Raw genomic sequence first — 55752 nt, 5'->3', positions numbered from 1 at the left:
CTCCTTGTATAACGGCTAATGCCGTCCTGTGGTGATATGTATTATCGGCATGGCTTCGTATACCTTTCGCCAGTGGTGAGCCGAAAAACACAATACTAATCGGTTATAATATGTGCAATAGTTGCGGCACAATACCGCCGAATGTTCTACAATTAATATTATATAAGTCTATAATTTTCCATACAACACGAATGCAAGTTCTAATTAAATGCGTGCGTATGATTTTTCTTGATAATCTTAGCTCATGCTATTGTTGTGCGTTCTCTTGCGCTTCCTTCTCTTCCATTTCTTTTAATTCATCTTGCCACGTCGCACCGACGCCACCGCTAGGCGTATTCCATCGTTTTTCCTGTCTTTGGATTCTCGCCTTGTCTTCTTCTGTCAATTCGTATTTCTTCGCTTCCTCACGTTGTTGTTCTTCATATTCTCTTTCCTGTTGTTGCAGATGTCTTTGGTGCGCTTCTTCATCAATAATCTTATCGCAGCCGTGCGCTTCTTGCTTCGTTTCATCGTGCCCATGTCCGCAGTAATCGTTAGGAATAGCAGACTTTACACTCTTTGCAGGTGTATCCGCCTTACTAGGCGCGGGCTTGTCGGTAGATTTCGTAGCACCTTTGCTAGTCGTATCTACTGCACTACCATTCGTAGGTGTATCCTTTGCCGTATCCGCTCCTTGTCCGATGAATCCACGTTTATTGTCTAGCGTCGTTTGTTTCGACTTATTAGCGCGATTTACTTCCGTACGACGTGCACCATATAACTTCAATTCATCGTCTTCGTGAGTGAAATAAGCTTCAATCTGCGTTACTATTCCGCTATTTTCATACTCATATGTGTACATTGTACCTTCCCACAACTTGCCGTACTGTTTGATGCGCATGAATGACGCATTACTAACATTTTTAGATAACATTTCGGCGATCTTTTTCGGAGACATGCCGACTTTTAGCGATTTAAATGCGTCTAAAGATAAATTACCATCCTCATTCGATAGGTCATATGTTAGTTTCTGCGGCTTTTTACCGTCAATTTTGATATTAAAGTCAATAAGGAATTCACTATTTTCAGATTCGCGTAATGCATTCAGCTCTTTTTCGACTTCCTTCGATTTCTTTTCGGCTTCGTACATTTCCTGTGCGATTTCTTTCGATGATTTTTCAGCATTGACTTCGTTAGACTGACTTTCGTTAGTGGCACCTTCGTTGGAACCACCGCACCCACTTAATAGCGCCGTTGCCGTGATTCCTACTAACATTACTTTTTTAATTAATTTGTATGTATTCATTATTTGATATCCCCTTCCGCTATGTCCAGTGCGTCAACTTCTCACCTTATCCCGATACATTCTACTCTTTATTTTACCGCACACAGTAAATTTATGTAATTAATAATTCACTAAGACGCAACCCTCTTTCGTTTTACAAACGAGCGTACCGCCCCTCTAGCACTATCAAAAGAGCGACCTGTTTTAGCTGCCAACCTTCTAGCTATATCGCATGTACTTTCTATGTGATCCGTATCAAAAACGATATCCACTATTAGCTTATCTATCTCTCTATCGCAATGCTTCTCGTAAACTTCTTCTCTTACTACTGCGTCTAGCGCTTCCCCTTCCACATCTATATCCGTATCTATTCTATCTATTACGTTCAATTCTTCGCCTACTAGCTGCAATGCCTTGCGTCTTCCTCCCCTATTTCCGCAATACTGTCGCACACTCTGCTGTAATAACACATGTACCCTACCGCTAAAGTCTCCTAATTCTTCGTTAAATGACCTTACTGCGTACTCTATCTTTCGATAACAGTCGTCTATAAATTCCGCTTCGTTATTCATCTTGTACCAATTGTCCTGCACTAATCTTTCAATGAAAGTCATATAGTGCGCCTTAACATCCCACATTCTCACTGTATTCGTCTTCGCCTCTATAGCTGCGTTATTTAGCTCTCTACTATTCATCTGTCTTCCCCTTGCTGCGTATTGTGTTTATCTACGCCGTTCCGCAACTCTTCGCCGATGGCTAGTAATTTCGACTTTCTGCTTGACTTTGATTGACACATCAACTAGCAGAGGCGAGGAAGGCGTAGGAAGCAGGGTGTAGTTTGAACCCCTATTTCGCAGAGATAAAAAATAACGAAGCGTTTAAACTTCGTCAGATTTCGTATATATCAATGCGAATAGAGGTAAGGCGTTAGCAACTAGCGTCGGCTCGTTGTGTGAGGTTTTCAGTAACGCATTCCCCGTCCTTGTGCTTTCACACATATCGACTTTCTACACTACAAAACGTCCCATAGTGCGTAAATCTTTCGATACACCCTGTTACCGTAGTAACAACGTATTTCCACCCTTGCCGTACAATGCCCGCAATCGGCTAGACCTATACGACGCACGGGGAATGATATGCGCTGAATTGTATAGCGCTAGTGTTTGCAGCGGTCTAGCTCCCCTTTTACGTTTTTATAGCGGTACGGCTTCCGCTTTTTGACTTACCGCATCTGCCTAAAAAAGGCATCACTAAAGACAACTTGCACCCTTCGATTTTTTTCGATAGAATGAAGCTAGCGGCTGTCTAGTATTTAATTATTAGATAGCAAACAGTTTGTTTTGAGTCTCCAGTTGGCGCTGGGGACTTTTTCTTTTATCTTGTTCTTCTTAATTTTGTTAACGGTGAAAACTCATCGTGACTCTTTCGCATCTCTTCAACGTCCATTTGTATATAACGTCGCATTGTGCGAATATCCGACCAGCCACCAATTTTTTGTAATGTGAACGCATCACAACCGTTTAGAATCATATTTTTAGCCCATGTATGGCGATAAACATGTGCAGTTACTTTCTTATCTTTAATACCCGCCTTCTCTGCGTAATACTTTAGACGCTTGTTAAAGTGATTTGCACCTAATGGCTCACCATAGCTGGACAAAAATATCCGCTCTGTTTTAAAATGCGCTTGGTTCTCGTTTATAAGCTGCAATAATAATTTAGTCACATGAGTGGAGACGGGTACTAAACGAGGCTTTCTATTTTTACTTTTATCGGATTGAATCGTAATAAAGCGAGTTTGAAAATCAATATCCGCTGCACGTAACCCCATTAACTCCTGTATGCGTAGTCCCGAATCTATTAAAACATTTATTCCTACAAAATCTCGAAACCCTACGAAGTCTCGCAAGTTAGGCTGCCGCAATATTCTCTTTACTTCTTCATCGGTAAATGAATTTGTTAAATCGATATCCTGCCGCAATAGCTTAATTTTTTCTATAGGGTTGATCTCGATTAATTCCTCTCTATATAAATGGTTAAGTAATGCTCGTAATGTACGAATATTAATGTTTATTGTGGTATCGCATAAACCAATCCCTTGCTTGTCAGCGTCAATAAATTTATGCCCTTCATAACGCTTCTTATCGTATTTCATGTAATTGATATAGTTACGAAATGTTTCTGTCGTTAGTTCATCGATATATTTAACCTCGTAATTATCGAGCAACCAATCAGTAAAATACCCCCACATCTTCGTATAGTCTCTTAACGTTCTATCTCGACAACCTTCCGCACGTTTTCCCGAAATAACAATATCTAACGCTTGTTCCAAAGTTAGTTGCGGATATTTTTTACTAGCATTCGCCATCTTTGTAATACGCTTTTTCTTCTTTAAAGGCAAAAGAAAAGACCTCCCTAACGATTAAATTTCATCGCTAAGAAGGTCGTCTTCCACAACCGTATATTGAACGTTCTCGGGTCGTTTATCTTCCCAAAGATACTTGTTTTCCTGCGGTCTAAACCGTATAATCCGTAACCCTTCGATTCAGTTTCCGCTTAGACTAAAAAAGCTAAAAACTTAGCACTCTTCCGGCTTACCAGCATTCGTCGCTGTACGGAAAGATGATCCACATCCGCATGATGCGATTGCGTTTGGATTGTCGATTGTGAATCCGCCGCCAAGCATCGATTGTTTATAATCAACTTTTACTCCTTTAACAATTGGAGCACTTTCTTTATCGATAACAAATTCAACACCGAAAAATTCAAGAACTGTGTCGTCTTCTTTTGGTTCTACTTCAAATCCTAAGCCGTAAGAAAGACCACTACATCCGCCGCCGTGTACAGCAAGGCGCACGTACTTCTCTCCATCTTCAGCATCTTTTAACATATCTTTAATTTGAAAAGCTGCTTGTTCTGTTACTTCAATCATGAAATACACCATCCTTTCTGTTCTCATTCTATTATACATCTTTACGCTTCTATCTTGTACTCATACACTCCGCGGCAAATTACTTCCGCAGGTCCTTTCATTAACACATTTCCTTCTTCTGTCCATGCAATCATTAAATCGCCGCCAGCTAAATGAACTGTAATCTCTTTACCACGTTCCAGCTTTCCATTTAAAATAGCAGCTACAACTGCAGCACATGCTCCTGTCCCGCAAGCTTGTGTTACACCAGATCCACGTTCCCAAACACGGAAGTTCATCTCGTCATCATTCAAAATTTCGATAAATTCAACATTTACTCGCTCTGGGAACATTTCATGTGTCTCAAGGACTGGTCCAAGTGTTGTAAGTGGCGCTTTTTCTACATCATCAACAAAAATAACCGCATGCGGATTCCCCATTGAAACAGCTGTAAATGCATAACGATGATTATTATATAAGAAGTTTTCACGAACAAACGGTGTTTCACCTTCACCAAGCATCGGGATTTCTGCACGTGTTAAACGTGGTGCTCCCATATCGATTTTTGCTAATGTAACTACACCATCTTCTACCGTTACTTCAGCCGTTACAATTCCAGCTAACGTTTCAATTGCGAAAACTGTTTCTTCTACTAGTTTATGCTCATACGCATATTTCGCTACGCAGCGTAAACCGTTACCGCAGCTCTTCCCTTCTGAACCATCGTTATTAAACATGCGCATTTTCACCGGAGCTACGTCAGAAGGACAAATTAAAATCATTCCATCTGCCCCAATACCAGTATTAATATTTGAAACTTTTTCCGCCACAAGAGCTAAATCTTCTTCAAGAATTTGTTCCTCAAACATATTTACATATATATAACTATTGCCAAGACCATGCATTTTTGTAAAAGAAAATTGGCTCATTTGTATTCACTCCAAAAATAATTTGTTATTTTAAGTATAGAATGCATGCTTTTAGAACACAATATGAATGTCCCCCGTTTCTCATATTTGACAACATTTGGCGATGAGCCATTCTTGCACAAATTGTGTAGGAAAAAAGCCCTTCTAAAAGGGCCTTTTTTTTATTTATATTCCGTATTATCCTATCCTGCAAAATAATATTTTATCTAATGGAAAAAGGTGCTGCCCATTCGCAACACCTTAAAACATTGGATTTTCATCCAAATACTCATATACATTATTAACAAGCTCTTCTACTGTCGATCCTTGTACTACTTCACCATTCACAAGGGCAAATGGGCCTTCAAAACAAATACCACAATATCCTAAACATCCATACTCCATTACATCTAAATTCGGATCTTTTTCTAATTTCTCTAAAGCTGCTTGTGAACCACTCGCGAGGTTACCTACACAAAATTCAATTAACGGTTTAATCAAAATTCTCCCCCCTGTACTACAAAACAAATTACCTTCTGACTTCATCTATAAGAAGAAAACTAAGCTGTTTCTTGTTGTTGTCATTACACTTACTAAACTATTCAATTCCTTCACTGTTTCACTTCAAAGCAAATATTCTTTTCTATATAAATATATTCACAACACTGCTTTTCGGCCTTCATAATGAAATAGTAACTAGAAAAGGAAAACAGTTCACTTTACTTTTCTTCTTATTGTACAACAGAGTATTCATTCATGCATTGTTATTTGTTCACAAATTCGATATAATTTGATTGAGTAAAGTCGAAATATTTTATTAATATAAAATTTTAGGATTAGGGGACATTTCAACAGAAAAGGGGTAATCCATCATGAAACACCTCGTAATACTAGGTGGTGGCTACGGTGGAATGAGAATTCTGCAACGGCTACTTCCAAGCAACCAACTTCCAGATGATGTACAGGTGACATTAATCGACAAAGTACCATACCATTGTTTCAAAACTGAATATTATGCATTAGTAGCGGGTACAATTTCAGAAACGCATATTCGCATACCGTTTCCTGAGCACCCACGCCTCAATATTCAATACGGTACAATAACAAATATTGATCTCGAAGAAAAAGCTGTTCATCTTGATGGCGGTGAAGCAATCCAATATGATGATTTAATTATCGGACTTGGCTGTGAAGATAAATATCATAACGTTCCTGGGGCAAAGGAATATACACACAGTCTACAATCAATTGAACAAACACGTAAGACATATGAACAATTAAATGGCCTAGAACCGAATGCTACAGTTGCTGTCGTTGGTGCTGGCTTAAGTGGCGTTGAAGTAGCAAGTGAACTTCGTGAGAGCCGTTCTGATTTAAAAATCTATTTATTTGATAGAAAAGATAGAATTTTATTCCCATATCCAGAGAAATTAAGTAGATATGTAGAAGAATGGTTTATAAAACATAACGTTACCATTATACGAAACTCTAACATTACCAAAGTCGAACCAAATATTGTGTACAACCACGATGAACCTCTTGCATGTGATGCAATCGTCTGGACAGCTGGTATTCAAGCAAATGAAGTTGTTCGAAACCTTCCGGTTGAACAAGATGGTAGCGGACGGGTTGTTTTAACAAAATATCACAATATTCCAAATGACGAGCACGTTTACGTTGTAGGAGATTGTGCAGCACTTCCACACGCACCATCTGCTCAACTTGCTGAAGGTCAAGGAGAACAAATTGTCCAAATATTATTAAAACGTTGGAATAATGAACCACTTCCTGATGAACTACCTGTTATTAAATTAAAAGGTGTTCTCGGTTCCCTCGGCAAAAAACACGGATTTGGTTTACTAGCAAACCAACCATTAATGGGACGTGTACCGAGATTATTAAAATCCGGTCTTCTTTGGATGTATAAATATCATAACGGTTAATACTTTACGAGCTGTCTACTATGTAGGCAGCCTCTTTTCATTAGTTAAAAAAAATTTTTTCATAAACAGAAATTATCAGAAATATTTTTCTCAATATTTATTCACAAAATTTTCTATTTTTATATTAAAAACTATTGATGAAAAGTGTATGCTATTTGTAAGTTGTTTTTATTATTTCCTTTAAGACCGAATGAATTCGGTCTTATTTTTTATGTGATAAATACTTTTATAGGAGGCATTACATTTCACTTATGAACTTGACGAAACTACACGATCGAATAGAAACGAAGAAGAAAGAATTGATCTATCTCGTTGAAATGTACGGATTCACTCATGATAAAGTAATTTCTTTCAGTCAAGAATTAGATTGTTTACTTAACTTATTAATAAAACTCAAGACGAAGAAAAAACGTTGCTCTTTATAACCTTATTTTTCTATTTCTCTCTCTTTTTTGATACGATATAACTAGAATCAGAAAGGAGCAATTTATGTTTATATTAAAAGACGTTACATATAAAGATATACTACACATTCCTTATTTACAGATTCAAAAAGAGACAATCACTTGTATTATCGGTGAAAGTGGGAGCGGAAAGAGTACATTACTTCGCATGTTAAATGATTTACAATCTCCAACATCCGGTACAATCGAATATAACGGAAAACCAATTTCTGATTATCCCCCTATTCAATTACGCCGTGACGTAGTTATGCTCGGACAAACTCCACCTATTTTTGACGGAACAGTTAAAGACAATCTATTAATGGGACTTCGTCTTTCTGAAAAACCATCTCCAAGTGATGATACTTTGCAGAATGCATTAACGACTGTTAGCTTAAATAAAAATTTAGAAGACAACGCCGCTTCATTATCAGGCGGGGAAAAACAACGGCTTGCTTTTGCTCGCATCATACTTATGGATCCGCCTGTCTATTTATTAGATGAACCAACTTCGGCATTAGATAGTGATACAGAACGCCGCGTTATGAAGCAATTCACTATACTCGCAAGAGAAAAGAAAAAAACCGTTATCTTCATCACGCACTCGCAACAACTTCCAGAAGAAATTGCAGACGATATTATTGAAATTAGTAAAACAAACGGTGCAACTAGAAAGGGAGTGCTCTCAGTTGAAGGGCGTTATTGAACTCCAAATTTGGCAACTTGCTGCTGCCTATATTTTCATTCTTATTTTAATCGGACTTGTAAGATTAAAAGGGATACCTCGCGAGAAACAAATTGCGATCGCAACATTCCGTATGACCATTCAGCTCGTACTTGTTGCATATGTCCTTACATACATATTTGAAAACAGTAATCCATTTTATACAATTGCTCTCATTACCTCTATTACTACATTTGCTATTTTTAATATTTATAAACGAGTTAATATTCCGATGTCCAAAGAATTAAAACGTGTAGCCGCTCTTTCCATGGTTGCGGGATCAATCGGACCATTACTACTATTTATCTTTGTTATTATCGGGCATAATCCGTGGTATGCACCGCAATATATCGTTCCTATTGCCGGCATGTTAATCGGTAATGCTATGACCGGTATTTGCCTCGGGGCAAACACCTTTTTAAACAATATGAAATCTCAAAGAGATCATATTGAAGGTGCCCTTATGCTCGGCGCAACACCGAAAGAAGCAACTGCTCCCCTCATAAGGGACGCTTTTGATTCTGCTATTTTACCAACAATCAATTCCATGGTCGGTATGGGAATTATAAGCTTACCCGGTATGATGACCGGTCAAATATTATCCGGTGTATCACCGTTTACAGCAATTCAATATCAAATTGCTATCATACTCGGTATTTCAGGGAGTACTGCTTTCGCTGTCATTATCTTCTTACAGCTTGGATATAAAACATTCTTTAATAAGCGCTGTCAGTTGAAAGAAATTGACTATGATGCGAGGTGAATCGTGCGTAGTTCACGGCGAATGAAATTATATTAACGATTTTTTCAATATATCTATCATAACTTACAATATATCAACGATTTTTCAAATATATCTATCATAACTCAGAATATATCAACGATTTTGTACGAAATATCGATTTACCGACAAAAAGTGACATAATAAAAAGAGGAGGCGAATAGCCTCCTCTTTTTATTTGTCTTACGCCTTCTTAACGAACTGTGATTTTAACTTCATAGCTCCGAAACCGTCGATTTTACAATCAATATCATGATCTCCATCAACTAGACGAATACTCTTTACTTTCGTACCAATCTTCACAACTGAAGAAGTACCCTTTACTTTTAAATCTTTAATTACAGTAACAGCATCACCATCTTGAAGAACGTTTCCGTTTGCATCTTTTACAACTTTTGCACCATCATTATTTTCAGCTTCTGCTTCTTTGCCCCACTCATGAGCACATTCTGGACATACGAAAAGAACGCCATCCTCATACGTATATTCTGAATTACATTTTGGACAATTTGGTAAAGTAGCCATAAATTCATTTCCTCCGTTCATTATTTATACGTAAAAATCAAATTTGATGTTTACATGTCGATAAATAAAATTTGTATAGCATTTCTTTATAGTGCCATAGTCTTACGTTATTGACAAGCCTACCTCAAATTCTCATTTTTTATTGTATTTTACAAAATTTCAATTCGTATGGTGTTTACAATAAAAAAGAAGAACCTTCACAAGATTCTTCTTTTCAAAATGAATGAGTTCTCACTAGAACCCCCAACCATTCTCTTCAATATAAAATTGATACTCTTCTAACTCTTCTTCACTTAACTTCTTATTATTCTCATATACTTCTTGCCATTCAAAGTAACCTTCACTGAAATAAACAGCGAATTTAATTTTTACGTTTTTCTTCTCTGTATAGTCATAACCAGTAAACTCTACTACGTCATACTCTTTTTCTTTCTTCACGAACTTCCAAGTTGGATTATCAGTCATAACCTCTAAAGTAAATCCTTCATCACTTGAACGAACAACATTTTTAATATTCGGCTCAGTTGGTAAAAGAGAAAGTCCGAACATAGCTCCACCAAACAATATCCCCACTATAACTTGTAAACCAATCATACCAGCAGCACTAGCGCCGCCCTTTGATTGTAAGTAATACGCCTTCTTGTGATCCGGCATATCTTCTTCCTTATGTAAAACTCGAATAGCATGCTTATAATATAAACGGTTTCCTTGCCATCCAGTAAATATCATCATTCCTAATTGAAGAACTAAACTAACTGTTAAATAAATCCCATCTGAAATATCTATAAAAGGAGTTACAACGATACTAGGTACCGCCAATAACGTAAGTATAATAAACAACTTATACATTTTACGATAAGCTAACCAAAAAGTTGGGAAGAAAAATGCTACCCAATTCCACGTATTCCCTTGTGCTGGATTTTCTACTTTTCCCCATTTAAAGTCATAATACGCCGTATTCTTTTGAACAATCTTATGTAACTCTTGTGGAGAAATTGTTTCTTGTAAAACAGTGTCTTTCACGTACATCATCCTTTTCTTATTTCTATATACAGGTATTGTATATGTACAAAAAGAAGGAATCTAACAAAAAGTACATATATTTCATAAAAACGAGCGGAAATCGAATATATTCCGACAATTATCCTTTTATTATTTAATTTCACTTTAAAATATATTAAAATACTTATGAATCATACGTTTAATACACTAAGTTAAATGTTTTGTATGTTCACAAAAAAAGATGCCCCAAAATCATTTGGACACATCCTACTCCTATTATATAAATTACTATTATGGTATGGTCTAACCTAAAATCTCTACTTAAAAGACTCCACAAATTAACTTTCTACTATTTAAAACATATTTCCACTTACACAACTAATAAATAATCTATCATTAATTTCCTCAATTGATACAATAAAATCTATTTTAACAACATTTTTAGGGAGTTTCATTATATCTTTTACTTCGCCACATTCAGCATCAAGTATTATTAATTCTAAATTTGAAGTAACAATATAAATTTCCCCATCTTTATATAACAGAACCAATTATTGCATAATGTTTCACATGAAACTATCGACATTCCGGATTACCTTTCTACCATTTTCGACTGGTTTCAAACGTGGGCTTCTTATGAAAATTTAACAAAAATAAATATACATTCCATTACTCCGTTACTAGCTGTCGTTCCAATATTACAAGAAAAAGCGTGTCTGCTTCTTACCTGTTTTTCTTTCTACAAATTAAAACAGTACGAACAAGCTAATCACTATTTACAGCAATATTCACACTGCTCTGTGCATCTTAATAACGAGAAAAAAGAAAAAGTATTCTGCGTATCAGGATGCTTTTGTTATTTTCCCTACCACTTTCTCCTACACTCTTCAATCATACTAAGCAAATATCTCTTCGTCATATCAGCCCTTCTCCAAATAGAAAGTTTCTTCTTCTCCTTTGGATCATACCTCATTCGCTCTACTTCTTTTAATAAAGGCTCCCATTCTTTCGCTGAGCGTTCTAACAAGTATTGCAATCCTCTATCTTTTGAAACAATTGTTTTATGATCTAACGTATATAAAATACGCCCCATCGTAACGACAGCTGATTCTACCCACTCTTCTATGAAAAATAAATATGGCTGCTTCGCTTTTTCACTCCAGTACTGTTCTACGTTATATTTCATTGTATTTACTACATCATCCCACTTTATTTGAAATGGAAGGTCTTCTACTTCTTTCCCGATAACTGTAATGCCTTGATTTTTTAATGTCCACCATGTGACCGCATTAATATCCCAATGACCTATATCAGCCTTACCATCTGCACAATACACGTACTCATTTATTTCATGATTGTATTTCCCTAAGTCAGCAAGCGGAATATACATACCGTCCATTCTTTTACCTAGCGTACTTTCACTCATTTTCTTATGCAGCTCTACAAGTTGTTGTTTTTCAGCTTCATTCACGGAATCATTTAGTACTGCAACAAAATCAACATCGCTCGTTTCTATATGAAATGCACCTAGCGCGATAGAGCCGTAAACATATACCCCGACTATTTTTCCATCTAAAAAAATTTCTTTTAGCCCTACTATGTACTGCTCCATTAACTGCTTTACTTCTGCTGGTAAAGCTTGTTTTATTCCATTCTCCACATCTATCCCTCCATTTAAAAAAGCCTTTGCAAATTCGCAAAGACTCCCTGCTTTATAAATATTTCTCGATTTCTTCGTAAACATCCTTCAAACGAGGATTTCCTTCTCCAACAATCTCTCCATTCACCAGAACGACTGGATAAAATAAATCTTCTTCTACTACGCGCTCTGCGAATGCTTTTTTATCTTCATCTTCTTGTTCTTGTTGAAAATCAATATACTCGAAATTAAATTTATTTTCTTGTCCTTCATATTTACGACCAATCGCCGCTTGTAACCACTCAAACGTTTCTGTTGAAGATGGCATTCCGACGCAGCTCGCACAAATCACTTTCGTCCCATACACTTGCACATTAACCATTTCTTCTCCCCCACTCCTTGTTCTAACAGTATATTCAGATGTCTTATTACATAAGCACATCATTTTACAAACTTATTCCATACCCCTATACTGAAAAAACACGTTGTACACATGATAAAATATTTCGACAATAAAACAAGAACAGAAAAAATAGATTTTCCCCTCTATCTTGATTATAATAAAACTGATGAAAGGAGTCGATAAAAATGGAAAACCCACATATGCAAGAACAAGTACTAGAAGTACTAGATAAATTACGTCCGTTCTTACTTCGCGATGGCGGAGACGTTGAATTAGTAGACATTGAAGAAGGTATCGTAAAATTACGCCTTATGGGTGCATGCGGAAGCTGCCCAAGTTCTACAATCACACTAAAAGCTGGTATCGAGCGCGCGTTACTTGAAGAAGTACCAGGCGTTATTGAAGTAGAGCAAGTATTTTAATTCAAAGCGGAAGCGGCTCGTTCAAAATGTGAGGAGGATGGAGCTTCTGACATAGAGGCGCTTTTTGCCTCGGCGGAAGAAGCGAAGCCACCGAACATTTTAGCCGCTGGAGCTAGATATTAATTCAAAGCGGAAGCGGCTCGTTCAGAATCGCTTCCTAGAAAGAGACCCCAATGGGTCTCTTTTTTTATTCAAATAACACTTCTCCTTTAACATCATAAAACAAAATTGGAAATCCTTCTCAAAAAATGCGATAATTAATACTATATAGTGAATCGTTCACACATATAAAGTGAAACTATAATCAGTGGGTGTTTACGGGCAGCCCGATTCCCACAAATAGTGGGATGAAGTAAAAAACATAGGGGGACGACACATGCCAAAAATGGGGAACACTTTTTTAACAATTCAAGAACTAGAAGAGAAAAAAGAATATTTATTAGGCCTTTCGTCCGTTATACCAACATGGAATACAAGCTATCAATTTTTATTTAAAGAAATCCAGCAAGAATTATTGAGTAAAGTAAATGAAAAAATTGAAAGAAATCAATTCATTTTAAATATATGTGCAGATCAACAAGTAGGAGCATAATGTATTACATACAATTGCGGTATAAAAAAGAGACCTCAATCGGTCTCTTTTTTATACTTTTAAGATAGCCAATCTAATTTTCTAATCCCTAACTTATCAATTGGCAAACGAAGTGATCCATAAAAATTCCTCATAAATTGCTCAGAGCGGTTCACATCATGTAAAATAGCTTCTAAGCGATCTCTATATATACTTTTTTGTTCTTCGTTCCCAGTTTGATAATATCGTTCGACCGTTTCAAAATAGTGGAGCGGGAACAGGAGCCTTGCAAATAATAAGCGCCAACCAAATGAGGATAGCGAATAATTGCGTTCATAATCTGTAACAAATTGAACGATTGTTTGCTCCCAGTCTTTCTTCTTTTCAATCATCATATAGCGAATCAATTCTGCTATATCTCGAGTGGGATGATCATACACCCACTCAAAAGGAAGTTTTAGACGCTTCGTTTGATGCCATAATAAAGGTGTAAATCGCTCCTGGCAAATTGTTGCCGCATCGGTCATTTGTGGCGTATCATCCATCTCTGTATCGACAACATACTGAATTGCATTTTCCGCAACTCCTAAATAATACGGGAAGGATTCGATAAACAATTGATCGAATACGTCTGTAGGGTGGTTCATCACTTGTGATTGCCAAAATTTCTCTAATTGATCGAGCCTTTTTTCCCATAACGCTTTCCATTCACCAATGCGGCTTAATTGCTCAATTTCTTCTGGAAAGAATGCACCTCGTTTATGGAATATAGAAAGCTCACTTCCTAATGACATAGCATGTCGTTCTAACGTGCGCATACCTTTTAATAAGCAGTAATTTTGTTCTTCTATCTCACTTACATAGTAGCCGTGTATAGTCGGAACGAAAGTCGCTACAGTCATATCCCCTTGCTGGTTCATATAGTCACTGAGCTTTTTCATCTCTACAAGTACTTCTTCCTCCATTTCTCCAATTGGAACAAGTACATAAATTTTGTTGCGAATCCAAAAGCTTTTATAGGGGCCAAGGGGGATTAATTCTTTAACATGCATGTGATAATGCTCATAAATATGCTGAATCATCGCAGTCGCCACCTATGGTTTTTCTTTATATATATGAGCTTGTGCTCGCCTTTCATTCCTATGCACATGATAAAGCAACGAAACGTATACAAATACTAAAAAGAAAAAAAGGTGATAAACATGAAAGAATCAAATCAACTACAAGAAAGAGCATTACAACTATTACAAGAACGCGGTGTAACAATTGACGATATTGCTGAACTTGTTCATTTTCTTCAAAAAAAATATCATCCAAATTTAGAGATGTCAGAATGCCGTTATAACGTTGAGCGTGTATTATCAAAACGTGAAGTACAAAACGCACTAATTACTGGTATCGAACTCGATGTCCTTGCTGAAAAAGGAATGTTAAGTGCGCCGTTACAAGATATCGTAAAACGTGATGAAGGCTTATACGGAATTGATGAAGTTATCGCACTTTCTATCGTTAACGTGTACGGCTCTATCGGTTTCACGAACTTTGGATATATCGATAAATTAAAACCTGGTATTTTAGAATACTTAAATGATAAATCAACTGGCAAAGTGCATACATTCCTTGATGATATCGTTGGCGGAATCGCTGCCGCTGCTTCAAGCCGTTTAGCGCACCGAGCTGATCACTCGGAATAATAATAATGCTTTCTAGACCGTCAGTTTTATGCTGACGGTCTTTCATATTCCATGAGCATAAATTCTCTTCCGCGGCTCAAAAAGATAGGTCCTTGCTGAAAACCTATATTTTTATATAGCGTAATTGCTCTTGTATTAAATGTTGCTACACTTAATCGAAACATTTTTGCATTAAACTCTTTCGTGGCAAACGCTATTCCAGCTTTGAAAAATTCTTTCCCCATTCCTTCCCCTGTTAACGCCGGCTTCATACCAAGTCCGATATCAATCAGATTTTCTCCACCATATAAATTAGCATCTCTTCCACCTGGTACTTGTGCATTTTCTCCAAAACAAAAATAGCCGATGAACTCTCCTTGATCGTCACAACAGCCATAATACGTTCCATCTAATAGCTCTTCTATCACTTCTTTCTCGCCTGAAAAACTATATAAATTATATGGTTCCTCGTACGTCCACGTATTTATCTCATTTGCTTCTTCTACCGTTAACTTATGTATATCCATCCTTCTCTCTCCTTATCAAGTGTTCTATATACTCATTCATTCTCCGCACCTTATTTCCCTCTAATTGAAATATGCAGAATTGCATGCACACAAACATTACACAAATGGTACAATTTATTTGAATCGCTGTTGCTACACTTCTTGATTAAAGAAAAGGCGTTAAAACGGAAATTAGCGTCTTATCGAACTCAAGCAATTGACACATTTTGTCATCATAAAAGACACTCGAAAGAGTGTCTTTTTTCTATATTTCATAAGGACTTACTCATTCCCAAAAATAAACGCATAAAATAATGTAACTCTTTACACGCATGAATCCCTTTCTAAAAGTTGTGAAGTACGTTACGGGAGATTCAAAATAAAAAGCACTCTGACTAGAGTGCTTTTCACTTTAAAACAAGGAGGTTACATATATGGATAGTACTCTCGTATTTAACTTCGGTATTGGTATTGTCATCATTTTATTTGTCTTCTTTGTTCTTTGTATGAGCGGGGTATAGCAATCTTTTATGCCGATAATTCCTTTAAAGTATCACTTAATTTGAACTTTCTTAATTGTAATGAAGCAATCATCGCTGCCCCTGCTCCAAGCACCACACTAGCAAAAGCTAATATGCAAACTTGATTATACGGAATGATAATAACCGTTAAATCTAAGCTTGATAACACAATATAACTAAACAAAATCCCGCCAAAAATGCCAATACAACCAGCTATCGCTCCAAGTAAAGTTCCCTCTAATAAAACAATCCGTCTCATTTGCTTCGGAATAGCCCCTACCGCACGAATCATACTAATTTCAGCACGTCTTTCATGTAAACTTGAGACAATCGCATTCATTAACCCTATTCCAGAAATAATGAAAACAATTACAACTAACAAGCGAATTAACATCATCATTTGCGATAATAACTGCTCCTGTTCTTTCAATAACTCATGGCTATTAATAACTTCTACGTTCTCTTTATTATTTGTAATTTGTTTTACTTGCTTCTTAATCTCTTCAAATGATTGATTAGAATTTGTCATAACTTGAATTGCTTCATATCCTTGCACGTAAAACTTATCACGAACCCATTGTTCATTTACGAAAATGTCTAATCCTCTTCCCCTTAATCCTTGCTCAATAATCGAAACGACTTTAATCGTTTGTTTTTCTTTCCCCTTCCCTTGTACTTCAATCGTGTCATGCAACTGAATCCCTAATGTTTTAGCAGTTCTCTTCGTAACGACTCCCTCACCATCTTGTAATGGCTTATTTAAATCTTGTCCTGTAATCACTTTCGCTTTTGTTACTTTTTGATAAGCAACAATATCATTCCCCACAACTTCTATCACATCATATTCAAAATCATCTTTCCTCACATTTTCATACCATTCTTGATCCGCTTTTTTAAAATCATAATTTATAAGCTTCGCTGTAAAGTCAGTAACATTTGCTACGCTCTCTTCTACACCATCAACTTTTTTAACCTTCTCCATCCAACTAAATGGTAATACTTCAGTACTTTGCGACTCTATTGGAATTCTTATTACTAAATCAGCTGGTAAATGTTTTTGTAAACCATCTTTCATGCCTTCGTAAATAGAGTTTATATACATCGTTCCAACAAGTGCTAACATAAAACCAAATGCTAGTATAGCAACCGACACAGCTGCCTTATTCCGATAACGAATTACATTCCGGCTACTAATCGTCGTTTCAATTCGTAATATCATTTGAAGTGGTTTTGCAATCACTGGTGCTATCATCCGAATAAACAACGGAATCGCAAATAACAAACCGACCGCAAATAACAGCGCACCTATCGCACTTGGATTAAAACCGATATACCGCTCTAATACGTGACCCGTTAGTCCAATAACAGTACCAATGATTAGAATGCTACCACTAAAAGCACTCCACCTTTTTTCTTTTTTCTCATTACTAGGAAGACCTGGCCTAAGTGCTTGAACTGGTGGAATCTTTCTAACCATGAAGGCTGGTATAATAGCCCCTATAATAGACATAACAATTCCTAGTAAAAACGTAATGAGTAAAATCTCGCCTGAAATCGAGAATGATTCTTTCCCTGTCCCCTCAATATTCACCCATTTATTAATAAATGATGCGGCGATTGTTTGAGTACCTGCTCCAAGAATAACTCCTGCTAGCGATCCGATTGCCCCAATACATAAAGCCTCTAATAAGACGACTAATATAATTTGATTTGGATTACTACCAAGTGCACGTAATAATGCCCATTGCTTAAATCGACTTCTGACAGATAAGAAGAAACTTCCCATTATTAAAAGGGCTACAACAAATAAGGCAATACCACCTAAACTAAAAATTAATGGCTTCATTACATTTAGTCGTTCAAATGCCTTATCTACATAAGTACGTTGGTCCACCTTTATATTTTCAATCTTTTTATGTACATCAAAAGCAATTGCTTTTTTCACATTTATATCTTGTACTTTCACTTGAACAAGATTGAATTGATTTGGCAAATTTAATTCTTTTTGAAGCCAATGGATTGGAAAATAAGCACTATGCCCCATTGACGCCATTAACGGTGGATTTAAAATACCGACAACTTTCACAGCCTTTTCACCATGCTGCGGGAATGGCAGTTTAATCGTATCTCCTACCCGTATATTTTCACGATCTGTATACCCCTTTGTCAGTGCTACTTCAGCACCTTCTTTCGGATATCGTCCTTCTAATATTTTATAAGAATGCATTTCTGGAGAATCTTGCTCAACACCCCAATAAGATGGCTTTCCCGATAATTCTTTATAATGTGGAAAAGGATACGGTATAAGTGCTTTTGATATTTTTTCAGCATTTTCTAAGCCATCTATTCCTTTTAAACTTTCATTATTTAAATACATATCATTTTTTATATAGCCAAATTGTAAATTATAATCTCCATACCGACTTACTACTTGTTCCTTCACACTTTGCTCTACTGATTGATTGCCTAGCAATAACATCGTCGCTAACATAACACCTAAAGCTGCACCGAGGGCAATCAACATATTTCGCAACCAATTTTGTTTCATCGATTTTACCGCATACTTAATTACCCATCGCATCACCTTTACCTCCTACTTTAAAGTGACGATTCATAATCTCTTGAATGTGGATAACTTGTTGCGGGATATTTCGAAATTTCCATCCTTTACTTTCAGCATGCTCATGAATCACCTCACCATCTAATAAGAAAACGACTTTATCAGCATGGGCCGCTACGAACGGATCGTGCGTTACAATGACAGCTGTTTGCCCTAATTCATCACATGCATTGCGAAGTGCTGCAATAATATTTTTACTATTTTCTGAATCTAACGCCCCTGTTGGCTCATCAGCTAATATAATAGCTGGCTCATTTGCAAAGGCTCTTGCTATCGCAACCCTTTGCTGTTGCCCACCTGATAACTGTGCTGGTAAATGCTTTTCTTTTCCTTTCAATCCAACGAGCTCTAATAAACGATTTGCTGTCACCGTTGCCTTTTTTTGCGAAACATTATCTAATAATAAAGGCAACCCTACATTTTCCTCCGCATTAAACACTGGAATTAAATTAAACTGCTGAAAAATAAAGCCGATTTTATGCCTTCTAAATAAAGCGAGCTCTTTTTCTTTTAATGTTGAAATCTCCGTACCATCAACTCGAATACTACCTACTGATGGAATATCTAATCCACCTAACAACTGAAGTAAGGTCGTTTTCCCCGATCCACTTGCCCCCATAATACAAACAAAATCTCCTTTTTGAATTTGAAGATTAATATCTTTTAAGATTTTTACTTTACTATCCCCAATATCAAACGATTTTTCTAACCCTTCAATTTCAATAATATTCATCCCAATATCCCCTTCTCTCTCTATTTGCCAATCTATATATTCTATTCGAAAATGCAAAATCCCTACTATTTTGTATTTTTTTGTCATATACTAACATTTATTTTAACCGGTAGTAAGTGTCCGATTAGTGTGAGCAAATAATTAGTGCGGGATGAACAGCCCCCACCGATTAAAATTTCACTCTATTTCTCACGTCATAAAAATTGACTCTCTTAAAAAAAGTAACCATAATAGTTACACGAATATATAAAAACTATTCACATATCCACAAGTAGGAGGAAGAACAATGAAACATGTAATCGTTTATGCACACCCGAATACAGAAAGCTTCAACCATGCAATTTTAGAAACTGTAAAAAGTGAATTAGAAGGAAAAGGTCATGAAGTACGCGTTCGTGATTTATACGAATTAAACTTCAATCCAGTATTAGGCGCTTCCGATTTCATCTCATTTTCCCAAGGAAACACACCAGAAGATATTAAAGAAGAACAAGAGCATATCTCTTGGGCTGATAGTATTACATTCATTTACCCAGTTTGGTGGGCGGGTCTTCCTGCTATTTTAAAAGGATACGTTGACCGTGTATTTAGCCACGGCTTTGCTTATGCTTACGGTGAAAATGGTATTGAAAAGTTATTAAGCAGTAAAAAAGGATTATTATTATCTACGATGGGAAATTCGAAAGAAGTATACACAGCAGGCGGTATGTTTGATGCAATGAAAAAAACAGCAGATGTTGGTATTTTTGAATTTACAGGCATTGAAACACTTGAGCATACATTCTATACAAGTGTTCCTTCTGTGGATGACAGTGTGCGTAAACAATATCTTGAAGAAGTTAAAGACGTAGTGAATCGTGCGTTTTAATAAAAAAACTCCGGTTATAACAACCGGAGTTTTTATTTCATCATCAATTTCGGAATATATCTTTGAAGAATGCTCTCTAATTCATTCATATCTTCCTGTCTAATAAGTAAATTCACATTATCATTCATTTTTTCTCGCCCGCGATATAAAAATATATTTTCTTTTGGATTTTCCCATGTTGATGTTTTATAGCCTTTTAATTCTTCGTATGAATAATAGTTCAATCCGTCTATTACACCTTTTTCATATATTTGTACACTTTTAATAAGATGGATCGCTATTAAAATCATAAAACAACTTGCTACAGCATAACTACCTGACTGAATGAGAAACTGTTCAAGTGTGCCAATATCACCACTTACGTATTGAGCATATATATACATACATTGTCCGATAAAGTACGCTGGTCCAAGTAAGGCAATCCAACGTCGTTTCACCCGAGGATATGCTGCAATAAGCTTTCCCGCGCTTTTTTTCATTTCATTTATTTTATATATCTTCCATAGAACAAAGAATAAAACACATAATGTAAAAATAAACATAATACATGACATCCAGTACACTCTTATTCCCCCCTTTTACATCATTACATACAAATTTTACATTTTATATCCCTATAGTACATATGCAATTGTGCATAAAAAAACAGGTAACCTCTTCCGGCTACCTGCATTTCATTACATTTTCTCAATCCACTCCGTCAGATTATGCACAACTTGTGTCGGTTGAACTTCGTATTCTGTTAACTTCTCCACAGTTGTGACTCCAGTGTGGACAAGAAGGGTATGCATACCAGCATTTACTCCCGCTAAAATGTCCGTATCGTAGTTATCCCCAACCATTAATGCCTCATCTTTTCCTATGCCAAGCACTTTTAACGCTTGTTCCATAATGATTGATTCTGGTTTTCCAATAAAGATTGGCTCCACACCTGTTGATACTGTAACAACTGATGTTAATGAACCGTTACCTGGTAATAATCCACGCTCAGTTGGAATAGCAATATCTCCATTTGTAGAAATAAACGTTGCACCGTTACGTACAGCAAGACATGCTTTTGCTAATTTTTCATATGTGATGTCGCGATCTAAACCAACAACAACGAAATCAGGGTTTTCATCCACAAGTTCAAATCCTTTTTCCACAAGAGCATCATGTAAGCCTTCTTCACCAATCATGTATACAGTTGCATCTTGTTTACGTTCATAAATGAAATTCGCTGTCGCCATACTCGTTGTGAATACTTGCTCTGCTTTCGCTGGAATATCGAAACGAACAAGTTTTTCTGCAACTTGTTCTGGTTTACGAGTTGAGTTATTCGTAACGAATAAATACGGAATGCCGCGCTCTCCTAATGCTTTCACGAAGTCGCTTGCTTCTTCAATTTGTTCTTCACCACGATACATCGTACCGTCTAAGTCAATTAAATAACCTTTATACATCTATTATGTCTCTCCTTCTATGCTAGAGTTCTCATCTATCATACCACTCTTATATTACCCCCTTTTCCAAAAGAAAAAAACGCTTTACCTTAAAGCGCCCCAGAACGTTCATTTTTTCTCTTTTACTTGGTAAGAACAACTACAATCACCCTCACACATGTTTGCTAGCGTATTTACATCTGCATTCGCAAATAAACGCTTATACATCTCTTTTTCATCTGCACATACTTGCGGGAATCTCTCTGCAATTTCCTTTAACGGACAGTTTTGCTTTTCAATTACGAAAGAGTTCTCTCCATCTCTCTTTATTTGAACCATATAACCATTTTTCTCTTGCATTGCTGCTACCTCTTGCACTTTATATGCTAAGTTCTTTTGATTACTGATTCTCTTTTGCAATTTTTCTTCCATTCGCTTCGTTCTTTCTTTCAAAACGTAACGAAGTATTTTTTCATCGCCCATTCGAGCTAAATCTTCTAGCATATCAATCGCAAATTGCTTATATTCTTTCGGGAATGTATCTTCTCCCTTTTCACTTAACCCGTACAAATAAGTTGGTCTTCCGACATGTTGCCTGACCATCTTAGAATAAATGAACCCATCTTTCTCAAGATTACTTAAATGTCTTCGAATCGCCATTTCTGTAATCTCTAAAACGTCAGCTAATTCTGCTACCGTATGTTCTCCCTTTACTTTCAACAATTGGACAATCTCGTCTTTCGTAGTGCGTGCTTCCCCCATGCTTTACCCTTCTCCCTTTTCCCTTTTCTTTCTCACATACAATATAAGATCCCCAAAAGGTATTCCCGGGGATCTCATAAGCATAATTATTCTGGTACAAATGCAGATACAGGCCCTAATTCCTTCTCTAAATAACTGCGAATATTTGCTGGGTAGTTCTCTACCACTGCAATATGTTTTTGAATCGTCTTATATAATTCATCATGATTCATTTGAATATAATCTTGCGTAAGCATTTTTCGAAGAAGGATAACTTCTTTCATTCCTTGTCCTTCTTCTGCACTTATCACTCGCTCATCCATTAAAATATCGATAATATCTTCATAGCTTCCTGGATCGCGCATAATAAATCCATCAATCATCGCATTCCCTACATCTAATACGCAATCAATCATAAGATGGGCTATGCGCTCTAATGCATAAAATTCAAACTCGGTTTCATATATCTTCTTCTCTTGAAATGTATTTGTTGCTCGTTCTAAACATACTAGCATTTGTTCTATTTTTTTTCTGTCTACGAAGTACATTCATGTCACCTACCTGGAAATTAAAGCATTTACATTTTAATTGTAACGCTTTCTTCTGAAAAAATCGACAATTTTTCGAATTCACCTTTTCTCCGTTATTTGTTATAGTTATATTTGTATGATTTTTGAAATTGGAGGAATGAAATCTTGGAACGTGAACTCGCACTAGAAATTGTCCGTGTAACAGAAGCAGCAGCATTAGCATCCGCACAGTGGATGGGCCGCGGAAAGAAAAATGAAGCAGATGATGCAGCAACTACAGCTATGCGTGATATGTTCGACTCAGTAAACATGGCAGGTACAGTTGTAATTGGTGAAGGAGAACTTGATGAAGCACCGATGTTATATATTGGTGAAGAACTAGGAACAGGTAACGGTCCAGAAGTAGATATAGCCGTTGATCCATTAGAAGGTACAAACATCGTTGCAAAAGGTCTTGCAAACGCAATGGCAGTTATCGCAATCGCAGATAAAGGAAACCTTCTTCACGCTCCTGATATGTACATGGAAAAAATCGCGGTTGGTCCAAAAGCAGCTGGTAAAATTAGCTTAGATGATCCAATTGAAAAAACAATTGAAATTGTAGCAGAAGCTAACAATAAAAAGATTCGTGATCTAACAGTTATCATTCAAGAACGTGAACGTCATCAAGATATTATTGACCGTGTTCGTGCAAAAGGGGCTCGCGTGAAATTATTTGGTGATGGCGATGTTGGTGCATCAATCGCAACAGCACTACCTGGAACAGGTATCGACTTATTCGTAGGTGTTGGCGGAGCTCCAGAAGGCGTTATTTCTGCAGCAGCATTAAAATGCCTTGAAGGTGAAATGCAAGCTCGCTTAGTTCCAATGAACGAAGAAGAAGAAGCTCGTTGTCGTGAAATGGGATTAGAAGATCCTCGTCAACTTCTTATGTTAGATGACTTAGTATCTGGTGATGATGCAATCTTCTCAGCAACAGGTGTTTCTGCTGGTGAGTTATTAGACGGCGTGAAATTCCTTGGCGGAGATTTAGCTGAAACATATTCTATCGTCATGCGTTACAAAACAAGAACAGTACGTTTCATTAAAACGCATCACCATTTAGATCATAAACCACACTTAAACTTAGATATTTAATAAAGGAGCCATGTGTATGGAAGAACGTTTCTTTCTGTACGACGATACTGTCGCTACAAAAACTCGTTTCGTTAGCTTTATGGGAGAAAATGAGCGTCATGATTTAGCGCTTTTATACTCCGATCGTCATTACGGTAAAACAATTGTCCTTGATATGCAGAGCAATAAATTTGCAATCATCGGTCCTGACGATTTAAACGAACCAGGCTACTTAGAGCACGCATTTTCTATGACTGAAGAAATTGCAGAAGAATTACGCTCATTTTTATTTGAACTTATATAACTTATCTCAAACACCAGCTATTTTAGCTGGTGTTTTTTCGTTGTAAGAGTTTTGAATTTTCACTCTTCTATGTTATAATTAAGAATAAATCTATTTGGATAGAAAGGACGTTATCTACGTATGCCAACATTTACTTTGTAATGGACCAGCAATTGGATAGCATTACTCTCAAAAAAGCACTGTGCTTTTTTCAAGGGAGTAGTCTGCCCATTCCCATTACAAAGGAACGTAACGCATCTGTAGTATGATGTTTACGGAGGTTCCTCTTTGGGGAACCTCCTTTTATTTTTGTCTACTTCTCATGTCTTCATACTACAAGACATCCAAATAGCTGTATTACGTTCCTTTACCACTACTATAAGAGGTGAAGGAAAATGCAGAAAGTACAACTTTCTTGGAGTTTATATGAAAATCAGCAAAACACAATCGAAAAATATTGTAAAAATTGCGGACGTAATACCCTATTTACTGATACGAATATTCGCAGGCATAACGCCAATGGAAAAAACATATACCGCTTTGCCATTTATAAATGCCCGAACGATCATACGTGGAATCAAAAACTGCGCATTTATAAATCATTTGCTGATCATGTGGAAACAATCGATATGATTCAGCAAGACCAAACAGAAACAACTACTACCATTTCTATGACACAACATAAAGAAAGTGGCATAGTTGAAATCACGATTGTATTAGACATCGTTTTTGGCTCCCACCGAATTGATAAAGTGTTATCCACATATATTTCAGATTGGAGCCGTACTACCATTGTGGATAAAATTAAAAGTGGGGATATTCAATTGAACGGACAACAAATGAAACCAAATAAACAACTCTCTGAAGGCGATTATATTTCAATTTGTTTATAAGGAGGTGCCTCATGCTAAACGTGAGAAAAGGTACGATGGATTTATTAGAAGGATTAGATGGAATGTATACAGAATGTAAAAAAGCGCTATTACAAAATCAAATTTACCAATGGGATGATTCTTATCCAGCTCGAGAACATATTTCCTATCACTTAGAACAAGATGAACTCTATTGCTTGTTTGAGGATGATTCACTCGTTGGTGCTGTCGTGTTAAACGAGTGGCAGTCTCCCGAATATAAACGAATTGATTGGTCAGAAACAGACGGACGCTTTCTTATCGTCCACTCTTTCGTTATCCATCCTCTCTCGCAAGGAAAAGGGTATAGTAAAGTACTTTTATCTTTTTGGGAAAGTGAAGCAAGACGGGAAGGTTACAAAGGCATACGCCTAGATTGCTTTACTCGCAATCCGGTTTCATTAAGTCTATATGAAAAAAACGATTATATTTGCCGAGGTGCTGTTTATTTTGAAAGTAAACAGCCTCCTCACAACTGGTATAATTGCTATGAAAAAATCCTCTTACAATCGTAAGAGGATTTTTTTATTTCTTCACTTTTCGTAATACGAAGTGTGCACAACCGAAGTTACAGTACTCGTATAAATACTCTGATAAAGTACTAATTTTCGTATCATATGTCGCACGTTGGTTACTATCATCAAAGAATCCGCGCAATCTAAGTTGCTCATATCCCCAGTCTCCAACGATATAATCATATTTATTTAAAATTTCTGCATAGCGCTCTTTAAATGCTTCTTCACTAAAACCGTCACGAAAGTTTTTAATTACTTCGTACTGAACATTATTAATGCTCACCGTAGCATGAATTTCTTGCTTTTGCTCCATCATTAACTTCCTCTCTAAGCATTCTTCTTTTTATCGTATCACAAAGCATAACAACCAACAATTTCAAATACAAAAAATTGCAAATTAGTACATGCTATGGAGAAGGAGGTGATACATCGTGAAAAAACAAATTTTACTTTCCCTTCTCACTCTTTCCCTATTTGCAGGCTGCCAATCAACGAATAAAGCCGAAATGGAACGTGAGGAAGGAAGCCGTGTTCTTGTTTCCAACAAAAACGACATGTATCATACGGAAAATACAAATACACGATTAACGAGAGTCGGTTATTCATCTAAACAAAAGCATGAAGTATCTAACAAACAAGTAGGAGCCATTAACCGTGAAAAAGTTGCTGAAATGATTACAAGCATGACGGTCAAACTTCCTGACGTTACAAACGCTGCTACGCTCGTTACCGATGATGAAGTATTTGTTGTATACCGTGCAAACACAACGGATCCGAAACTCGTAGCGGATCAAGTATATAAAGCTGCTTTGTCCATCGTTCCTCGCTATTATAAAGCATATGTATCGACAGACCAAAAGTTGATTTCTCAAATTCAAGGACTGCAATCTGGTGCATTAAATGATACAGAATATACGCAAAGCCTCGATATGTTAAAACGGGAAATGAGTAAAAATCCTCATTTGAACAACACAGGGGATCAGACTTTAAATGATATGATTAAAAAGTAAAACAGGTGGAGAAAACCTCCACCTGTTTTACTTTTTATTTTTTATTACGATCCGCATAAACCTCCATCGCATCACACATAAACTGTGCTAACCCTTCGCCAAACTTATCAATATTTTTCGTGAAGCGCTCATCAGCGACGTACATTTGACCGAGTCCCTTGAAGGCTTCTAATGAATATTCACCAAAGTTTTGCAAGTAATCATACCATACTTTAATAGCTTCTTGTGCCTCTTTAGAATCAGGTGCACCATGTCTAAGCGCCGCTAAATTTCTGTAAATAGTATTAAACTCTTCCTGATTCTCTTTTGACATACCTTTTGCATATTCGTTCGCTTTATCTACAGCTGTATCTCCCCATCTTTCACGCGCTTCTTCTTCATATGGGTTATGGCTAAAATCAAATCCTTCAAATTTCTCTTTGTTCGTCATTTCAATCTCTCCTTTTGTATGCTGAATTGTTTTATCAATCGTCGCAATCACCTTATCTAACCTCGCACGTTTTTCAAGAAGCATTTTCTTATGAAGCTGTAATGCTTCTTCGCGATCAAATGACGGACTCATGATAATTTCTTTAATTTTCTTCAAAGGGAAGCCTAGCTCTTTAAAAAATAAAATTTGCTGCAGTGTCTCTAAATTTTCGTCAGAATACAGACGATATCCAGATTCTGTCGTCTCGTCTGGGGTTAACAACCCAATTTCATCGTAATGATGCAGTGTGCGCACACTAATTCCAACTAAATCAGCTACTTCTTTTACTCTCATTGTCATTTGTATCTCCCCCTTAATACATACGATAAAGTATGACGCTACGTTAGAGTCAATAAGTAAATTCATTTTATCCCTCTATTTGCGAGCAGTAATACCCTCACCTCAAAATTCGGGGAATAGACAACACTCCCATTGATTAAAGTTTCAATTTATCTCTAAAAGTTTCATCTCTCCCATATTTCATGCATAATAGATATGTACATATATTAGAAAGCGGTGAAAGTATGGTTTCAAATACTGTAATTGCCAGCATCATTATGCAACTCGTTGTTTCGGTTCTGGTCCCAATTATTGTACTCGTTTATTTCCGTAAAAAATATAATATTAATTGGAAAGTGGTCGGAGTTGGTGTTCTTATCTTTATCGGATTTACCCAAATTCTCGAAACACCATTTCACCTATTTATGCGCGGTAATCCAGCAATCGCTCCATTTTTAGAAAATCCATTCGTCTTCGCACTTTATGGCGGGCTAACTGCTGGTATTTTTGAAGAATTAGGACGCTTCGTTGCCTTCTTCTTCCTACTAAAAAAATATCTAGAATATAAAGATGGCTTTGCTTACGGAATTGGTCACGGCGGGATAGAATCTATTTTAGTTGGCGGATTCTCTGCATTGCAAACTCTCATATTCGCAAATGCTATTAACGATGGTAGCTTCGCTCAAATGGCAGAAAAACTACCTCAATTAAATCTTGTAAAGGACATGTTAATCGAGCAGCCTGCCTATTTTTACTTCCTTGGTAGCGTAGAAAGAATTATGGCACTCGTATTGCAAATTGCCTTTACAATGCTTGTTTTATACGCAGTAAAACAAAAGAAGTACATCTTCCTTGTATATGCTATATTATTCCACGCATTTGTAGACTTTTTCGCAGCACTTTACCAAACAAAAACGATCAACATCTTTGCTGCAGAAGGGATTACTCTTCTACTAACAATTTGTGCTCTCGTTGTGATTCGCAAAATGAAAGTGAAATTAATGAGTGTGTCGGAGTAAAAAATAACCCACCAGTTGGTGGGTTATTTTTTACCCCGCACTAACGGGCAGTAGGACTCTCACCTCAAAGTTCGGCAAATGCAGAGAAGTTAGGCGAGAGATCAACTGCCCGATTGGTTCAACTAATAATCAGTGGACAAATCCCCCACTGATTAAAGTTTCACTTTATAAGGATTATCACAATGATGATAACTTTTGCCCTCTTGCAGCTCCCTCTTTGTTTCTGCATCTATAACGATATACTTATGAAACTCTTCTACTTCATTTTGAGTAAAAGAAGCAAAGAAGTACACTTGGCGATCAGGGTGAACAAAAAAATCTTGAAGCACCACTCTACTTCGACAACCGACAGCTGTTTTTTGTAGGAAAGAAAATTCTTCATCAGGCACTTCTTTAAATGAGATTTTTTTACGAACACTATATGCTACATTTTTGTATTCTTTATAAATTTTCTTATCTAACTGTTTATAAAACACATCCTCACTCACAAATGGCTTATTTCGATTGCTTGGATAATCTAACTTTTCATTGGATTCTGCATATGTTGTGGATAATTGCATAAGAAAACAAATAATGAATACAATGCACATCATTTTTTCATAGTGACACCTCAATTTTTTTTATCCACATTACTTTTCCACATACTTAAATCGCTAGTCCGTTTCCAAGAAAAAGGAATTTTTTCCACATTTGTCGAAGTATATAGCGTCAACTTGAAAGATGGGGATGAATTATGAATAAAATTATTGTAATACGACATTGTTCCGCAACTGGACAAAAACGTGATGCCGAATTAACGACTGCCGGAAAAAATCAAGCTAATATCCTTGCTACATTCCTTTTAGAAAATCAGCTACAAATAGATCATATTATTTCGAGCCCATTTGTCCGAGCTATCGATTCTATTCGGCCCTATGCGCTCCAAGCTAACCTATCTATCGAAGAGGATGAACGATTAGCTGAACGTATATTAAGCAACGTTCCGATGGATGATTGGATGCCAAAACTAGAATCTACTTTTACAAACATAGATATTGCCTTTTCAGGCGGAGAGTCAACAAAACAAGCGACGGACCGCGCTATATCGCTTATCCAAGACGTTTTAAAATTAAACCATACTACAACACTACTCGTTACACATGGAAACTTACTTACACTCATTTTAAAGCACTTTGATCATACGATCGGCTTTAATGAATGGAGAACTTTAACGAATCCTGATGTTTACGAAATTACAATTGGTGAACAAAGTATCATAAAGCGATTATGGGAAGCATCGTCCAAGTAGTATCCCTTTCCAAAACACTCAGTTGACGCCACGAGAAGAGACTGTATTAACAATAGAGAGGGGTATCATTCCATATGTATGAAGATGTACTTTCTTTACTACATAAAACAAATATTTCTTATGAAAAGTTTGAACACGAGCCAGTGCTTGATTATGAGACAGATCGTATCGTGCGTGAAAGACTCGGTTTGCAAGGTACTCCAAGTAAAAGCTTATTTTTAAAATCAAAATCCGGAGATTATTTCGTATTTTTTACGTTAGAGGGTACTCGGCTCGACCGAGGAGAAATGAAAGAAATAACAGGAGAAAGCTTATCACTTTGCTCTCCACATGAGTTACGAGAAAAAACTGGTTGCACCCCTGGCTGTGTAGCTCCTTTCGGTTATTCACAAGATGTAACGATTATTGTGGATAGTTCCATTTATACGTACGATAAAATTTTGATTACACCTGGTGTACCCGAATTTACAATTGAATTATCCACAGAGGAATTAAAAAAAATTGTATTCACATGCCCAAATACTGTTTTAGAGTACAAACAAAAAGAGAGCTAATGGTTAGCTCTCTTTTTTCATTATTTGGCTTCTGCTGTTTTTTCTTTTGCAGAACGTACTTGCTCGTCCGCATGATAAGAAGAACGTACAAGTGGACCAGCTTCACAGTGGCTAAATCCTTTGCTAAGTGCAATTTCTTTAAGCTCTGCAAATTCTGCTGGTGGGTAATATTTAAGAACTGGTAAATGCTTCTTAGATGGTTGTAGATATTGCCCAAGAGTTAAAATATCCACATTGTTTGCACGTAAGTCATCCATTGCTTCAATTAAATCTTCTCTCGTTTCACCTAAGCCCACCATAATGCTCGATTTAGTTGGAATATCAGGCTGCATTTCTTTCGCTCGACGTAAAAACTCTAATGAACGTTCATATTTTGCTCTAGCGCGAACTCGGTCAGATAATCGACGTACTGTTTCAATGTTATGGTTTAAAATATCTGGTTTTGCATCCATTAACATTTTTAAGTTTTCTTCTACTCCACCCATATCAGATGGTAATACTTCGATAGACGTGAATGGGTTTTTACGACGTACTGCGCGTACTGTTTCAGCAAAAACAGCTGCTCCCCCGTCCTTTAAATCATCACGTGCAACCGCTGTTATAACGACGTGCTTTAAGCCCATTTGTACTACTGAATCTGCTACGCGTTCTGGTTCTTGTAAATCAAGCTCCGTTGGTAAGCCTGTTTTAACCGCACAAAAACGACAAGCACGTGTACAAACCGCACCTAAAATCATAAATGTTGCTGTTTTTCTTACAGCCCAGCATTCATGAATATTCGGACATTTTGCCTCTTCACAAACGGTATGAAGATTTTTAGAACGCATCATTTTCTTTAAGCCTGTATAGTTTTCATTCGTGTTTAACTTAATTTTCAACCATTCGGGCTTGCGCTTATATTCTGTTTGTTTTGTCATGGTTATCAACTCCGCACAATATGAAATAGTTTACCGTGTTCGCTTCTTTCAATGTAACATATCTATTCTAACGTATGAAAGCGATTTGCTCAAATGAAGATTCTAAGATTTTTTCCAATCGTTCCCTATAATGAAATACTCCGTATATCCCACACTAAAAAGAGTGATGTTGTGAAAGGAGTCTATTTCATGCTTCGAAAAATTTCTCTTTTGCTTTCTATTTGTTTTCTTCTCCACCAAAACATCGCTTACGGTGAAGATAATCAGCAAAGCATATACGAAAAGCGCATGGCACTATATAAAGAAACCGAGCAGTCTTCAGGCATTCCATGGTATTACTTAGCTGCAATGGATCAATATGAAAGAAATATACGGAGCGTAAGAAAAGATATTCCGAAAAAACCAGATGCCATCATTTCCCTTTATTTCAAACCAGAAATATGGGCTGGACCTATTAATAGTAACGATACTCTCCCCCATACAATTTCTCTATTTGGCGGAATAGGTTTAGATGGTGACAAAGATGGATTTGCAAATGCAAATAGCGACCGTGATCTTCTGCATACCGCAGCGACTATTTTAAGGAAACAAGGAACGTCAGAAGACCGTATTAAAATTATGCTCTGGGAATATTATAGACGTGCAAAAACAGTTGATTTAATTAGTGAATACGCCCAAATTTATAAACATTATGGACGTATTAATTTAGAAGGAAATGCTTTTCCTCTTCCGATTCGTAGTGACCATAGCTATCGGAGTACTTTCGGCGCTGGAAGAAGTTTTGGCGGCAGAAGGATTCATGAAGGAACCGATATTTTTGCCGGATATGGCGTGCCAGTAAAATCGACTTGCTATGGCATTATTGAAACGAAAGGTTGGAACCGCCTTGGTGGATGGCGCATTGGTATTCGCGACCTTCATAACAATTACCATTATTACGCTCATTTAGGCGGGTTCTCAAAAGAAATACAGCTTGGACAAATTGTTGAGCCAGGAAAAGTAATCGGATTTGTTGGTAGCACCGGTTATGGACCTCCTGGTACAGCCGGAAAATTTCCGCCCCACTTACATTTTGGCATGTATAAAGACAATGGCTATACAGAATGGGCATTCGATCCATACATGCATTTAAGCTTGTGGGAACGCAAAGAACGAGCAAATACAAAACGATAACCGTAGCAGATTGCTACGGTTATTTTTTATCCCGCTATTTGTCCGGCAGTAAGACCCCTACCTCAAAATTCAGCGAAAGCAAGGGAGTTCGGTCGGTTGGGGATCAACTGCCCGTAAAAGCCCCCCACTGATTAAAGTTTCACTTTATATTCGCTAACTATCCGTTTTCTTTTTATCCGGTACAACAACGCCACCACTTCCATAATAAGTAGGCACTTCTCCTTGAACAATGCGCGTTGCAATCGGAACATCTTGTTTCACTTTTATTTCTTTCGTATGAAATGGAATAATCACTTGCAACGTTACTTCCATCTCCATAACAATTTGAATCGCTGTATTATTAATCCCATGCGGCTCAATTTTTTGTTTAATATCCGTGTTTACATGACCGATTGTCGTGAAATCAATCGGAATATCTGGCCCCATATTTCCGAAAAGCACATTATCCGTTACACGACCAAAAGGAACTGCCATAGTCGCCCCGTTTTTTTCAGAAATACCTAGCTCCTTCAAATTCCCTTGTTCTACTTGCTGTAAATATTTTTCTATGTATGTGGTCGTTGATGTTACGATTTCATTTACTTGCTTTGTATTTAAATTAATTGTAGATACTCTTCCGTTCCGATCCGTTTGTACTTTCATTAATGAATCGACGTCGAATCCTTCATTAATTCTATCCTTTACCGCCTTCGTCATGACTGCTGTCGCCATTTTATGCGTCTCTACTTCCCCATATTTCATTAACGTTGGCTGAATGCTGTTATTCACAATCCATAATCCTTGCATTAGTAATATCACAAAAAGAATAAACGACATAAGCAGTATGTACCGAAAGGAAATAGGTCCCCTTCGAAACCGCGAATTTTTCGAACGAAATATGCTCATAAAAAAACCTCCTTCTTATATCATTTCTATGCAAGAAGGAGGGACGATATATGCTTATCTCATTTTTAATAACGCTTCTTTTCCAATCGTTCCTACTGGAATACCTAACGCTTCCGCTCCAGTCGTTACGGATTCTAACGGTGCTTCAAGAAGTTGTTCAATCGTTCTTACACCAACCGCACGGCCAGCAATAATTCCCCGATCACCTAACTTCTCATTTAAAAGACCTACATCTAATGCACCACACATAATATATCCTTTATCGCTCATTACAGCTAGCAAATTTGTCTTTGGAAGTTTTACACTAACCGCAATAAACGTATAATTATCGATTATAATAGGCTCTACATTAACCATAGTTCACACTCCTCTCTTTCTTATCTGTATGACAAGAGAAAAATGAGTGTTACAAGTTAACTAGCCTATAGTTTGACGGAAGATGTATGAGTTATTAACATGTCTGTTAACACATCTCTAAGTAGTTCTGGCATATAATATTGTTTGTCAGAAAGTGTGGATAGCTCTGGGTATAAGTAGCCGAATGTAAACATATCAATCGTTCCTACCGTATATATACGATCTAACTCTAGCGATTCTCCGTTAATTAATACATCTTCCAGTAAAAGTTTATTGCCTGGAATCGTATCTGGAATGACTTCTACACCAGCGTAAATCATTTTCCCCATCACTTTTCCTCGAAATCCGAATCCTTTCACCTCAAGATTCTCCATATTCGGGCGGCGTGCTTTCAAGATCACTTCTCTTAATGTCTTTCCTGACACTTTCAACGCACATGGATTAATTGGATGTGGACAAATTCTGTGAATATCTCCGCGCGTCACAACACCTTCTTCTAATCCCTCAAGAAGTACACCAGCGTTCACCATTCCAATCTCTGCACCGCACCACGTTTTCAGCGCATTTGCTAACATGTGCGAAAATGATGTCTCATGAAACCAATCAACTGGTAATGATTCCTTTAAATGAACGACAGGCTCTGCCATGATATGCTTACTTTCTTCCTGCAGCATTTCAATTGTGGATAACGGTTTACTATAAGCACCTAACCGCTCTGTCTTAATCGCTCTACCGTCCTTCTTCAACAGTCTCTTCGTCTCTTTATCCACAGTAAGCTGCACGTGCCCAACGTAACGGCCCCACTTTTCACAACAACAAAGTAAAGTATTATTCATAAGAACACCGCGCTCAAATAAATGATGCGTATGTGCACCTAAAATAACATCTATATCATAATGCTCCGCCATATACTCATCCATGCTTTTTCCAAGGTGAGATAGGACAACTTTAATATGCGCCTCATCTTTCACTTCTTCTAAAATGGATTCTAAATGCTCAATTGGATCTTCAATCTGCCAGTCTAACATTTGATAAAACTCGGGATATGCTACCGTTAATCCAATAAAAGCAATCGTAATTCCATCTGTCGTTGTATGTAATTTATAAGGCTTTGCCCATGCTGGACGTGTACCTTCTTTTTCAAATAAATTCGCGACGAGCACCTCAAATCCAGCATCATCATATAGACGATTCAAATGCTCCTTCGCTAACGTAATTCCTTCATTATTTCCAATCGTTACATAATCATATAACGCCTCATTTAAAAGCTTCGTATTTCCAAGCCCATTTGTCGCTTCCGAAATACTATGAAAACGATCCACATGATCGCCAATATCCACAGTATAAACAGTCTCTCCCGCTTCCTGTCTTCGCTTTTTCTCCCCTTGTACAAACCGAGAAATTTGCGGCCAATTTTCAAAATGACTATGTATATCGTTTGTATGATAAAGGTGGATGATTGTTTCTTTATTTATATTCAGAGAAAAAACCTCCTCTCAATTCCTTACTGCCATTTACGCTATACGTACGCAATAATCCTGTAAATACTTTTCGTCTTTTCTTGCTATTTTACATTGTACTCGCATTATGAGAAAAAGCAAAAGATTGTCCTTTTAATATGGAAACTTTTGTTTTTTCTAGTTGGTGTTAAAGGATTTTAGATGGTGAAGTGGGGGATTGGTCAAAAAGTTTAATAGAGAATTCAGTGGGTGGTTGGTCAAGTGGATTTGTCAGTATCTTTGTCTTAAATCTAGTCGTTCTCTGTTCTTATAAAATGTTTGGGGTATGTGAGGTTTTTCTTTTGTCTTACTTTGTCGACAAATCGATATTCCTTGTCGAAACGTTGATATATTGAAATAATCGTTGATATATTCCCATTTATGATCGATATATTTGAAAAATCGTTGATATATTTAGCCGAACACCCACCCGGGTATCTCTTTCCCCATCTCCGATTGGTGAAGGCTTTTACGGGCAGCCCGCCCCCACCTAACTTCTTTGCTTCCACTGAATTTTGAGGTGGGGGTCTTACTGCCCGTTAATGCGGGATAAATAACAAATAAAAAAGCGCCCTGCACAGCAGGACGCTTTCTTCATACATATATTATCCAGTTCTAGCGGCTAGAATAAGCTGCTTCCACTTTTAAATATTATCCAGCTTCGCCTCCTAGACCCTCATGTCTAAGAACCTTAGCCAACGAGGCTGAACAGTCGGCTCCGCGTTTCTATTTAACCAATAGAACCTTCCATCTCAAACTTGATTAGGCGGTTCATTTCAACTGCGTATTCCATTGGAAGTTCGCGAGTGAATGGCTCGATGAAGCCCATTACGATCATTTCTGTAGCTTCTTGCTCAGAAATACCGCGGCTCATTAGGTAGAATAATTGTTCTTCTGATACTTTCGATACTTTCGCTTCGTGCTCAAGTGAAACGTAATCGTTTTTGATTTCGTTGTAAGGAATTGTATCAGATGTAGATTGGTTATCCATGATTAACGTGTCACACTCGATGTTAGAGCGAGAGTTTTTCGCTTTTGGTCCGAAGTGTACGATACCACGGTAAGTTACTTTACCACCATGCTTCGCAATCGATTTAGAAACGATTGTTGAAGAAGTGTTTGGTGCTAAGTGAATCATTTTCGCACCAGCATCTTGGTGTTGGCCTTTACCAGCAATCGCGATAGATAACGTTAAACCACGAGCGCCTTCGCCTTTTAAGATAACTGCTGGGTATTTCATCGTTAATTTAGATCCGATGTTACCGTCAATCCATTCCATCGTTGCGTTTTCTTCACAAACCGCACGTTTTGTAACTAGGTTGTATACGTTGTTCGCCCAGTTTTGGATTGTTGTATAACGGCAATATGCATCTTTCTTAATGATGATTTCTACTACCGCACTGTGAAGTGAGTTAGTCGTGTAAACAGGTGCTGTACAACCTTCTACGTAGTGTACGTGTGCGCCTTCGTCTACGATGATAAGCGTACGCTCGAATTGTCCCATATTTTCAGAGTTAATACGGAAATACGCTTGAAGTGGTGTATCAACTTTAATACCTTTTGGAACGTAGATGAATGATCCACCAGACCAAACTGCAGAGTTTAATGCAGAGAATTTGTTGTCTGTTGGTGGGATTACTTTTCCGAAATGCTCACGGAAAATATCTTCGTTCTCTTTTAATGCGCTATCTGTATCTTTGAAGACGATTCCTAGAGCTTCTAGGTCTTCTTTCATGTTGTGGTATACAACTTCAGATTCGTACTGTGCAGATACACCAGCTAAATATTTTTGCTCAGCTTCAGGAATACCTAATTTATCAAATGTCGCTTTAATTTCATCAGGTACTTCATCCCAAGACTTCTCAGATTTCTCAGATGGTTTTACGTAGTACGTAATTTCATCGAAATCTAAGTCATTTAAGTCGCCGCCCCATTGTGGCATTGGCATTTCATAGAACTTATCCAGTGATTTTAAACGGAAGTCTAACATCCACTGTGGTTCTTCTTTCATACGTGAAATCTCTTCAACGATTTCTTTTGTTAAACCGCGTCCAGCACGGAAAATCGAAACGTCTTTGTCTTTGAAACCATATTTGTAATCGCCGATATCTGGCAGTTGCTTCGCCATGTTGGTGTGTCCCTCCTTAGATAACCTCGTTTTTAGGAACCTTTAACATTACTTATCTTCGTTTAAGCCCTTTTCTAACGCTTTCCACGCTAATGTTGCACATTTAATACGTGCAGGGAACTTGCATACGCCTTGTAATGCTTCAATATCTCCTAAATCGATGCTGTCATCGTACTCTTTTCCTAGCATCATATCAGAGAAAATTTTAGAAAGCTGAAGTGCCTCTTCAATTTTCTTACCTTTTACTGCTTGTGTCATCATTGAAGCTGAAGACATTGAGATGGAACATCCTTCTCCTTCAAACTTCGCTTCTTGCACAATACCTTCTTCTACTTTCATCGTAAGTTGAATACGATCGCCGCAAGTTGGATTGTTCAAGTTAACGGTAACACTATCTTCTAACACGCCATGGTTACGAGGATTTTTGTAATGATCCATAATAACTTGACGATATAACGTATCTAAATTATTAAATGACATTTGTGAAATACTCCTTTGTCTTGATTAGCGATTCAACAAATGTATCAATTTCTTCTTTTGTATTATATAAATAGAAGCTCGCACGTGCTGTTGAAGAAGCTTTTAGCCACTTCATAAGCGGTTGTGCACAGTGATGTCCTGCGCGAACTGCAATGCCTTCCACATCTAATACTGTTGCTACATCGTGAGGATGTACGTCTTCAATATTAAATGTAACTAGGCCAGCGCGATGCTTTGGACCATAAATTGTAACGCCATCTACTTCTGATAGTCTTTCTAAAGCGTATTGCGCTAATTCATGTTCATGCTTTTCAATATTATGAAGACCGATTTCTTCTAGGAAATCAATTGCCGCACCAAGTCCGATTGCATTACCGATAATCGGTGTACCTGCTTCGAACTTCCACGGAAGCTCTTTCCACGTAGATTCTTGTAAGTCTACGAAATCAATCATTTCACCACCAAATTCAATTGGTTCCATATTGTTTAGCAATTCTTTCTTACCATATAATACGCCGACACCTGTTGGTCCGCACATCTTATGAGCAGATAATGCGTAGAAATCACAGTTTAAATCTTGTACATCCACTTTCATATGAGGTGCACTTTGTGCTCCATCAACGATCATGATTGCACCGTTTTCATGAGCGATTGCTCCGATTTCTTTTACAGGGTTAATCGTTCCAAGTACGTTTGACACGTGCATAATAGAAACGATTTTTGTATTCGGTGTAACAGTTTGACGAACATCTTCTAAAGAAATTGTACCGTCTAGTTGAAGCGGAAGGTATTTCAAAGTTGCGCCAGTTTTCTTCGCAACTTGTTGCCACGGAATGATGTTACTATGGTGTTCCATGTAAGAAATAACGATTTCATCGCCTTCTTTTACATTTTCAAGACCATAGCTAGCCGCTACTGTATTTAATGCTGTTGTCGTTCCGCGCGTGAAAATAATCTCTTCCATTGATTTCGCGTTAATAAACTTGCGAACTTTCTCACGTGCACCTTCATACGCGTCAGTAGCTTTCGTACCGAGCGTATGAACACCGCGATGCACGTTAGAATTATATTCTTTATAGTAACGTTCTAACGTTTCAATGACTTGAATTGGTTTTTGAGAAGTTGCTGCACTATCGAAATAAACAAGTTGTTTGCCGTTCACTTTTTGATCAAGAATTGGAAACTGTTTGCGTATTTCATGAATATTCATTAGCGAACTTTCCTTTCAATTACCTCAACAAGCTGTGCTTTTACTCCTTCAATTGGAAGCTCATTTACTACAGGTGCTAAGAATCCATGGATGACTAAACGTTCTGCTTCGCGTTTTGGAATACCACGGCTCATCAAGTAGTATAATTGGTACGGATCTACGCGCCCTACTGAAGCTGCGTGACCTGCCATTACATCATCTTCGTCAATTAAAAGAATTGGGTTTGCATCTCCGCGAGCTTTCTCGTCTAACATAAGAACGCGAGAAGATTGTTGTGCATTTGATTTAGATGCACCGTGTTCAATCTTACCAATTCCGTTAAAGATAGATGTTGCACTATCTTTTTGTACACCGTGTTTTAAAATCCAACCTTCAGAGTGTTTACCGAAGTGAACAACTTTAGTTGTAAAGTTTTGTGTTTGGTTACCACGGCCAATTGTTACTGTTTTCGTATCAGCATATGAACCGTCGCCCATTAAGTTCGTAACGTTCTCTGAGATTGTGTTTCCGTCATTCATAAGGCCTAGAGCCCAATCAATGCGGCCGTCGCGTCCTACAATGCCGCGGCGGTTAACGTAAGTTGTTACGTCTTTTGCTAATAAATCAACCGCACCGAATTTCACTTGTGCGCCTTGTTCCACGATTACTTCTGCTACGATATTTGCAATACCTTTAGCATTTTCATTTGCAACATAGTTTTCTACATAAGTTGCAGTACTGTTCGCATCAGCTACGAATAATACGTGGTTATATACGTTAGCTTCTTCGCCGTCTACTAAGAATACAGCTTGAAGTGGAGTTTCAAGAACAACGTTTTTCGGAACATATACGAATGCACCGCCGTTGATTAATGCAGCATGAAGTGCAGTTAGACGATGCTCGTCTACTTTCACGCCGTCTTTCATTAAATACTTTTGTAATAGTTCAGCATGCTCTGTTGCAGCTGTTACGATGTCTGTAAAAATAACACCTTTTTCTTTTGCTTCGTCTGCTAAAGAAACGAACGCAGTTGTACCAGTACGTTGTACTAATACGCTGTTATTTTCATCGATTAAGTTTTTCACTGCTTCTGGAAGCTCTGTTAAAGAACTTACAGGCTCTTGCTTAGCAGCGTCGCCTTTTCCGATAAAGTCCCATTTTTCAATTTTCGTTTTATCAGGCGTTGGCATTGGAAGTTCTGTTGCTTGTGCAAGAGCTTGTAAGCGGAACTCAGTCAACCAAGCAGCTTCGTTTACTTCGCTAGCGCGCTGACGGATTGTTTCTTGATCGAAAGGTAATGTACCGATTGTCATGTTTATGCTCCTCTCTTACGCTTCTTGCTCTGCTGTTTCGTCTTCAATACCTAATTCTTTTTTAATCCAGTCGTAACCTTCAGCTTCTAGACGTTGTGCAAGCTCAGGTCCACCAGATTTAACGATACGACCGTTCATCATAACGTGAACGAAGTCTGGAGTGATGTAGTTTAATAAACGTTGGTAATGCGTAATCATTAGGCAACCGAACTCTTCGCCGCGCATTTGGTTAATACCTTTAGATACAACTTTTAACGCATCGATATCAAGACCAGAATCGATTTCGTCTAAGATTGCAATTTTTGGCTCAATCATCATTAATTGAAGAATCTCATTACGTTTTTTCTCACCGCCAGAGAAACCTTCATTTAAGTAACGTTGTGCCATTTCTGGATCCATTTCTAGGAATTCCATGTTTTTATCTAACGTACGGATAAATTTCATAAGAGAAATTTCATCGCCTTCTTCACGACGTGCGTTAATCGCAGAACGTAAGAAGTCAGCGTTTGTAACTCCGCTAATTTCACTTGGATATTGCATTGCTAAGAATAGACCTGCTTGTGCGCGCTCGTCTACTTCCATTTCTAATACATCTTCACCGTCAATGATGATGCTACCTTCTGTTACTTCATACTTTGGGTGACCCATAATTGCAGAAGATAAAGTTGATTTACCTGTTCCGTTAGGTCCCATAATTGCGTGGATTTCTCCACCTTTTACTTCAAGGTTTACACCTTTTAAAATTTCTTTGCCGTCAATTGATACGTGTAAGTCTTTAACCGTTAATGTAGAACCAGCCATCTCAATACCTCCATTAATCCTATATATACATTTTAAAAATTCCTAAAACGTTCATATTCTCATTTTATTCTCATTCTAATTTTATATCAAATAAAATGATATCGCAAACGACGAAAAAAAGTAACAATTTTTTCACAAATGTATATAAGTATTTCCTTTGCATCCTTATATGATACACCTTTCTTCTTATATATATAAAGAAAAAAGGACTGATAAATTCCCAGTCCTTTCCTTACGTTTATTCACTTACCGGAAGTACAGCACCTTTATATTCTCTAGTAATAAAATCCTGAATTTCTTTTGAATGCAATACTTCTACCAGTTCTTTAATTTCTTTTTTCTTCTCGTCACCTTTACGAACTGCAATAATATTTGCATACGGAGAGTCTGATCCTTCAATCGTAATTGCATCCTTTGTTGGATTTAATTTCTCATCAATTGCATAGTTTGAATTAATAAATAAAGCATCTCCCTCATTATTTTCATACAGCTTCGGTGACAGTCCAGGTTCAACATCTGTTTTAAACTTTAAGTTTTTCGGATTTTCTACAACATCTTTTACTGTCGCCTTAACAACATCTACTCCATCTTTAAGCTTAATAACGCCACCTTTTTGTAATAGTGCTAACATACGGCCGCGCTCAGCCACGTTATTACTCATAATAACTGTTCCGCCCTCTGGCAGGTCTTTTAAGCTTTTATATTTCTTAGAATAAATGCCCATTGGTTCTAAATGAATTTTTCCTGCGTTTACAATTTTATATCCTTTTTCTTGAATTTCTTTATCTAAATATGGAATGTGTTGGAAGTAATTCGCATCAATTTCTTTATCCGCTAACGCTTTATTCGGTAACACATAGTCCTGGAACTTTTTAATCTCTAATTTAATACCCTTTTTCTCTAATATTGGCTGTGCTTTCTCCAAAATGACAGCGTGCGGCACGTTAGAAGCTCCAACGACAAGCTTATTTTCCTCTTTTCCCCCGCAAGCAGCTAATGTAAATACAGATAGCGCTGTAACAACTGACAGTATAATCTTTTTCATCTGATATCCCCTTCTCCCCTATAGGTATGTAGTTAGAAAAAAAGAGCCGGCATACACCAGCCCTTCTTCAAACAATTATTCTTTTACAGGAACAACTGCCCCTTTATACTCTTTAGTAATAAAGTCTTCAATTTCTTTAGAGTGCAACACTTCTACAAGAGCTTTAATTTCTTTCTTATCTTTATCCCCTTTACGAACTGCTACGATGTTAGCATACGGAGAATCACTACCTTCAATTGCAATCGCATCTTTTTCTGGGTTTAATTTCGCATCAATTGCATAGTTAGAGTTAATTAGAACAGCGTCGCCTTCTTTATTGTTATACACTTGTGGTAATAAACCAGGCTCGATATCCGTTTTGAATTTTAGATTTTTCGGATTATCCGCAATATCTTTCGGAGTCGCTTTAACTGGATCTACTCCATCTTTAATTTTTAAAATACCTTCTTTTTGTAAAATTGCTAAACCACGTCCATGATCAGCAACAGAATTACTCATAATAATTGTCGCCCCATCAGGAAGTTCTTTTAAGCTCTTATATTTTTGAGAATATACACCAATTGGTTCTAGATGAATTTTCCCTGCTACTTCAAAGTCATACTTTTTATCTTTTATTTCTTTCTCTAAATACGGAATGTGTTGGAAGTAGTTTGCATCTAAATCCTTATCCGCCAACGATTTATTCGGCAACACATAGTCTTGGAATTTTTTAATTTCTAGCTCAATCCCTTTTTTCTCAAGTAACGGTTTTGCTTTTTCTAAAATAACAGCGTGCGGTACGTTAGAAGCCCCAACAACTAGTTTCTTTTCATCTTTATCTTTCCCGCCACAAGCAGCTAACCCAAAAATTGAAGTTGAAATAAGTGCTGTAAGTAATAATTTTTTCATTTGAAATACCCTCCTGTTTTCATTATCTTTTATCTATTCGAGTCGTTACACTATCACCAATCCACTGAATGAAAAATACAACTAGCAACACACAAATTGTCGCAACGATTGTTACATCGTTATTTCCACGCTGGAATCCTTCTAAGTAAGCGAGTGTTCCAAGACCACCAGCACCAACAACTCCCGCCATTGCTGTATAGCCTACTAAAGCAATTGTCGTTACCGTAATACCAGATACTAACGCTGGTAATGATTCTGGAATTAACACTTTTAAAATGATTGTGCTTGTTTTTGCCCCCATTGCTTTTGAAGCTTCGATTACACCTTTATCAATTTCACGAAGTGCGATTTCAACCATTCTTGCGTAAAATGGTGCCGCTCCAATAATTAAAGCTGGCAATGCTGCACTAGCCCCGAGAATTGTTCCAAGGATAATCTTTGTGAATGGAATTAATAAAATAATTAAAATGATGAACGGTATAGAACGGAATATGTTTACGAAGGCTCCAATCCCTGTATTAACCGCTTTGTTTTCCCATAAATTATCTTTCGATGTCATAAAGAGTAACAATCCTAAAATGAGTCCTAAAACAAATGTGGCAAGCGCTGCGATTGCCGTCATATATAACGTTTCACCAGTTGCTTCTAACATTTGGTTCCAATCAACATTTACGAGTAACTTATCCATGTGCAATCACCTCCAGCTCTACTTGATCTTGATGTATTCCCTCTATCGCTTGCTGGATTGCTGTTTCCTCACCATTTAAATGAACAACTAAACTTCCGTAAGAACCGTTATTCGTTTGTGCGATATTTCCTTGCAAAATGCTAACTTCTATATCACTGCGTTGCATTAATCTTTGAAGTACTGGTCTTTCTACAGCCTCACCGATAAACTGCAAGCGAATTACTTTGCCATCTGGATATTTTTCAATTAAACTTTCAATTGTTTCGTTTGTATCTTCAGAATCTGTTAACTGCTGTACAAAGCGTTTCGTAATGTCTTGCTGTGGATTACGGAATACGTCAAGTACTGGACCTGTTTCTACGATTTTCCCTTTCTCCATTACCGCAACACGATTACAAATCTTTCGAATTACGTGCATCTCATGTGTAATCAATACAATTGTTAAACCGAGACGCTTATTAATATCAAGTAGTAAATCTAAAATTTGATCTGTCGTTTCCGGATCAAGTGCTGACGTTGCTTCATCACATAAAAGCACTTGTGGGTTGTTAGCTAACGCTCTAGCAATCCCAACACGCTGCTTTTGTCCACCACTTAACTGGGATGGATACGCGTCTCCTCTTCCTTCTAATCCAACGAGATGAATTAACTCATCAACACGTTTTCTTCTCTTCTCCTTATCAACACCTGCAATCTCAAGTGGAAATGCGATATTTTCGCGTACAGTTCGTGACCAAAGTAAGTTGAAGTGCTGAAAAATCATTCCAATTTCTTGCCTTGCCTTACGAAGTTCACTTCCTGTAATTGCTGAAATGACACGATTTGCAATTGTAATTTGGCCAGAAGTTGGTTTCTCTAACTGATTAAACAGCCTTATTAAAGAACTTTTCCCAGCACCACTATATCCGATAACACCAAATATTTCGCCTTTTTCTATTTTTAAATTGGCGTTATCTACAGCAGTGACATCACCGCTTTTTGCCTTATATATTTTCTTTACATTTTCTAATAAGATCATGATGTTCACCCCTTTTTTAAGTAAAAAGCGCAAGCGGCTCGTTTAGAACAAGAGGACGCCCGAATCCCTGACGTAGAGGCGCTTTTTGCCTCATAGGAAGGGATGAAACGACCGACTGTTCTAGCCGCTGGAGCTGGATTTCATAAAACTTTGGATAGACTCCGCAATTTTTTTATTTTTCATGCGTGTAATCTATCGCCATAGCTCCTCTTATTGTTTGAATGTCCTCCACATTCAAACAACAAAAAAACCTTTCCGCTTTAGAGAAGCAGAAAGGTTTATATGCGTATATAACAACATTATCCCTCTCTCTCATCTCTCAAAGCATTCGCTTTGCAGGAATTGGCACCATTTCAACATAAGTTGACGGTTGCCGGGCTTCACAGGGCACAGTCCCTCCACCTCTCTTGATAAGAGAAATCAGATTTAATTTTCGTCTGATTTGTAATTTATGAAATTGTCTATATTTTATGAATTGAATTGTATCAATATCCACACGTCATGTCAACAAGAATTTTCACAAAACAAGAAACTTCAGAATTTTAAGCACCTACTGACATCGGTTTACATATATGAAACATCGATTCAACTAATAGCATCGTTCGATATGTTCCCGAATATTGCACACGTCCATCGTTCATTAACATTTGCAATCTTACATTTCCGTTCACTAATTGTTTTACATCCTCTTCATCTAAGCACACAATTTGTTCCGTTCCTCTTGCCTCTTGTGACAATTCTATATAATCTCTTGAAATTTGTAATGAACAACTTTCATCTCCAAAGCGGAAATTAACAGTTTTTTCTCCTTGTCTTAAAAGCGGTTCTAAATGATATTGACCGTTAGCGTAATTTACAAATGATTGAAGCAAAGAATATAATTTCACCCTAAATCACATCCTTCATATCACTTTCTATTACATACCATTTCCCTCTCACTAAAGAGCAATCCTGTTACTTTCGCTCGACAAATACTGTATCCATCCCGCATGTCGACATATTTCCCAAGAAATATGTCGAGGCGGCAAAAACTTTGCCGCCTACTTTAATTCCGTATATAAATATTCAACCGAATGAAATGCATATATCTTCTTCATTAGTGTCCCATTTTCAAAAACAAGTAAACAAGGCACACTTTCGATTCCATACTCTTTCGCTAAATGCGGAGCATAATTTAAATCTAACATTCCAATTTTCAACTCTTCAATCGTCATCTCGACAACCGTTAACATCTTCTTTGCTAATTGGCATGTTCCACACATTGGTGTATATACATATAGCACTGTTTTTTCTTCATTCTCTATTAGGGCTGTAGCTTCGGCTCCTGTCCAGTCAATCACTTCTATCATTCCTTACCGTAAATATTCTGTATAAACGTCAATGTCAGCTCCCCATAATACATTTGCTAAATGTGAAGAAGGTGCAGTCGCCACTTCTCGGTACGAGCGATCAATATAAATATGCTCTGCTTGCGGAAATTCTTTTCGAAACTGTTTCCTTAACTTTTCTCCAGCATCATCAGCATCCACTAGCACATATACGTCCTTATCAAAAAACTGATCAATGAGCTCATCCATTTTCGACAAACCAATTGTACCATTTGTACAAACAATTTCCACCGGTTCACGAATAATAGATTCAATCTTTCTTCTGTCTGATTTACCTTCTACAATAATGACTTTTTCTACATAAATCATATGTCATCACCCGATCACCATATACTATACAACCTTTAACTTAGTATATAGTATATTCGTTATTTTCATGTTGTTTCCTGTTTATTTTTGCAAAAGAAAAGCGGAAGCGGCTTGTTCAGAACAAGAGGGCAATTGGAACTCCTGAACTAGAGGCGCCTTTTGCCTCAAGTGAAGGGGTGAAATGACCGACTGTTCTAGCCGCTGGAGCTAGACAATGAAAAGCGGAAGCGGCTCGTTTAGATTGTAAAAAGCATGGAACTCCACTAAATAGATTTCCCATTAATGTACTCTCACATGATAATTGATTCATATATATGTGCTTTTCAACTCATTATGTAGCACAAAATAAAAAGGACAGCACAAAGGCTGTCCTTCAGTTGACTAAAATTAGTCTTGGTTTGTCATTTCTGCATATTTTTCTGCAGTTAATAACTTCTCAACTTGGCTTGCATCAGAAAGTTCAACTTTAACCATCCATGCACCCTCGTATGGAGATTCGTTTACAAGTTCTGGTTGGTCACTTAATTCTTCGTTTACTGCTACAACTTTACCGCTTACAGGTGCGTATAATTCAGAAACTGTTTTAACAGATTCTACGCTTCCGAATGGCTCGTCAGCTTCGATTGTTGCACCTACTTCAGGAAGTTCAACGAATACGATATCGCCTAGCTCACCTTGTGCAAAGTGAGTAATACCGATTACAACTTCATTACCTTCAGTTTTTACCCATTCGTGTTCTTCAGAGTAACGTAAATTATTTGGAATGCTCATGACTGTACCTCCAGTGAATGTATTAATTATGTAAAAATACCTTATTGGTACTTTTTCCACACACTTTCAAACTGCTCTTCGTTAAAACCAAGTGTTACATTCGTTCCATCTGTTACAATTGGACGTTTAATCAACATGCCATCAGATGCTAAAAGCTCATACATTTCGTCCTCGCTTGCATCTTTCAACTTATCTTTTAGACCAAGTTCGCGGTAACGCATTCCACTTGTATTAAAGAATTTTTTTAATGGTAATTCACTTTTTACATGTAAATTACGTAAATCTTCTTTTGACGGTGGATTTTCAACAATATGAATCATCTCATATGCTACATCGTTTGCCTCAAACCATTTCTTTGCCTTTTGACATGTGCCACACTTTGGATATGAATAAAATGTTACTGTCATAAATTCACCTACTTTTTTACTAACCTTTACCTTTATCATATAGAAAACGTTTTATTATTTCAAACGATTATTCGCTAAACTTTTACTTATTTCGTGATAATTTTTAATAATCCTGCAATTTTTCTTATTTTTCCGCCATTTGTTAGAAAAAAATAAATATATATTTTTTGTAGATTCTTCTCTCATCCCTCACCGAACATATATCTTAAACAAACGTCTGATTAACTTCCTATTTTTCTTTGTTAGCTCTTGAGCTGCATCGATTTCTTCCTACCGAACATACATCTTAAACAAACGTTTGATTCATTCCCCTTTTTCTTTGTTAGCCCTTGAGCTGCATCGGTTTCTTCCTACCGAACATACATCTTAAACAAACGTTTATTTAACCATTTCAGCCTATGGTCACAAAACCTGAAAATACTTTAAATGACAAAGGCGTACAGATAAAAGGAACTAACGATTTTGACTGTAGTAGTGAGCCCATAAAAAAGTTATTAAACCTATCCTCAATAACGCCAAAGTAACTGCTCCTGAGAATATGAAATTTAAATTACTGACTGAAATATAAAGGTAAACGTATCCTTTATTAAAGCAGAAATGTATAGTCCTCTACTTTTTCTTAGTTTATTCAAAATCTTTGCGGAACCGCCACTATCTCATTTACATAATTATCGTTAGTTGAAGTTAATTATATTTTTCTACGTACTAAATAAAAAGCTAAGCACCCCATAATGATAGGTGCAACTAAACTAGAAGCATATGCACTTGTAATAGTAAAAAGAGAGAGTATACATATATAGATAAGAGCGAGTCCTATAAATACAGGAATTCCAAATCGAAACTTCCTACATTGTTTTATGTTTCTGTATAATACTTCTCCAATTAGGCAAGCTACAAGATCTAATATACTACCAAATATAATGAGAATTATAATGAATCCAAATATGTTAGGTAAATCATTCTCGTAAGAATAACTAGGATTAGAAATATACGGTATTAAGAACCATATAATAATAAAAGCAAGCAAACTTGCAGCATAACTAATTAAAAATTTCCCCAACGTAATCCTCCTCATAAATTTCTAATATTATCTTCATTGTATGACATAATTTCCTATTATTGATAGCAAAACTACCATCCACGAAATTGCTAATTGAATGAAATAAAAAAGACGCATTTAAATTGATGCGTCTTTTGGAGATGTTTCTTTTGTAAAATCATATAAAGCAATTGCGCCTAAAATAACCAATATACTTTCAGGGGCATCTAACAAAATAGTTCTCCAAGTTTCTGATATTACCCATTTAATACCTGCCGCTGATTCAAGATATGCTTGAAAATAACTGATTGTAAAATCAATTACAAATAAACATACAAGTAATGTTAGACCAAATCGAATTAATTTCTTGTTTTTAAACATGTAACACCTCTCAAAATTCATTGGATATTTCTGATTTCAATTCGTTATATACAAAAATCCCTATATTTGATTTTAACATACAAAAAATCCAAATAAATACAATATGCACATTTGCATATTCCATGAATATTGAGGAATTACTGTTAATAAAAAAAACCTACTAGTGTAGGACAAAATAGCCTTAGCAATCCCAACAAGTAATCGCATAAATAACGGAATCATTTGAACCACTATATAACCGATTCCTGGATGCGCTTTATTAAAACTTTATAATTAAATCTGCAATAGCTGATATAAAATTATAAATCGGTATCATTATAGCAGGGAATGCATCTCGCATACGTTGTAATGCTTTCGTAAGCTTCTCGATCATATTGTTATATGTGCTTCTGCTTAAAAAATAAGAAGCCTCGTTTACAGGCTCCTTATTCATCGACTCAAATAATCTGCAATTGTTTGAAATACGACGATATACATATTATGAATGCTTTCTTCAGTATTTCCACCATTTGATAAACCAACTGCCCATTGTTGTCCTTCACCACTTCCGATATTTGCAAAGCCTTGCGTATACATAGCATTTACATCTTTTCGTGCACTGTTATACTCTATCCCTTTCGTAATAAACGTTGAATATGATTTATCTTGCAAACCGATAAAAAACACTGGTTTCTTTAGCGATGAAAATATACTTTTATACTGCTCTGTTGAGGCTTCTTGAAAGTGATCTTTCATTATTAGAAAACCATCCACTTCCTTAGATTTCTTTTCCAGTTCCTCTAACTTCATTTCCTCAAACTTTATATTTCTAAACGTATCTTTCGGTTTTTCTCCAACAACTCCAATTACGAGTGCTCTCCCGTTATATTCTAATTTCTCTCCTTCTTTATCCTTTGCACACCCCGCACTCACTAGGCATATCAATATAAAAAATAAGAAATACGATAAACGCTTCATATAGCACTCTCCCCTTCTTTTAAGTCAAGTGACAAAAACGTAAGGTTAATTCAAGAAAATGTAAGTAAAATCGATAGCCCAATTTACGTTTCTATATTATAATCAATTGAATTTACCTACATTACTAAACATAGGAGATTATCATGAAGAAATTTAAACTTTCATCTTTTCTTCCGTTAAGTTATATACTTCTACTCGTACTCGTAAGTCCCCTTTACGACGTATTAAATAAATCAACTGTTCACGCAGTAGATGTCACAACTGTAGTAGATGATTGGATTCCATTTGTAAAAGCATTTATTATTCCTTATTTACTTTGGTTTCCTTACTTATACGGCGCACTTATTTATTACTGCTTTGCTGATCGAAAGCAATATTACGTTACTTTAAGTAGTGTAATTCTTGGCAAACTTGCTTGTTTTTCTATTTATTATTTTTGGCAGACAACTGTACCACGTCCAACCGTCGTTGGAACAGACGTATTTTCTGAACTAGTTCGCTATATTTATAGTATCGATCAACCGGTAAACTGTTTCCCTAGCATTCACGTTCTTACTACATTTGTAATTATGTTAGCTGCCTTTAAGCGTAGAGAGCAACATGCTTTTGAATATTACATCCTTACTTTCTTCGGTACACTTATCATTTTATCAACACTATTTACGAAGCAACATGCATTTGTAGATGCTGTTTCTGGAATGACGCTCGCGAGTATATTATACTTCGGCGTTCAGCTCTTATTAGCAAAAGAAACAGTACGCATTCCAGTAAAACAAAATCATAAGATGTAACATAACAAAAAAGCAGACTGTGGCTTCTTCAGTCTGCTTTTATCTATTATTAAGGAGATTTTCAAATTAAGATTGCGGTACAGTCATATCACCAGAATGAATACGACCTGCTTTTTTAAGAGCAATGTAAAGTATATAAGAAACAGCTACTGGAATGATGATATAAGTGATTGCCATAGCTGGAAGAACTCCCCATCCTTGACTGGAAATTAAATTAATTGGTGCGATAAGAGAACTTAATCCAAGACCAGCGATTTCTTTCCCTGCTTCTAGTTGGAAAATTAATGCCGATACTGGGCCGACTATCGCACTAGCGACGACAGTCGGGACGAGAATCATTGGATTTTTAGTAATGTTTGGCAACTGTACTTTCGGAGTACAAAGCGCCTGAGCTAATATGCCACCTAAATTATTTTCTTTCGCTGAGATTACAGAGAATCCGATAAACTGAGCAACGCATCCTGCTAGAGCTGCACCACCTGCAACGCCATCTAAGCTAAGTGCGATCGCTAATGCAGCTGATGAAGCTGGAGAGATAAGTAATAGCCCCCAAACTACTGCAATGACGATAGAAGCGATAAACGGACTACCAGCTGAGCTATCTTTGATAAATGCTCCAACTGTATTTAAAACAGGAGTAATATTATGAGATAACCAAATACCAACTAAACCAGAACCTAATATGGCCGCAAATGGAACGAGCATCATATCTAACGCAGTTTTTCCACTTAAACGTTTACCAATATATACAGCTAAAGTTGCTGTTAATAATGCACCGATTGGCTCACCTGTTTTAATGATTAGACCCGCTTCAGTAATTGAAATGGATCCGGCACCAATCGCTCCGGCTACCATCGCTGAAAAGATAACAAGACCGTTTGCACCGAGCATAAAAGCAATTCCGGCACCAATGGCTGGTGCCATAAGTGATTTTGCAACAACTCCGATTGTAATAAGCAATGGAATATCAACAATTCTTCCTATATTTTCGATTAGTAAACCAATTCCAAGGGATACGAAAATACCTTGTGCGATTCCAGCTGATGCTTTAAATACACGAGACATTATATATTCCTTCATTTGTTTCACCTTCTCCTATAAGTTAGTAACCAATTGTTTTCATATAATCACGTAAAATATCGTTTGATTTTGCGAATCGAGATTCTTCATCCTCTGTTAAATTTAGTTCTACAACTTCTTTCATACCATCTCTAGTAATAATAGCTGGCACCCCTGTACAAATATCATACTCACCGTACTCCCCATCTAAAATAGCTGATACAGCAATTACACGGTGATCATCATTAAAGATTGAGCTCGCAATATACGCTAGAGAATTTCCGATTCCGTAATAAGTAGTACCTTTTCGTTTATAAATTTCCCATCCTGCTTTTGCAGTCTTCTCAACAATTTCATCTAAATCTATTTCACCAAATCGTTCTTTTTGCTCCTCTAAAATTTGTAGAATCGGCTTTCCACCAACAGTTACGTGAGACCAAGCAACCATTTGAGAATCACCATGTTCTCCTAATGAATACCCATGAATACTACGAGGATCTACATGTAACATTTCAGATAGAATTGTTCTTAAGCGAGAAGAATCTAGTGATGTACCAGTACCGATCACACGATTTCTAGGTAATCCAGATAATTTCCACACTTCATATGTAATAATATCAACTGGGTTCGATGCAAGTAAGAAAATACCGTCAAATCCACTTTCCATTACGCCGCCAACAACACTTTCCATAATTTTCGCACTCGCTCCTAAAGTATCTAAGCGACTTTGTCCAGGTTTTGGTGCTGGTCCCGCTGTAATAATAACGATGTCCATATCTTTGCAGTCTTCATAGCTTCCTGCATATACTTTTGTTCTTGTATTTGTAAAGTTAATGCAATGTGATAAATCCATCGCTTCCCCAACTGCACGTTCATGATTTATATCAATTAATAATAGTTCTTCGCAAATGCCTTGATTTACAATGGAATATGCACAACTTGATCCAACTAATCCAGTACCGATAATTGCAATTTTTCTTGTATTTCTTTTCATAGCAATCTCTCCTAATTGATCATATAATCTATTTCTTTTGTTCTTTACACTCTTAATTATAGAGATTCCCACGATAGAAACCATGGATACTTTGTGAAATATTGAGCAAAGTTTTTGTCCTTTTTGTGAATTGTTATATTTAATTTTCGTCATATTTGTTACAACTGAAAAAATATTTATTATGTATTTATTGACATATATAAAGTGAAACTTCAATCAACCTTTATCCATTGGGCTTTTACGGGACAAAACAAAAAAACGAGCGACTTCATTCGCTCGTTTTTTCATCCCATTATTCCGCACTTAATTGGCCTTTTAATTGCTGCACAATCATTGGATTCGCAGGTGCTGCCGGTTTGTAATAACTCTTTTGCTTTGCGTACTCATACATATTACGTTGGCGCATTTCATCTTGATTACGAATTTGAATTAATGTTTGGTGTAACTGTTCATTATCAGACTGAGCAATATAATTTGCATAACTTGTTAAACTTGCATTTAATCCTGCTAAATAATCATTTACCATATCTTTTTCATTCATCTGTCGCTTCCTCCTATCCTAGAAAAGTCATCAATTGCTGTTTCATATTTCGTGCATCTTGCGCATCCTTTTGTAGCATTTGTTTCAACTCTGGATCTGTACACGTCTGTGCATACTGCTCCAACTTGTTAATAATTGTTGCGTGTCCACCGATTAAATGACGTAAGTTTTCTACTTCAAGCTCTGTTAAATTTTGCATGGAATACTCCTGCCTTTCTTTGTTCATTCGTCATTAGTATTTGGTTCTTTTTGGATTATATGCATGCATTAACTTTTTCACGTGCATACAAAATAAAAGATGAATAGCTAAGACTATTCATCTTTTATACTGGTTCTGTATTCAATTTTATAGAGATACAATCATACTTATACTCACAAGTAAATTCCACGAAATGTGTAAAATAATACTAGGTATAATAGATTGCGTCTTTTTGTATAACATCGCAAATACAATCCCCATAATTGTTGCCGTAATTAGAAGACCTCCATGAAGAATTCCAAAAATGAAGGAAGAAATAATGATACCAACTAAAAAATTATATTTCTTTTCTAAAAATCGATATAAAATACCTCGAAATAGAATTTCTTCTTTAACCGGTGTAATTATAGCAACACTTAACACATATATAATACTTTGTAGACTATTTTGAAGTCCTAAGCTCCCTAATTGTTTCTGTTGTTCTGCTGCACTTTCAAAACTAAACACATGTAACATTAAATATTGTGATAACGCAATAACCATAAAACCAATTAATAGATATAAATATGTCTTCCCATTCTTCAAAACGGATAAATCCCAAATATATTTAATAAAATGAAGAACTGGTTTATAAGCTAATAAAACGATAGCAACAACAGCTGCATCTAATAAAAGGAAATAGTACCCTTCTAAATTATCACGCAACGCTTCCTCACCATAAATCCCAAAAGCTAAACCAAGGAATAACCCTCCTAGAAGTAAGAATCCTAAAATGATTGCTATCATTACAAATAGATTTTTATATGTTATATTATCTATTTTCCTTTCCACACTATACGCTTCTAACACCGTTTTACTCATACTATTCCTCCATTTGTTTTCATTACCTTAATAAAAATCCTTTAATATAAATATAAGGATAATATAACAAAAATTTCAAAAAGAATAATATGCAATTTTACATATTATGAACGCTTTGTATTCTATAGTTTTAGGAACTATATTGTTATATAATAATTATAAAATAAAATTTTCTTACTTCCACATCATGATCCCCACTTCATACTAAACCTTATGAATAAAAGGAGAGGTAAACATGAAAGCACATGATTTTCTTACTAAGGTGCAAGATAGCTATGACCCTAACCCAAGCCAAGACCCTTTTATATTTATGTTTTTCGGTTTCCTATTAGCGATATACACATACTTAAAACCCACAAAATAATATCATCTAGCAAAAAAGAGCCTCTAAACAATTAAAGGCTCTTTCTAGTTAAATTCCTTTCCGCTTCTTCAATCGCCCGTTGCATTTGCACTAACGGATTTTTAATCATCTTCCCATGCCCTGTCGCTAATATAGACGGCTTATACTCTAGCAATTTCTGAGCGCTTTTTAATGAAACTTCTGCATCCCACGTACCAAACATAGGAAACGGAAAAAGCCACTTCAACTGTCCTGCTACCGCCACTCCTCCTCTCGTTTGAAATGCATCTCCAACAATGAGCGCATCATTTCTCGTGTCTAAAAACGCCATTGATCCCGGTGTATGGCCTGGAGCTGCAATTGCTACAAGTGAACCAATTTGATCTCCCTCTTGAAGAAGGATATCTGGAATCGTCTTTATCCTTTTTGACACACTCACTTTTACTTGCGTGCCTGGTTCTCCGAGTTGCAGTGACAAATCCCCTTCAAGTAAACGAGCATCTCTTTCAGAAATATAGACCGAAACATTCGGCAATTCTTGTTTTATAGCATCAAGCGCTCCTACATGGTCATCATGTGCATGTGTTATAACGATATTCGTAATCGGTTTTCCTAGTTTTCGAGCCGCTTCTAAAATCTTCTTTGCACAAAATGGCAAAGCTGCATCAATTAACGTTAATCCTGTTTCTTCTTCGACAAAGTAACAGTTAATCGGAAATAGACGCGGTAAAAATGCGAT

The 55752-nt window shown here is 36.8% G+C and carries 68 protein-coding genes, 2 pseudogenes and 1 riboswitch (1 of these 71 only partly in view); of the genes and pseudogenes, 20 read left to right on the top strand and 50 right to left on the bottom strand.

Annotated elements, in window-relative coordinates; genetic code table 11:
* Positions 1 to 247 precede the first annotated feature (247 nt).
* From ACS2MN_RS21255 to ACS2MN_RS21230, 6 genes are all read right to left on the bottom strand, one after another.
* Complete coding sequence (locus tag ACS2MN_RS21255; RefSeq protein WP_438894760.1) at positions 248 to 1285, bottom strand: hypothetical protein; 1038 nt, start codon at positions 1283 to 1285, stop codon at positions 248 to 250.
* A 110-nt stretch (positions 1286 to 1395) separates the two neighbouring features.
* Positions 1396 to 1959, bottom strand: a complete 564-nt coding sequence (locus ACS2MN_RS21250) for a hypothetical protein (RefSeq protein WP_262449519.1) — start codon at positions 1957 to 1959, stop codon at positions 1396 to 1398.
* A gap of 679 nt (positions 1960 to 2638) precedes the next feature.
* Entirely contained in the window at positions 2639 to 3664 is a 1026-nt protein-coding gene (locus ACS2MN_RS21245; protein WP_438894759.1) for a tyrosine-type recombinase/integrase, read from the bottom strand.
* A gap of 177 nt (positions 3665 to 3841) precedes the next feature.
* On the bottom strand, positions 3842 to 4195 hold the full coding sequence (locus ACS2MN_RS21240) for a HesB/IscA family protein (protein WP_000573824.1): 354 nt from the start codon (positions 4193 to 4195) through the stop codon (positions 3842 to 3844).
* 41 nt (positions 4196 to 4236) lie between these two features.
* Complete coding sequence (dapF, locus tag ACS2MN_RS21235; protein WP_000077376.1) at positions 4237 to 5103, bottom strand: diaminopimelate epimerase; 867 nt, start codon at positions 5101 to 5103, stop codon at positions 4237 to 4239.
* A 240-nt stretch (positions 5104 to 5343) separates the two neighbouring features.
* Positions 5344 to 5583 carry a YuzB family protein gene (locus ACS2MN_RS21230; protein WP_000595027.1) on the bottom strand — a complete coding sequence of 80 codons (240 nt, stop codon included), beginning with the start codon at positions 5581 to 5583 and terminating at the stop codon, positions 5344 to 5346.
* 371 nt (positions 5584 to 5954) lie between these two features.
* On the opposite strand from ACS2MN_RS21230, the gene ACS2MN_RS21225 reads away from it, so the two are divergent.
* The 4 genes from ACS2MN_RS21225 to ACS2MN_RS21210 all read left to right on the top strand — a co-directional run bounded on the left by ACS2MN_RS21225 (position 5955) and on the right by ACS2MN_RS21210 (position 8955).
* A complete protein-coding gene (locus ACS2MN_RS21225) occupies positions 5955 to 7025 on the top strand; it encodes an NAD(P)/FAD-dependent oxidoreductase (RefSeq protein ID WP_000682063.1) in 1071 nt (356 codons plus the stop codon).
* Between the two features lie 251 nt (positions 7026 to 7276).
* A complete protein-coding gene (locus ACS2MN_RS21220) occupies positions 7277 to 7450 on the top strand; it encodes an aspartyl-phosphate phosphatase Spo0E family protein (RefSeq protein WP_001054619.1) in 174 nt (57 codons plus the stop codon).
* 64 nt (positions 7451 to 7514) lie between these two features.
* A complete protein-coding gene (locus ACS2MN_RS21215; RefSeq protein ID WP_000470290.1) occupies positions 7515 to 8174 on the top strand; it encodes an ABC transporter ATP-binding protein in 660 nt (219 codons plus the stop codon).
* Complete coding sequence (locus ACS2MN_RS21210) at positions 8158 to 8955, top strand: ABC transporter permease (protein ID WP_000679276.1); 798 nt, start codon at positions 8158 to 8160, stop codon at positions 8953 to 8955. The genes ACS2MN_RS21215 and ACS2MN_RS21210 overlap by 17 nt, the downstream gene beginning before the upstream one ends.
* Before the next feature lie 201 nt (positions 8956 to 9156).
* Here the strand turns inward: ACS2MN_RS21210 and phnA are convergent, their stop codons facing one another.
* The 3 genes and pseudogenes from phnA to ACS2MN_RS21195 all read right to left on the bottom strand — a co-directional run.
* Positions 9157 to 9498, bottom strand: a complete 342-nt coding sequence (gene phnA, locus ACS2MN_RS21205) for an alkylphosphonate utilization operon protein PhnA (RefSeq protein WP_000212733.1) — start codon at positions 9496 to 9498, stop codon at positions 9157 to 9159.
* 234 nt (positions 9499 to 9732) lie between these two features.
* Positions 9733 to 10527, bottom strand: a complete 795-nt coding sequence (locus ACS2MN_RS21200) for a DUF2628 domain-containing protein (RefSeq protein ID WP_088055703.1) — start codon at positions 10525 to 10527, stop codon at positions 9733 to 9735.
* A gap of 326 nt (positions 10528 to 10853) precedes the next feature.
* Positions 10854 to 11048: pseudogene (locus ACS2MN_RS21195) on the bottom strand (hypothetical protein); the annotation flags it as partial.
* Here ACS2MN_RS21195 and ACS2MN_RS21190 point away from each other — a divergent pair.
* Positions 11043 to 11336, top strand: a pseudogene (locus ACS2MN_RS21190) (hypothetical protein); the annotation flags it as partial. The pseudogenes ACS2MN_RS21195 and ACS2MN_RS21190 sit on opposite strands and share 6 nt — an antisense overlap.
* A 29-nt stretch (positions 11337 to 11365) precedes the next feature.
* On the opposite strand, the gene ACS2MN_RS21185 reads toward ACS2MN_RS21190, so the two are convergent.
* Entirely contained in the window at positions 11366 to 12160 is a 795-nt protein-coding gene (locus ACS2MN_RS21185) for a nucleotidyltransferase domain-containing protein (protein ID WP_142285974.1), read from the bottom strand.
* A gap of 52 nt (positions 12161 to 12212) precedes the next feature.
* A complete protein-coding gene (locus ACS2MN_RS21180; RefSeq protein WP_000248598.1) occupies positions 12213 to 12521 on the bottom strand; it encodes a YuzD family protein in 309 nt (102 codons plus the stop codon).
* A 206-nt stretch (positions 12522 to 12727) separates the two neighbouring features.
* Here ACS2MN_RS21180 and ACS2MN_RS21175 point away from each other — a divergent pair, with 206 nt between their 5' ends.
* Positions 12728 to 12964 (top strand): NifU family protein, encoded by a 237-nt coding sequence (locus ACS2MN_RS21175; RefSeq protein ID WP_000431159.1) that lies wholly within the window; start codon positions 12728 to 12730, stop codon positions 12962 to 12964.
* Positions 12965 to 13340: 376 nt separating this feature from the next.
* Positions 13341 to 13556 carry a hypothetical protein gene (locus ACS2MN_RS21170; RefSeq protein WP_001125484.1) on the top strand — a complete coding sequence of 72 codons (216 nt, stop codon included), beginning with the start codon at positions 13341 to 13343 and terminating at the stop codon, positions 13554 to 13556.
* A gap of 59 nt (positions 13557 to 13615) precedes the next feature.
* Here ACS2MN_RS21170 and yutH read toward each other — a convergent pair whose 3' ends face one another.
* Complete coding sequence (gene yutH, locus ACS2MN_RS21165) at positions 13616 to 14617, bottom strand: spore coat putative kinase YutH (RefSeq protein WP_000614220.1); 1002 nt, start codon at positions 14615 to 14617, stop codon at positions 13616 to 13618.
* Between the two features lie 120 nt (positions 14618 to 14737).
* Between yutH and ACS2MN_RS21160 the strand changes: the two genes are divergently transcribed.
* Entirely contained in the window at positions 14738 to 15229 is a 492-nt protein-coding gene (locus ACS2MN_RS21160) for a phosphatidylglycerophosphatase A family protein (protein WP_000665097.1), read from the top strand.
* 26 nt (positions 15230 to 15255) lie between these two features.
* Here ACS2MN_RS21160 and ACS2MN_RS21155 read toward each other — a convergent pair whose 3' ends face one another.
* The 3 genes from ACS2MN_RS21155 to ACS2MN_RS21145 all read right to left on the bottom strand — a co-directional run bounded on the left by ACS2MN_RS21155 (position 15256) and on the right by ACS2MN_RS21145 (position 19588).
* Positions 15256 to 15735 carry a GNAT family N-acetyltransferase gene (locus ACS2MN_RS21155; RefSeq protein ID WP_087949218.1) on the bottom strand — a complete coding sequence of 160 codons (480 nt, stop codon included), beginning with the start codon at positions 15733 to 15735 and terminating at the stop codon, positions 15256 to 15258.
* Positions 15736 to 16242: 507 nt separating this feature from the next.
* On the bottom strand, positions 16243 to 18816 hold the full coding sequence (locus ACS2MN_RS21150; RefSeq protein WP_001267753.1) for an FtsX-like permease family protein: 2574 nt from the start codon (positions 18814 to 18816) through the stop codon (positions 16243 to 16245).
* The gene (locus ACS2MN_RS21145) at positions 18800 to 19588 is read right to left on the bottom strand and encodes an ABC transporter ATP-binding protein (RefSeq protein ID WP_001021168.1); all 789 of its coding nucleotides are present in this window, start codon (positions 19586 to 19588) and stop codon (positions 18800 to 18802) included. Before ACS2MN_RS21145 ends, ACS2MN_RS21150 begins: the two co-directional genes overlap by 17 nt.
* Before the next feature lie 286 nt (positions 19589 to 19874).
* On the opposite strand from ACS2MN_RS21145, the gene ACS2MN_RS21140 reads away from it, so the two are divergent.
* Complete coding sequence (locus ACS2MN_RS21140) at positions 19875 to 20456, top strand: NAD(P)H-dependent oxidoreductase (RefSeq protein WP_000683444.1); 582 nt, start codon at positions 19875 to 19877, stop codon at positions 20454 to 20456.
* Between the two features lie 32 nt (positions 20457 to 20488).
* On the opposite strand, the gene ACS2MN_RS21135 is transcribed toward ACS2MN_RS21140, so the two are convergent.
* From ACS2MN_RS21135 to ACS2MN_RS21120, 4 genes are all read right to left on the bottom strand, one after another.
* A complete protein-coding gene (locus ACS2MN_RS21135; protein WP_000289888.1) occupies positions 20489 to 21019 on the bottom strand; it encodes a hypothetical protein in 531 nt (176 codons plus the stop codon).
* Between the two features lie 114 nt (positions 21020 to 21133).
* The gene (locus ACS2MN_RS21130; protein WP_000276473.1) at positions 21134 to 21898 is read right to left on the bottom strand and encodes a TIGR01457 family HAD-type hydrolase; all 765 of its coding nucleotides are present in this window, start codon (positions 21896 to 21898) and stop codon (positions 21134 to 21136) included.
* Between the two features lie 108 nt (positions 21899 to 22006).
* Positions 22007 to 22639 (bottom strand): helix-turn-helix transcriptional regulator, encoded by a 633-nt coding sequence (locus ACS2MN_RS21125; RefSeq protein WP_000503334.1) that lies wholly within the window; start codon positions 22637 to 22639, stop codon positions 22007 to 22009.
* An 86-nt stretch (positions 22640 to 22725) separates the two neighbouring features.
* Entirely contained in the window at positions 22726 to 23166 is a 441-nt protein-coding gene (locus ACS2MN_RS21120) for a DUF86 domain-containing protein (protein ID WP_087949220.1), read from the bottom strand.
* Positions 23167 to 23313: 147 nt separating this feature from the next.
* Here ACS2MN_RS21120 and glpX point away from each other — a divergent pair, with 147 nt between their 5' ends.
* The 4 genes from glpX (at position 23314) to ACS2MN_RS21100 (ending at position 25973) form a co-directional block, all read left to right on the top strand.
* Complete coding sequence (gene glpX, locus ACS2MN_RS21115; RefSeq protein ID WP_000439085.1) at positions 23314 to 24285, top strand: class II fructose-bisphosphatase; 972 nt, start codon at positions 23314 to 23316, stop codon at positions 24283 to 24285.
* 16 nt (positions 24286 to 24301) lie between these two features.
* A complete protein-coding gene (locus tag ACS2MN_RS21110) occupies positions 24302 to 24568 on the top strand; it encodes a DUF3055 domain-containing protein (protein WP_000392613.1) in 267 nt (88 codons plus the stop codon).
* A gap of 374 nt (positions 24569 to 24942) precedes the next feature.
* Positions 24943 to 25440, top strand: a complete 498-nt coding sequence (locus ACS2MN_RS21105; RefSeq protein ID WP_087949221.1) for a cytoplasmic protein — start codon at positions 24943 to 24945, stop codon at positions 25438 to 25440.
* A gap of 11 nt (positions 25441 to 25451) precedes the next feature.
* On the top strand, positions 25452 to 25973 hold the full coding sequence (locus ACS2MN_RS21100) for a GNAT family N-acetyltransferase (RefSeq protein ID WP_000935788.1): 522 nt from the start codon (positions 25452 to 25454) through the stop codon (positions 25971 to 25973).
* Positions 25974 to 25983: 10 nt separating this feature from the next.
* Here ACS2MN_RS21100 and ACS2MN_RS21095 read toward each other — a convergent pair whose 3' ends face one another.
* A complete protein-coding gene (locus ACS2MN_RS21095; RefSeq protein ID WP_000435941.1) occupies positions 25984 to 26286 on the bottom strand; it encodes a YutD family protein in 303 nt (100 codons plus the stop codon).
* A 118-nt stretch (positions 26287 to 26404) separates the two neighbouring features.
* Here ACS2MN_RS21095 and ACS2MN_RS21090 point away from each other — a divergent pair, with 118 nt between their 5' ends.
* Positions 26405 to 26983 carry a YhcN/YlaJ family sporulation lipoprotein gene (locus ACS2MN_RS21090; RefSeq protein ID WP_000744138.1) on the top strand — a complete coding sequence of 193 codons (579 nt, stop codon included), beginning with the start codon at positions 26405 to 26407 and terminating at the stop codon, positions 26981 to 26983.
* Positions 26984 to 27017: 34 nt separating this feature from the next.
* On the opposite strand, the gene ACS2MN_RS21085 is transcribed toward ACS2MN_RS21090, so the two are convergent.
* Positions 27018 to 27752 (bottom strand): MerR family transcriptional regulator, encoded by a 735-nt coding sequence (locus ACS2MN_RS21085; RefSeq protein WP_000178763.1) that lies wholly within the window; start codon positions 27750 to 27752, stop codon positions 27018 to 27020.
* A gap of 182 nt (positions 27753 to 27934) precedes the next feature.
* Here ACS2MN_RS21085 and ACS2MN_RS21080 point away from each other — a divergent pair, with 182 nt between their 5' ends.
* The gene (locus tag ACS2MN_RS21080; protein WP_015001083.1) at positions 27935 to 28750 is read left to right on the top strand and encodes a YhfC family intramembrane metalloprotease; all 816 of its coding nucleotides are present in this window, start codon (positions 27935 to 27937) and stop codon (positions 28748 to 28750) included.
* A 152-nt stretch (positions 28751 to 28902) separates the two neighbouring features.
* On the opposite strand, the gene ACS2MN_RS21075 is transcribed toward ACS2MN_RS21080, so the two are convergent.
* Positions 28903 to 29343, bottom strand: a complete 441-nt coding sequence (locus tag ACS2MN_RS21075; protein WP_043322470.1) for a hypothetical protein — start codon at positions 29341 to 29343, stop codon at positions 28903 to 28905.
* A 140-nt stretch (positions 29344 to 29483) separates the two neighbouring features.
* On the opposite strand from ACS2MN_RS21075, the gene ACS2MN_RS21070 reads away from it, so the two are divergent.
* Positions 29484 to 30038, top strand: coding sequence for a histidine phosphatase family protein (locus tag ACS2MN_RS21070; RefSeq protein WP_001033548.1), 555 nt, complete (start codon positions 29484 to 29486; stop codon positions 30036 to 30038).
* A gap of 74 nt (positions 30039 to 30112) precedes the next feature.
* A complete protein-coding gene (locus tag ACS2MN_RS21065; protein WP_000272757.1) occupies positions 30113 to 30592 on the top strand; it encodes a YbaK/EbsC family protein in 480 nt (159 codons plus the stop codon).
* Positions 30593 to 30612: 20 nt separating this feature from the next.
* On the opposite strand, the gene lipA is transcribed toward ACS2MN_RS21065, so the two are convergent.
* Positions 30613 to 31509, bottom strand: a complete 897-nt coding sequence (gene lipA / locus ACS2MN_RS21060) for a lipoyl synthase (RefSeq protein ID WP_000166372.1) — start codon at positions 31507 to 31509, stop codon at positions 30613 to 30615.
* 189 nt (positions 31510 to 31698) lie between these two features.
* On the opposite strand from lipA, the gene ACS2MN_RS21055 reads away from it, so the two are divergent.
* Positions 31699 to 32682, top strand: a complete 984-nt coding sequence (locus ACS2MN_RS21055) for a M23 family metallopeptidase (protein WP_053514368.1) — start codon at positions 31699 to 31701, stop codon at positions 32680 to 32682.
* 153 nt (positions 32683 to 32835) lie between these two features.
* On the opposite strand, the gene yunB is transcribed toward ACS2MN_RS21055, so the two are convergent.
* From yunB to ACS2MN_RS20950, 21 genes are all read right to left on the bottom strand, one after another.
* Entirely contained in the window at positions 32836 to 33567 is a 732-nt protein-coding gene (yunB, locus tag ACS2MN_RS21050; RefSeq protein ID WP_043322472.1) for a sporulation protein YunB, read from the bottom strand.
* Between the two features lie 54 nt (positions 33568 to 33621).
* On the bottom strand, positions 33622 to 33924 hold the full coding sequence (locus tag ACS2MN_RS21045; RefSeq protein ID WP_000248467.1) for a YunC family protein: 303 nt from the start codon (positions 33922 to 33924) through the stop codon (positions 33622 to 33624).
* A 65-nt stretch (positions 33925 to 33989) separates the two neighbouring features.
* Entirely contained in the window at positions 33990 to 35381 is a 1392-nt protein-coding gene (locus ACS2MN_RS21040; protein ID WP_087949225.1) for a bifunctional metallophosphatase/5'-nucleotidase, read from the bottom strand.
* A gap of 772 nt (positions 35382 to 36153) precedes the next feature.
* Positions 36154 to 37551, bottom strand: coding sequence for a Fe-S cluster assembly protein SufB (gene sufB / locus ACS2MN_RS21035; protein ID WP_001118824.1), 1398 nt, complete (start codon positions 37549 to 37551; stop codon positions 36154 to 36156).
* Positions 37552 to 37599: 48 nt separating this feature from the next.
* The gene (sufU, locus tag ACS2MN_RS21030; RefSeq protein WP_000009523.1) at positions 37600 to 38031 is read right to left on the bottom strand and encodes a Fe-S cluster assembly sulfur transfer protein SufU; all 432 of its coding nucleotides are present in this window, start codon (positions 38029 to 38031) and stop codon (positions 37600 to 37602) included.
* Positions 38021 to 39241 carry a cysteine desulfurase SufS gene (gene sufS, locus ACS2MN_RS21025; RefSeq protein ID WP_001020759.1) on the bottom strand — a complete coding sequence of 407 codons (1221 nt, stop codon included), beginning with the start codon at positions 39239 to 39241 and terminating at the stop codon, positions 38021 to 38023. Before sufS ends, sufU begins: the two co-directional genes overlap by 11 nt.
* Positions 39241 to 40533, bottom strand: coding sequence for a Fe-S cluster assembly protein SufD (sufD, locus tag ACS2MN_RS21020; protein ID WP_000152176.1), 1293 nt, complete (start codon positions 40531 to 40533; stop codon positions 39241 to 39243). The genes sufS and sufD overlap by 1 nt, the downstream gene beginning before the upstream one ends.
* A 15-nt stretch (positions 40534 to 40548) precedes the next feature.
* The gene (sufC, locus tag ACS2MN_RS21015) at positions 40549 to 41334 is read right to left on the bottom strand and encodes a Fe-S cluster assembly ATPase SufC (protein ID WP_000929162.1); all 786 of its coding nucleotides are present in this window, start codon (positions 41332 to 41334) and stop codon (positions 40549 to 40551) included.
* A 238-nt stretch (positions 41335 to 41572) separates the two neighbouring features.
* The gene (gene metQ / locus ACS2MN_RS21010) at positions 41573 to 42379 is read right to left on the bottom strand and encodes a methionine ABC transporter substrate-binding lipoprotein MetQ (RefSeq protein ID WP_346994805.1); all 807 of its coding nucleotides are present in this window, start codon (positions 42377 to 42379) and stop codon (positions 41573 to 41575) included.
* 75 nt (positions 42380 to 42454) lie between these two features.
* Positions 42455 to 43267, bottom strand: coding sequence for a methionine ABC transporter substrate-binding lipoprotein MetQ (gene metQ / locus ACS2MN_RS21005; RefSeq protein WP_000735100.1), 813 nt, complete (start codon positions 43265 to 43267; stop codon positions 42455 to 42457).
* A 22-nt stretch (positions 43268 to 43289) separates the two neighbouring features.
* Positions 43290 to 43955 carry a methionine ABC transporter permease gene (locus ACS2MN_RS21000; RefSeq protein WP_000359560.1) on the bottom strand — a complete coding sequence of 222 codons (666 nt, stop codon included), beginning with the start codon at positions 43953 to 43955 and terminating at the stop codon, positions 43290 to 43292.
* Positions 43948 to 44973, bottom strand: a complete 1026-nt coding sequence (locus ACS2MN_RS20995; protein ID WP_000601772.1) for a methionine ABC transporter ATP-binding protein — start codon at positions 44971 to 44973, stop codon at positions 43948 to 43950. The genes ACS2MN_RS21000 and ACS2MN_RS20995 overlap by 8 nt, the downstream gene beginning before the upstream one ends.
* Before the next feature lie 309 nt (positions 44974 to 45282).
* Positions 45283 to 45390: riboswitch (SAM riboswitch) on the bottom strand.
* 125 nt (positions 45391 to 45515) lie between these two features.
* Positions 45516 to 45860, bottom strand: a complete 345-nt coding sequence (locus tag ACS2MN_RS20990) for a hypothetical protein (protein WP_098708976.1) — start codon at positions 45858 to 45860, stop codon at positions 45516 to 45518.
* Between the two features lie 153 nt (positions 45861 to 46013).
* The gene (locus ACS2MN_RS20985) at positions 46014 to 46322 is read right to left on the bottom strand and encodes a thioredoxin family protein (RefSeq protein WP_002039867.1); all 309 of its coding nucleotides are present in this window, start codon (positions 46320 to 46322) and stop codon (positions 46014 to 46016) included.
* A gap of 3 nt (positions 46323 to 46325) precedes the next feature.
* Complete coding sequence (locus ACS2MN_RS20980) at positions 46326 to 46670, bottom strand: toprim domain-containing protein (RefSeq protein ID WP_000640865.1); 345 nt, start codon at positions 46668 to 46670, stop codon at positions 46326 to 46328.
* A 115-nt stretch (positions 46671 to 46785) separates the two neighbouring features.
* Positions 46786 to 46980 carry a hypothetical protein gene (locus ACS2MN_RS20975; RefSeq protein WP_180232146.1) on the bottom strand — a complete coding sequence of 65 codons (195 nt, stop codon included), beginning with the start codon at positions 46978 to 46980 and terminating at the stop codon, positions 46786 to 46788.
* A 77-nt stretch (positions 46981 to 47057) separates the two neighbouring features.
* Positions 47058 to 47441, bottom strand: a complete 384-nt coding sequence (gcvH, locus tag ACS2MN_RS20970) for a glycine cleavage system protein GcvH (protein WP_000026896.1) — start codon at positions 47439 to 47441, stop codon at positions 47058 to 47060.
* Positions 47442 to 47482: 41 nt separating this feature from the next.
* Positions 47483 to 47848, bottom strand: coding sequence for an arsenate reductase family protein (locus ACS2MN_RS20965; protein ID WP_000218972.1), 366 nt, complete (start codon positions 47846 to 47848; stop codon positions 47483 to 47485).
* Positions 47849 to 48536: 688 nt separating this feature from the next.
* Positions 48537 to 48908 (bottom strand): hypothetical protein, encoded by a 372-nt coding sequence (locus tag ACS2MN_RS20960; protein WP_000514474.1) that lies wholly within the window; start codon positions 48906 to 48908, stop codon positions 48537 to 48539.
* Between the two features lie 117 nt (positions 48909 to 49025).
* Positions 49026 to 49268 (bottom strand): DUF3937 family protein, encoded by a 243-nt coding sequence (locus tag ACS2MN_RS20955; protein WP_000475828.1) that lies wholly within the window; start codon positions 49266 to 49268, stop codon positions 49026 to 49028.
* A 429-nt stretch (positions 49269 to 49697) separates the two neighbouring features.
* Complete coding sequence (locus ACS2MN_RS20950) at positions 49698 to 50225, bottom strand: hypothetical protein (protein ID WP_000826881.1); 528 nt, start codon at positions 50223 to 50225, stop codon at positions 49698 to 49700.
* Positions 50226 to 50368: 143 nt separating this feature from the next.
* Between ACS2MN_RS20950 and ACS2MN_RS20945 the strand changes: the two genes are divergently transcribed.
* A complete protein-coding gene (locus tag ACS2MN_RS20945) occupies positions 50369 to 51016 on the top strand; it encodes a phosphatase PAP2 family protein (RefSeq protein ID WP_000713778.1) in 648 nt (215 codons plus the stop codon).
* A 66-nt stretch (positions 51017 to 51082) separates the two neighbouring features.
* Here ACS2MN_RS20945 and ACS2MN_RS20940 read toward each other — a convergent pair whose 3' ends face one another.
* From ACS2MN_RS20940 to ACS2MN_RS20920, 5 genes are all read right to left on the bottom strand, one after another.
* Positions 51083 to 52096 carry a PTS transporter subunit IIC gene (locus ACS2MN_RS20940; protein WP_000666180.1) on the bottom strand — a complete coding sequence of 338 codons (1014 nt, stop codon included), beginning with the start codon at positions 52094 to 52096 and terminating at the stop codon, positions 51083 to 51085.
* A gap of 22 nt (positions 52097 to 52118) precedes the next feature.
* Positions 52119 to 53069 (bottom strand): L-lactate dehydrogenase, encoded by a 951-nt coding sequence (locus ACS2MN_RS20935; protein ID WP_000828231.1) that lies wholly within the window; start codon positions 53067 to 53069, stop codon positions 52119 to 52121.
* Between the two features lie 292 nt (positions 53070 to 53361).
* Positions 53362 to 53610 (bottom strand): spore coat protein, encoded by a 249-nt coding sequence (locus tag ACS2MN_RS20930; protein ID WP_001002985.1) that lies wholly within the window; start codon positions 53608 to 53610, stop codon positions 53362 to 53364.
* A gap of 13 nt (positions 53611 to 53623) precedes the next feature.
* Positions 53624 to 53809: a hypothetical protein gene (locus ACS2MN_RS20925; RefSeq protein WP_346994803.1), complete on the bottom strand. Its 186-nt coding sequence runs from the start codon at positions 53807 to 53809 to the stop codon at positions 53624 to 53626.
* A 147-nt stretch (positions 53810 to 53956) separates the two neighbouring features.
* Positions 53957 to 54670 carry a CPBP family intramembrane glutamic endopeptidase gene (locus ACS2MN_RS20920; RefSeq protein WP_000048027.1) on the bottom strand — a complete coding sequence of 238 codons (714 nt, stop codon included), beginning with the start codon at positions 54668 to 54670 and terminating at the stop codon, positions 53957 to 53959.
* 235 nt (positions 54671 to 54905) lie between these two features.
* Here ACS2MN_RS20920 and ACS2MN_RS20915 point away from each other — a divergent pair, with 235 nt between their 5' ends.
* Positions 54906 to 55034, top strand: a complete 129-nt coding sequence (locus ACS2MN_RS20915) for a hypothetical protein (RefSeq protein ID WP_000643597.1) — start codon at positions 54906 to 54908, stop codon at positions 55032 to 55034.
* Positions 55035 to 55065: 31 nt separating this feature from the next.
* On the opposite strand, the gene ACS2MN_RS20910 is transcribed toward ACS2MN_RS20915, so the two are convergent.
* Positions 55066 to 55752, bottom strand: partial view of an MBL fold metallo-hydrolase gene (locus tag ACS2MN_RS20910; RefSeq protein WP_001236901.1) — the 3' portion only. The gene runs 33 nt beyond the window's last position; 687 of the gene's 720 nt are visible here — the last part of the coding sequence; the start codon falls outside the window, past its right edge — the gene reads right to left on this strand; it ends in the stop codon at positions 55066 to 55068.

Origin of the sequence: Bacillus cereus group sp. BceL062, from assembly GCF_051780025.1 — a bacterium.
Classification (GTDB): domain Bacteria; phylum Bacillota; class Bacilli; order Bacillales; family Bacillaceae_G; genus Bacillus_A; species Bacillus_A toyonensis.
This window is presented reverse-complemented; position numbering and strand designations above follow the sequence as displayed.

Excerpts from the sequence above, each read along its gene's own strand:
- dapF (WP_000077376.1), bottom strand. The coding sequence starts at position 5,103 with ATGAGCCAATTTTCTTTTACAAAAATGCATGGTCTTGGCAATAGTTAT.
- ACS2MN_RS20925 (WP_346994803.1), bottom strand. The coding sequence starts at position 53,809 with ATGCAAAATTTAACAGAGCTTGAAGTAGAAAACTTACGTCATTTAATC.
- ACS2MN_RS21200 (WP_088055703.1), bottom strand. The coding sequence starts at position 10,527 with ATGTACGTGAAAGACACTGTTTTACAAGAAACAATTTCTCCACAAGAG.
- ACS2MN_RS20915 (WP_000643597.1), top strand. The coding sequence starts at position 54,906 with ATGAAAGCACATGATTTTCTTACTAAGGTGCAAGATAGCTATGACCCT.
- ACS2MN_RS21215 (WP_000470290.1), top strand. The coding sequence starts at position 7,515 with ATGTTTATATTAAAAGACGTTACATATAAAGATATACTACACATTCCT.
- ACS2MN_RS21125 (WP_000503334.1), bottom strand. The coding sequence starts at position 22,639 with ATGGGGGAAGCACGCACTACGAAAGACGAGATTGTCCAATTGTTGAAA.
- lipA (WP_000166372.1), bottom strand. The coding sequence starts at position 31,509 with ATGACAAAACAAACAGAATATAAGCGCAAGCCCGAATGGTTGAAAATT.
- ACS2MN_RS21250 (WP_262449519.1), bottom strand. The coding sequence starts at position 1,959 with ATGAATAGTAGAGAGCTAAATAACGCAGCTATAGAGGCGAAGACGAAT.
- ACS2MN_RS21155 (WP_087949218.1), bottom strand. The coding sequence starts at position 15,735 with ATGGATATACATAAGTTAACGGTAGAAGAAGCAAATGAGATAAATACG.
- ACS2MN_RS21150 (WP_001267753.1), bottom strand. The coding sequence starts at position 18,816 with ATGCGATGGGTAATTAAGTATGCGGTAAAATCGATGAAACAAAATTGG.
- ACS2MN_RS20965 (WP_000218972.1), bottom strand. The coding sequence starts at position 47,848 with ATGACAGTAACATTTTATTCATATCCAAAGTGTGGCACATGTCAAAAG.
- sufC (WP_000929162.1), bottom strand. The coding sequence starts at position 41,334 with ATGGCTGGTTCTACATTAACGGTTAAAGACTTACACGTATCAATTGAC.
- ACS2MN_RS21085 (WP_000178763.1), bottom strand. The coding sequence starts at position 27,752 with ATGACAATGAGAGTAAAAGAAGTAGCTGATTTAGTTGGAATTAGTGTG.
- ACS2MN_RS21095 (WP_000435941.1), bottom strand. The coding sequence starts at position 26,286 with ATGGAGCAAAAGCAAGAAATTCATGCTACGGTGAGCATTAATAATGTT.
- sufU (WP_000009523.1), bottom strand. The coding sequence starts at position 38,031 with ATGTCATTTAATAATTTAGATACGTTATATCGTCAAGTTATTATGGAT.
- yutH (WP_000614220.1), bottom strand. The coding sequence starts at position 14,617 with ATGATTCAGCATATTTATGAGCATTATCACATGCATGTTAAAGAATTA.
- ACS2MN_RS20950 (WP_000826881.1), bottom strand. The coding sequence starts at position 50,225 with ATGAAGCGTTTATCGTATTTCTTATTTTTTATATTGATATGCCTAGTG.
- ACS2MN_RS20995 (WP_000601772.1), bottom strand. The coding sequence starts at position 44,973 with ATGATCTTATTAGAAAATGTAAAGAAAATATATAAGGCAAAAAGCGGT.
- ACS2MN_RS21220 (WP_001054619.1), top strand. The coding sequence starts at position 7,277 with ATGAACTTGACGAAACTACACGATCGAATAGAAACGAAGAAGAAAGAA.
- ACS2MN_RS20945 (WP_000713778.1), top strand. The coding sequence starts at position 50,369 with ATGAAGAAATTTAAACTTTCATCTTTTCTTCCGTTAAGTTATATACTT.
- ACS2MN_RS21105 (WP_087949221.1), top strand. The coding sequence starts at position 24,943 with ATGCAGAAAGTACAACTTTCTTGGAGTTTATATGAAAATCAGCAAAAC.
- ACS2MN_RS21175 (WP_000431159.1), top strand. The coding sequence starts at position 12,728 with ATGGAAAACCCACATATGCAAGAACAAGTACTAGAAGTACTAGATAAA.
- ACS2MN_RS21145 (WP_001021168.1), bottom strand. The coding sequence starts at position 19,588 with ATGAATATTATTGAAATTGAAGGGTTAGAAAAATCGTTTGATATTGGG.
- ACS2MN_RS21000 (WP_000359560.1), bottom strand. The coding sequence starts at position 43,955 with ATGGATAAGTTACTCGTAAATGTTGATTGGAACCAAATGTTAGAAGCA.
- ACS2MN_RS21065 (WP_000272757.1), top strand. The coding sequence starts at position 30,113 with ATGTATGAAGATGTACTTTCTTTACTACATAAAACAAATATTTCTTAT.
- ACS2MN_RS21075 (WP_043322470.1), bottom strand. The coding sequence starts at position 29,343 with ATGATGTGCATTGTATTCATTATTTGTTTTCTTATGCAATTATCCACA.
- ACS2MN_RS21180 (WP_000248598.1), bottom strand. The coding sequence starts at position 12,521 with ATGGTTAATGTGCAAGTGTATGGGACGAAAGTGATTTGTGCGAGCTGC.
- metQ (WP_346994805.1), bottom strand. The coding sequence starts at position 42,379 with ATGAAAAAGATTATACTGTCAGTTGTTACAGCGCTATCTGTATTTACA.
- gcvH (WP_000026896.1), bottom strand. The coding sequence starts at position 47,441 with ATGAGCATTCCAAATAATTTACGTTACTCTGAAGAACACGAATGGGTA.
- ACS2MN_RS21140 (WP_000683444.1), top strand. The coding sequence starts at position 19,875 with ATGAAACATGTAATCGTTTATGCACACCCGAATACAGAAAGCTTCAAC.
- ACS2MN_RS21055 (WP_053514368.1), top strand. The coding sequence starts at position 31,699 with ATGCTTCGAAAAATTTCTCTTTTGCTTTCTATTTGTTTTCTTCTCCAC.
- sufB (WP_001118824.1), bottom strand. The coding sequence starts at position 37,551 with ATGGCGAAGCAACTGCCAGATATCGGCGATTACAAATATGGTTTCAAA.
- ACS2MN_RS21110 (WP_000392613.1), top strand. The coding sequence starts at position 24,302 with ATGGAAGAACGTTTCTTTCTGTACGACGATACTGTCGCTACAAAAACT.
- ACS2MN_RS21100 (WP_000935788.1), top strand. The coding sequence starts at position 25,452 with ATGCTAAACGTGAGAAAAGGTACGATGGATTTATTAGAAGGATTAGAT.
- ACS2MN_RS20980 (WP_000640865.1), bottom strand. The coding sequence starts at position 46,670 with ATGATTTATGTAGAAAAAGTCATTATTGTAGAAGGTAAATCAGACAGA.
- ACS2MN_RS21130 (WP_000276473.1), bottom strand. The coding sequence starts at position 21,898 with ATGTATAAAGGTTATTTAATTGACTTAGACGGTACGATGTATCGTGGT.
- ACS2MN_RS21120 (WP_087949220.1), bottom strand. The coding sequence starts at position 23,166 with ATGTACTTCGTAGACAGAAAAAAAATAGAACAAATGCTAGTATGTTTA.
- ACS2MN_RS21080 (WP_015001083.1), top strand. The coding sequence starts at position 27,935 with ATGCATAATAGATATGTACATATATTAGAAAGCGGTGAAAGTATGGTT.
- ACS2MN_RS20985 (WP_002039867.1), bottom strand. The coding sequence starts at position 46,322 with ATGATAGAAGTGATTGACTGGACAGGAGCCGAAGCTACAGCCCTAATA.
- ACS2MN_RS21070 (WP_001033548.1), top strand. The coding sequence starts at position 29,484 with ATGAATAAAATTATTGTAATACGACATTGTTCCGCAACTGGACAAAAA.
- sufD (WP_000152176.1), bottom strand. The coding sequence starts at position 40,533 with ATGACAATCGGTACATTACCTTTCGATCAAGAAACAATCCGTCAGCGC.
- sufS (WP_001020759.1), bottom strand. The coding sequence starts at position 39,241 with ATGAATATTCATGAAATACGCAAACAGTTTCCAATTCTTGATCAAAAA.
- yunB (WP_043322472.1), bottom strand. The coding sequence starts at position 33,567 with ATGAGCATATTTCGTTCGAAAAATTCGCGGTTTCGAAGGGGACCTATT.
- ACS2MN_RS20920 (WP_000048027.1), bottom strand. The coding sequence starts at position 54,670 with ATGAGTAAAACGGTGTTAGAAGCGTATAGTGTGGAAAGGAAAATAGAT.
- ACS2MN_RS20975 (WP_180232146.1), bottom strand. The coding sequence starts at position 46,980 with ATGAATCAATTATCATGTGAGAGTACATTAATGGGAAATCTATTTAGT.
- ACS2MN_RS21255 (WP_438894760.1), bottom strand. The coding sequence starts at position 1,285 with ATGAATACATACAAATTAATTAAAAAAGTAATGTTAGTAGGAATCACG.
- phnA (WP_000212733.1), bottom strand. The coding sequence starts at position 9,498 with ATGGCTACTTTACCAAATTGTCCAAAATGTAATTCAGAATATACGTAT.
- ACS2MN_RS21225 (WP_000682063.1), top strand. The coding sequence starts at position 5,955 with ATGAAACACCTCGTAATACTAGGTGGTGGCTACGGTGGAATGAGAATT.
- ACS2MN_RS21160 (WP_000665097.1), top strand. The coding sequence starts at position 14,738 with ATGAAAGAATCAAATCAACTACAAGAAAGAGCATTACAACTATTACAA.
- ACS2MN_RS20955 (WP_000475828.1), bottom strand. The coding sequence starts at position 49,268 with ATGTTTAAAAACAAGAAATTAATTCGATTTGGTCTAACATTACTTGTA.
- metQ (WP_000735100.1), bottom strand. The coding sequence starts at position 43,267 with ATGAAAAAATTATTACTTACAGCACTTATTTCAACTTCAATTTTTGGG.
- ACS2MN_RS21045 (WP_000248467.1), bottom strand. The coding sequence starts at position 33,924 with ATGGTTAATGTAGAGCCTATTATAATCGATAATTATACGTTTATTGCG.
- ACS2MN_RS20940 (WP_000666180.1), bottom strand. The coding sequence starts at position 52,096 with ATGAAGGAATATATAATGTCTCGTGTATTTAAAGCATCAGCTGGAATC.
- ACS2MN_RS21240 (WP_000573824.1), bottom strand. The coding sequence starts at position 4,195 with ATGATTGAAGTAACAGAACAAGCAGCTTTTCAAATTAAAGATATGTTA.
- ACS2MN_RS20935 (WP_000828231.1), bottom strand. The coding sequence starts at position 53,069 with ATGAAAAGAAATACAAGAAAAATTGCAATTATCGGTACTGGATTAGTT.
- ACS2MN_RS21170 (WP_001125484.1), top strand. The coding sequence starts at position 13,341 with ATGCCAAAAATGGGGAACACTTTTTTAACAATTCAAGAACTAGAAGAG.
- ACS2MN_RS20930 (WP_001002985.1), bottom strand. The coding sequence starts at position 53,610 with ATGAATGAAAAAGATATGGTAAATGATTATTTAGCAGGATTAAATGCA.